Raw genomic sequence first — 45291 nt, forward strand, 5'->3', positions numbered from 1 at the left:
ATCTGAATGTCACTAGTAATCTTTGGTGTATATATCATAATAAATTCCTCCGTAGAGAATTTATTATAATGTGATTTTGTACATTTTTAAATGATCATTTCTGTACATTCTTATATTAGCATTTATAATAATATGAAAAGTTTCAATATTCGCAGTTCTCATCGCTTACTTGCAAGGATAGGAGATAATGTGATGAAGATGAAAATAAATAAATTCCTGTTTGACTAGAAGGTGTATTACATGAAAAAGAATATATCAAGGATTATCGTCAGTATATCTGCCTTGTTCGATAAGTTCATTTTTCAGTCGAATAAGTGACTGAATGACTCTGCTCTGTTCATCGGCTGTTAGGTAAACATGGTATTTCTGTTCTCTCATAACATCAACCTCACACTTTCTTATTTTGGTTTTAATGATATATTAAAATAGAAAACATCTCAAACATGCAAAAAGGCTTCCACCCCAACGGGTAAAAGCCTTAATATAAAAATATTATTTTATCTGCAAACCGTTCGACACTATTTCATCTGTTGCAAATTTCTTTTTCAATGAAGGTGTTGCAAAAGTGTTGCAAAAGGCAACATCTTCTAAATGCATAGCCTGCAAACCCGCATAATTCCTGGGTTTTCTGGCACCTCCAAACTAAGCGTCCCTATTCAAACTCAATAGTTCCAGGTGGTTTAGAAGTTAAATCGTACATTACTCTATTAACTCCCTTAACCTCATTAATAATCCTGTTCATTACCTTATTCAATACTTCATAAGGAATCTCTGATGCTTCTGCTGTCATGAAGTCAATTGTTTTTACTGCTCTTAATGCTACTGCATAGTCATATGTTCTGAAATCTCCCATTACTCCAACGCTTCGCATATTTGTCAGTGCTGCGAAGTACTGGTTGATTTCTTTATCTAATCCTGCTTTGGCAATTTCTTCTCTGTAGATTGCGTCTGCGTCCTGGACGATTTTTACTTTTTCTTCTGTGACTTCTCCGATAATTCTAATTCCTAGTCCTGGTCCTGGGAATGGTTGGCGGAATACAAGTTTTTCTGGAATTCCTAACTGTAATCCTGCCTGTCTTACTTCGTCTTTGAACAGGTCACGTAATGGTTCGATGATTTCTTTGAAATCCACGAAGTCTGGCAGTCCTCCTACGTTGTGGTGGGATTTGATGACTGCTGATTCTCCACCTAATCCACTTTCTACTACGTCTGGGTAGATTGTCCCCTGTGCTAAGAAGTCTACTGCACCAATCTTCTTCGCTTCTTCTTCGAAGATTCGGATGAATTCTTCTCCGATGATCTTACGTTTTGCTTCTGGTTCTGTGACTCCTTTTAATTTGTCATAGTATCTCTGCTGTGCATTGACACGGATGAAGTTTAAGTTGAACTGTCCATTTTCTCCAAATACACCTTCGACTTCGTCACCTTCGTCTTTTCTTAATAATCCGTGGTCAACAAATACACATGTTAATTGTTTTCCGATGGCTCTTGATAATAACCCGGCTGCTACGGATGAGTCTACTCCTCCTGATAAGGCAAGTAATACTTTTCCATCTCCAACTTTCTCACGGATCTCTTTGATCGTGCTTTCTACGAAAGCATCCATCTTCCAGTCACCCGCACATCCGCAGACTCCTAATACGAAGTTAGAAAGCATTGTCTTTCCTTCGACTGTGTGAAGTACTTCTGGATGGAACTGGATTGCATATAAGGATTTGTCTGCATTCTCAGCTGTTGCAACTGGGCAGTCTGCTGTGTGGGCAGAAATCTCAAATCCTGGAGCAACCTGTGAAATATAATCTGTATGGCTCATCCAACAGATTGTTTTTTCTGATACATTTTCAAATAATTTGGAATCTTTCTTGTCGATCAGGACTTCTGTTTTACCATATTCGCTTACTTCAGCTTTCTCTACTTTTCCTCTAAGGACGTGCTGCATCAGCTGCGCTCCGTAGCATAATCCTAACACTGGAATTCCAAGTTCAAATAATTCCTTGCTGTACGTTGGAGAATCTGGTTCGTAACAGCTGTTTGGTCCACCTGTTAAGATGATTCCCTTTGGATTCATTTCTTTGATTTTGTCGATACCGATCTTGTAAGAATAAATCTCGCAGTATACATTGCACTCACGTACGCGGCGTGCAACTAACTGATTATACTGACCACCAAAATCGATGACGATCACTAATTCATTTTTCACTCGTTTTCCTCCTGAGTTGCCTAAATGATATGCTTCGTTTTATTCACCTTTTAACAGATCAACTTTGTCTAATCTCTCCCATGGAAGATCAAGGTCATTTCTTCCGAAATGTCCATAAGCTGCTGTCTGTTTGTAGATTGGTCTTCTTAAATCTAACATCTTGATAATTCCAGCTGGACGAAGATCGAAATGTTTACGGATCAGGTCTACTAATTCCTGATTAGATTTCTTTCCTGTTCCAAATGTATCAACCATGATGGATGTTGGCTCTGCTACACCGATCGCATAAGATAACTGAATCTCACATTTATCAGCTAAGCCTGCTGCTACGATGTTCTTCGCTACATAACGTGCTGCGTAAGCTGCAGAACGGTCTACCTTTGTGCAGTCCTTTCCAGAGAAAGCCCCGCCACCATGGCGTGCATATCCACCATATGTATCTACGATGATCTTTCTTCCTGTTAATCCTGCATCTCCGTGTGGTCCACCGATTACAAATCTTCCTGTTGGGTTAATGAAAAATTTTGTTTCATCATCCACCATGTCTGCTGGAAGAATCTTATCGAAGACTTCACGTTTGATATCTTCATGAATCTGTTCCTGTGTGATATCAGGATCATGCTGTGTAGATAATACAACTGCATCAAGACGGCTTGGTTTACCATCATCATACTCTACAGTTACCTGTGTTTTACCATCTGGTCTTAAATAAGACAGTGTTCCATCTTTTCTTACTTTTGTTAACTGTCTTGCAAGTTTATGTGCAAGAGAGATTGGGTATGGCATATATTCTTCTGTTTCATTTGTAGCAAATCCAAACATCATTCCCTGATCTCCGGCTCCAATTGCGTCGATCTCTTCATCTGTCATGTTGTTTTCTTTTGCTTCTAATGCCTTGTCTACACCCATAGCAATATCACTTGACTGTTCATCGATTGTTGTGATAACACCACATGTATCAGCGTCGAATCCGTATTTTCCTCTTGTATATCCGATCTCACGGACTGTATCACGGACGATTTTCTGGATATCTACATATGCTTTTGTAGAAATCTCTCCCATGACCATAACAATTCCCGTTGTTGTACAAGTTTCACATGCAACACGGCTCATTGGATCCTGCTCTAACAGCGCATCTAAGATCGCATCGGAAATCTGGTCACAGACTTTGTCTGGATGTCCTTCTGTCACGGACTCTGATGTGAATAATACTTTATCCATTCTTTTATCCTTTCTTATAATAAATCGCTTATATCTATAAAATGCTATGAAAAGACCCGAAGGACTCCGGGCCTTTTTTTACCTTTTTAATACAACCGGTGCGTTCTTACTCCGGATGACTTCGATCTGTGTTACCTTACCATTCTTTATCTTAGCTACGCGAAGCGCACCACCTTCAAAGAAATAACACTGACCTACCTGAAAAGTTCCACTCTCAGTTCCAATTTGTTTCTCAAGAAGCTCTCCCAATGTCTGATCCTGCGATTCTTTAGGTATCTCCACATGAACCAGCTCATTGATACTTGAAATCTTCTGACTTGGTGGAAATACAGTCTTATCTATATCATCATATTTTCCAAAAAGGAATTTCTTGATCGCAAATAAGATTGCAATTGCTAAAACTACAAGAAGATTCTGCTGTGGACTCGTATGTTCCACGATCATCTGCCTTGCGATCGCAAACATCATAACTTCTACTAATGTATCTGGTGTATGTTTACAAAGCATCTTTACAAACTCAATACAAATGACGAGGTTAAATGCAACACCGACAAATTTGTAAATATCTCTGGATGTTGGGTAATTCATCATCAGTTGTACCACATCTTTTACCAGATAAATCGTTCCACCAATGACCGCGATCATAATAATAGCTGATATAAATAATTCTACCCACTTGGATACTTTGAACACTTCGTTTTTCAGGTATTGTCTCATTCAGGCAATTCTCCTTTTATCCTATCTTTAACTTAAATTTTGCTACTTCTTTTTCACTATTGACCAGCTGGATTTCTCCTCCAAGCTGTGTTAGCTTCTGTTCAAACTGTTCGTATCCACGATAAATATATCCAATATCGCTGACTGTTGTAAATCCTTTTGCAGATAATCCTGCAATAACAAGAGCAGCTCCTGCTCTTAAGTCTGGAGCGTGTACGTCAGCTCCTGTAAATCCTTCAACTCCGCTGATAATAGCAGTTCTTCCATCAACCTGAATGGTTGCTCCCATCTTTGTCAACTCATCCACATAACGGAAACGGTTCTCAAAAATACTTTCTGAGATCACACTTGTTCCATTAGATAAGGCAAGTGTTACCGCCATCTGTGGCTGCATATCTGTTGGAAATCCAGGATATGGTAATGTCTTAATATTTGTAGATTCCAGACGTTTTGTTGCTGATACACGGACAGCATCGTCGAATTCTACTACTTCAGCTCCAATCTCAATTAATTTTGCAGAAATTGCTTCTAAATGCTTTGGAATGACATTCTTGATCATAATATCACCCTTAGTTGCAACTGCTGCTGTCATAAATGTTCCTGCTTCGATCTGGTCTGGAATGATGGAATACTGGCAATCTCCGAATCTTTCCACACCTTTGATACGGATCACATCTGTTCCTGCTCCACGGATCTTCGCTCCCATACTGTTTAAGAAGTTCGCTACATCAACGACATGCGGTTCTTTTGCCGCATTCTCGATGATCGTATTTCCTTTTGCAAGAGAAGCAGCCATCATAACATTGATTGTCGCTCCTACAGAGACAACGTCCATATAAATATGGGCTCCTCTTAATTCTTTTGCGGTTGCACTGATCATACCATTCTCAATCTCAATCTCTGCTCCAAGCATCTTAAATCCTTTAATATGCTGGTCGATCGGACGGCTTCCGATCTCACATCCACCTGGAAGTGCAACTCTTGCTCTCTTGTATTTACCAAGTAAAGCACCAATTAAATAGTAAGAAGCTCTGATCTTACGGATAAATTCATTGTCTACATCACACTCTGGATGAATTCCTTTTCCGCTGATCGTTACTTCGTGTTTTCCTGTTCTATCTATATCTGCTCCAATTTCCTGCATTGCCTGAAGTAATACGTTAATATCTCTTACATCTGGCATATTATCTATCATACATTTTCCATCTGTCATTACTGCCGCAGCTAAAACAGGCAGTGCTGCATTCTTCGCACCGCCAATTACTACTTCTCCTACTAACGGGTTACCACCTTTAATGATATACTGTTCCATGATACACCTCAATTATCTCTATCTATATTATTAAACCTAATTTCTATCTTTCGGTAATTATTTAAAATCATACAGATTATATTATATCATACTATTAGAGGTTTTCCAACACTTTTTCTAAAGAGTCTCCGATGGATAATTTATCCAGTTCCACTGTGATGTCTGCATACTTCTCATAATAAGGGATTCTTTCGCAGTATAAATCATGCAAGGTCTGCCCTTCTTCCAACACAACACCTCTTGCTTTGAGATTTCCAAGACGACGTTTTACTGTCTGATAATTCAATTTTAAATAGATCACAGTTCCGATTTCTTTAAAATGTTTCATGGCCTTATCGCTGTAAACAGCACTTCCTCCTGGTGCAATTACTGATTTATCGACATCAATTGAAGCATTTACGTCTTCTTCTAACTGTTTAAATCCGTCATTTCCAATTCTTGCAATGATTTCTTTTAATAAACCTCCGCCTTTTTGCTGAATCACGAGGTCTGTATCCACAAAATCATAACCAAGGGCTTTGGCTAAAAGTACTCCGATCGTACTCTTTCCAGAACCCGGCATTCCAATCAATATGTAGTTATTATTTTTTTCTGCCATTTGGTTTTTTCCTTTTCTTTTTCTTTCTTACTGAGTAGCCAAAGGTTCCTAATTTCTTTCCTGTTTCATAATATCCACCATGAGAATAGATCAATGGATTCGTTTTTTCTAATGCAAAACGTCCATTATCTTCCATATAGTCATCGTCTACCATGATATTTACAACTTTCGCCATAAACATATGATGTGAACCGAGCGGTACGATCTTCTCTACTTTGCATTCAATATTTACTGGGCTTTCTGCAATAACTGGTGCATCAACAACTTGTGCTTCTTCTTTTGTCAGTCTTGCTTCTTTAAATTTATCAATATCTCTTCCTGAACGTACTCCACAAAAGTCTGTTGCTCTTGTCAGCTGTTTTGTTGTCAGGTTAATGACAAATTCGCCGCTATTTTTGATCATTTCATAAGAATGTCTCTCTGGACGAACAGAAATGTATGTCATCGGCGGATTCGTGCAGATCGTTCCTGTCCATGCGATCGTAATGATATTATCCTGCCCTTTATCTCTGCAAGTTACCATAACTGCTGGAAGCGGATAGATCATATTTCCAGGTTTCCATGAAGTTTTTGCCATACTTTTTCTCCTAAAGTGCCTTTTTAATATCCTGTCTTAACTGCTCCATATCAATATCTTCTGTGGAATGTTCTTTCCATCCGATCGTTACATCATCATCTTCGTATCTTGGAATTAAGTGCATATGGAAATGATATACTGTCTGGCCTGCGATCAGTCCATTGTTCTGTAATACATTTAATCCATCGCAGTGAAGTACTTCTTTTAATGCTCTTGCAACAACTGTTGCTAACTGAAATAATTTTCCTGCTGTGATTGCATCGATCTCATAAATATCTTTGAAATGTTCTTTTGGAATGATCAATACATGTCCTTTAGATGCTGGCGCAATATCCATGATCACTTTAAATTCTGAGTTTTCATAAATTGTGTTAGATGGAATCTCTCCACTTGCAATCTTACAAAAAATACAATCTTCTTTCTTCATATTATATATCTTCCTTTCTGTGTGTTCTTATCCTGAGAGTTTACATTTTACTCTGTTTAGATGTATTTTATCCCATTTACTATGCTTTTTCAAGAAAAGACCTATAGTCATATTATTCCATTTTTACAAAAAATGTGTGATTTGTTCACAATTTAGACACATTTTTATGTGATAATAAAAATCGTAAAGTAGTTAATACTTTCAAATCCTACCCCTCTTGAGGATGAAAATCCTCTCCTTATTGTTTTAAAAGAAAGAACCGACCTAGCTAGTCGGTTCTTTCTTTTTGTTTTATTTTTTATATCTCAGTACGTCCCTCTAATGCTCGAAGTAACGTTACTTCATCAATATATTCCAGATCGCCTCCAACCGGAACTCCACTTGCGATCTTACTAACTTTGATTCCTGTCGGTTTAACAAGCTTACTGATATACATTGCTGTTGTCTCACCTTCCAGACTGGAGTTTGTCGCAATGATCAATTCCTTGACATCTCCCTGTAATCTTGCCATCAGTTCTTTCAGGCGGATATCGTCCGGACCGATTCCAAGCATTGGCGAAATTGCTCCGTGAAGCACATGGTAAACACCTTCGTATTTTCCTGTCTTCTCATATGCCATCAGGTCTCTCGTATTCTCAACGACCATGATCGTGCTGTGATCGCGCTTGTCACTGGCACAGATCGGACAGATCTCATTGTCCGTCAATGTACAACACTCTTTACAATAATGTACATTCGTCTTTGCGGAAATGATCGTGTCTGATAATTTCTTTACCTGATCTTGTGGCATATTGATAATATGAAACGCCAGTCTACCTGCGGATTTTGGTCCGATTCCTGGGAGTTTCCCGAGTTCTTCGATTAGCTGCGTGATCTGATTACTGTAATAATCCATAGTCTCTCACTCTATCTAGAATGGAAATCCTCCACCCATTCCTCCTAATCCACCAGTGACTTTCCCCATCTTCTCCTGGGAATCTTCTTCCATCTTACGAAGTGCTTCATTTGTAGCAGCTACGATCAGATCTTCTAACATTTCAATGTCATCTGGATCTACAACTTCTTCTTCTAAATGTACAGAAACTACTTCTTTTTTACCGGATACAACAACTTTTACAACTCCACCACCTGCTGTTGCTTCATATGTGGATTCTTCTAACGCTTTTGTTGTTTCCTCCATCTGTTTCTGCATCTTCTGTGCCTGTTTCATCAGCTGATTCATATTTCCACCCATACCTGGAAATCCACCGCTTCTTTTTGCCATTATTCTTTCCTCCTAAAAATTTGTTTTTATGAATTTAGTTTTAGTCTTCTATTTTTACATCCATATGGATGCAGTCTAAGTTGATCATATCGCTGTCGTCATTCTCTTTGTTCATCACACTGACTTCCAATTCTACGTCTCTACCAGATTGTCTGGATAATTCCTGTTTCAATCGTTCGATACGCTCTGGTTCTTCTAAGAAATAACCGCTTTCCACGTTCATTTCTTTTGGAAATAGCACTCTTAATGCAGTCCCTTCATCGTTAACTGATAATGTTGCTCTCTGTAAGCAATATTTCATCTGTGGTGACAGATTGCGTTTAACATCTCTCCAGTGATCAACAAGCTCCATAAGTTCTTCCACTTTTGCTGGTGGAAACTTCTCATTTAACTGTTCGACTGGGTCTTGTTCAGGTTTTACTTCTGCTGATTGCATTGCTGCTTGATTTTGTCCTGTTAGTGCTGCTTGCTGAACTGGAATTCCTGACTGCAACAGTTTCTCTAACTGTTGTTCCAACTGTCTCACTCTGTCCGCCAGACTATTCGTATCTGCTTCCATCTGAGGTCTGCACATCTTCATCATCTCAACTTCCACAAGAACTCTCTTAGATGTCGCATAACGGATCCGTTCTAACAATTCAGATAAGATTCTGATATATCGGATCAAAGTATTTTCCTCTACCTGCTGTGCTTTCTCTTGCAGTAATTTTAGCTGGTCTGTTGATACTTCCAATGCTTCTTCTGCCGCATTTCCCTGTCCAACTAATAGAAGATTTCTTAAATACCACAGAAAATCTGTGATAAACTGTGACCATTCTCTTCCCTGTCTTGCTACATCTTCCAGAAGATCCATCACTCTGTTAATATCCTGTGAAAGTATCATATCTAACAAATCACTGTAGACCTGTATGTCCACAGTACCAAGTACTTCCAGAACATTATCATATGTCAGTTTCTCACCCAGATAAAATGCAATACACTGATCTAGAAGACTCAATGCATCACGCATGGAACCATCTGCCATTCTTGCCACATATTCCAATGCTTTATCTTCAGTGTCTACTTGTTCCTGCTCCATAAGATCTTTCAACTGTTTCTTGATCGTTGCTGCTGTGATACGATGAAAATCATATCTCTGACATCTGGATAAGATCGTGATCGGTATTTTGTGAACTTCGGTTGTCGCAAGAATAAAAATGACATATTCTGGCGGTTCTTCTAATGTCTTTAGCAGTGCATTAAAAGCCCCTATAGACAACATATGCACCTCGTCGATGATATAAACTTTGTACTTTCCTGTTGCCGGTGAATACTGTACCTGTTCCTTGATTTCTCGGATATTATCGACACCATTGTTTGATGCCGCATCAATCTCGATCACATTCATGGAACTTCCCTCTGCAATTGCTTTGCACACTTCACATTCTCCGCATGGTTCCCCATCGACTGGATGTTCACAGTTTACTGCTTTCGCAAGAATCTTGGCTACCGTTGTCTTACCAGTACCTCTCGTCCCACAAAACAGATACGCATGACCAATGCGCCCGGTCCTCATCTGATTCTCAAGCGTCTTTACAATATGATCCTGGCCTTTGACTTCACTGAAGCGTGTCGGCCGGAACTTTCTATATAAAGCCATGTAAGACATATCGTATGCCCCTTTCTATTTTGAAATATGACATATAGTCATACTTCATTATATTTTACCATGAGTATCTATTGTTTTTCAATGATTGTTTTTTAGCAGAAACCATCGAACTTTTTCCTACGTTTTTTCTTGCTCTGTTTCTTGTTTTTTCCGATAATAAAAGAGGAAATTTTAATTACAAAAGGAGCCAAAAATGAACAATTCACAGGAACTTTCTACGTTTTCACATGAGATAAACAATTCACTGACTCTTATCTATGGACAGATTCAGTATATTGAAAAAACAAATGATATACTTACCCAAAATGAGCACTGGAATCGTATGAAAGATGATTTTTCTTCTTTATTTGACTTCATTCATCAGTTCCTTGCCCCTGAAGATACGACTTCTGCCACAATCGAACCTTTGGATCTGATCAATCTGATCAGTGAACTCCGTTCTTCCTGGTCTTACTATCTTCATAAAGAACGAATCCGTTTTTTTATCCAGGCTGATCCTGGAACTGCATTTTATGTGTATGGCGCAAAAAGTAAGCTATTCCAGCTGTTTCATAATTTAATCTCCAATGCTGTTAAGGCAATTCAGCAAAAAGAGGAGATCAACCGATCTCCTCATATTACTGTACACCTGAGTAAAGAGCAGGGACATATCGTATTAAATTTGTCTGATACTGGAATCGGAATGACTCCCGAACAACAGTCTCGTGCATTTTACCGAGGTGTTTCCTTCCAGCCTGGTGGAAATGGAATTGGACTTTCTATTGTTCGTAAGATCGCGCATGAACTTCATATCAAGATTCATATTGATTCTGCTCCTAATCAGGGAACAACTTTTACTCTTATCTTCCCTGCCTATGAGCAGAAATTAAACTACTTGACACATACAGAAGCATTGACAAAATAAATCCGGCAATACATCCTCCAATATGGGCCGCATTATCGGTTGTTCCACTTTCAAATCCATGGTACAGACTTCCTGCGATCATAAGAAATATTCCAAATCCATCAAATCTTTTTCTCTGATCTTTGCAGAACAAAAGTATTGCAGCTAGTGCACCGATCAATCCAAAAATTGCTCCAGATGCTCCTGCTGACAAAACATCCTGTCCCATTACACTATAATATATTGTGGAAACAATACTTCCGATAATGCCAGACCCCGTATATAAAACTGCATACCGAATACTTCCTGTCACTTTCTCCAAAGATGTTCCAAGAATCAAAAACACAACCATGTTATTAAAAAAATGTTCCCATCCAAAATGCAGATAATTTGATATTAATAACCTATAATATTCATGTAGATTTCTTACACAATATGCATTACAGGCATATAAGTTATAAATCTTATTTCCATAAATCTCAGTTAAAACAAATCCTGCAAGATTCAGCAGAAATATTACGAGTGTTGCTTTATAATTCCATACAAATCTTTTTATCTCATTGATATTCTCAAAATCATTTGTCACATCTTCCCTTTGTTCTGCTTGATTTTGCGAAAGAATCATTGTTAATGGTCTAAACAGATCTTTAAACTGGTCATCCGGATCAATAAACATAGGATCATCTTCTTCTGATAGCACCAACAATAATATGGCACAGTCTGTACCAAAATTTTGCTTTGCACAATCTTCCATCTGATATAGATCTTCTTCTAATATCGCACTTCCATCTGGATTTTTATCAAACATCACATAAACACATTTGTTTCTTTTCTTTGTGCTTTTTACATAGCAAGGGCCTTTTTCTGTATCCTGGCTCAGATATCCATGAATTCTTAACAACTCTATGATTTTCTGATACATAATCTCCTCCATATCCGTTTTATGTATCATTTATTATATCATACTGTCATTCTTCTTTAAAAAGGAACTCTTCTAAACCTATTTTAATCCTATCACCTTCATGTAACACACATTTACTGATCTTTCTCCCATTTATTTTAACTCCATTTGTGGAATTAAGATCCTCACAACAGATATTTTTTCCTTCTTTATAAAATCTAAGATGCCTTCTGCTGATTCCTGTACCTTCAATCTGATAATCTGTACCTTCCATACAACTTCCTATAATAAATCCATTATCATTGATCACTATTTCTGTTAATTCATCATTCTTTGGAATAAGCCTTCCTATCGGCTGCTCCAGCAGTAAAACAGTTTTCTCATCATCTGCTAATAATGTTGTTTGATCATCCAATAATGTCTTATGCTCTTGTGCTTCATCATAAGAATCCACATTTCGAATGTTATTTTGATCATTTTTCCACAATTTATAAAAACCATACACACCAAGGCACATCACACTAATTGAACAAAGAAGTCCTGCCAAAAACAAATAATAAAATCCATATTTAAAAATCTGAATTATGCAGTAGATCATTGTACTAAAACCACCTGCACATATCACTCCATAAAAAGTTTTCCATAATCTTTTTCTTATGATTTTTTCTTTGCTCTCATAATTATAATTCTTTTCATGATCTTCATTAATTTCCAATTCTCTATTCTGTTCTTTTTCTGTTATTTCTAACATATTTTCTTTCTTCGACTGTTTTTCTCCCACTTTTTCTTTCGGCCGAATTTCCAAATAAGATTTCATCTGTTCTATATTTGGTTTCTCTTTCACAAGAAAACTATGAAACTCATAATAAAATCTCACTTTCCTCTTATCTTGTGTGGAAATGATTTCTATGCATTCCTCCAGAAAATTTCGAAGCTGTTCTAAAATATTTTTTTCATATTCTGGAAGATAGCAAAGAACTGGATGATCTTCTTTATCAAGAAACAACAGTTCCAATTCCAATTTCAAATGATCCAGATTCAAAAGATATGATTCTGTTTCTTCAAATGATTCTATCAGATAAGCAAAGAATAACTTTGGATCAAGCATATTGATTCTTTCTCTTAAAGTTGTGTAAATTCCCGTCTCGTAATAATAATATTCCTTACCATCCTGCATCCTAAATTCACATGGTAGAAGACATCTAAGTGTATGGCAGCGCAGAATATTTTTCTCATATGTAAGTTTTTGTCCTTTATCCACAACATAATAACTTGAAAAACCTTCCCTAATCCATTGCTCCTTCAATTGTATTCCACCCCCTGATCTGCTCCATCTCAAAATCTCCCAATGCGGCCAAACTTCCTTCATATTCAAATAATTGAATTCCAAACCCACTTAGAAATTGAAATGATATCACATTTGACTGCATCTTTACTTTCACTGATGTTTTTAATGATGTTGTAGAAACGTTCACTGAGCCAGCTTTAGCCATAAACAAATGTTGCCTAATCTTTTCCTTGATTTCTTTTTGTGCCATTGTATCGCCATTTTTATTGGAAGAAATGATATTACCTATGATCAGGTTCTGATTTAACTTGGCATAAGATATTTTCCCTGTATCATAATCAGCCCCTGTAATTCTTATATCCGCTGCCTTCTGCAATGCTTCTTCCATAATTCCCTGTGTAATTCCACAGTTCATAAAATAAAACAGATAACTAAAAAACAACCATAACACCATAAGAACAATGGGAATCAATGCACTTACTTCCACTGTCATGTATCCCCCCGTTTTCCGCATCTTTGACATGGCTTCATCCCCTTTAAAGTACTTAAATCCACTTGTTTCACGGTTCGTTTTAAACCACTGCATGACAAGTCTGTATGATATGATTCACCTTCTTTTGCAATATATACACACGAGACATTACTGCTTTGATGACGAATACATTTGCTGCATGCCTTATAATGTGTCTGCCCATTCTGATACTTTAAAACATCTTCATCTACTGAAATATCAAGTGCCAGATGCGTACAGGACAGATCTTTGTGATAAACAGCTTCGTGTGGCGTAATATAAACAAACCCTTCTTTTAATTCATCTCCCTTCGGTACATAACCCGTCATAGCTTTCTGCCTGATTTTTTGTTCAAATGTTACTGAATATGTTGATAAAAATGGCAGTTTTTTTCGAATATGATATTTGACTGCCACAATATATTCACCCTTTGATGTCAATGTCAACTTACAAGCTGCTGCCGCTGCAGCACTTCCACCAATCAATGCTGAACGATCTAAAAATCTACGATTTACCGATGTCAGAAATGTCTCTTTTGCACTTAAAACAGTTAAATTTCCCCCAGTATTTCTTTTCTGCCGAATCTGGTATTCATTAACCGCAGCTCTTTTTGCAGCTTCACAGACTCCATGTGCAATCTGCTGATGGATCATAAAAATCTCACCTGCACTTGCCAGCATAATAAGTACGATCAAAAAAATTGGTACGATCAAAGTCGCCTCCAATGTCATTGCTCCTTCTTCTGACCTAAATAATTTCAACATGAAAAACTTTGAGGCAGAGAAAGATGCTCTCTTGGATTTTTTTGTATCTGTTATATTATTAATTTTTTTATCATTTTGAACCAACTTATTTTTTGAGAAATGTTTTTGACAAGAGAACATCTTTCTCTGCCCCCTTTCTTTTTATTTTAATAGGTTGTAAAACGTGATAACTTTAAATCTGTATAAGGTGCAAATGGCAAAGTCATGCCTCCAAAGCCCAATTTTTTAAGCTTTAGATTCTGTGTTATTTTATAAGATGAAATACACTGATCCATCTTAAAATCTGGAACTTTTCTTTTTATATTTTGTTCCATCATATCCATCATACGAAAATATTTTTGTCGTTTATCTTTCTGCATGATCAACAGCAATAAAAGATAATCTTCATATTTCATTCCCTGCTTTGCTGGTTTCTGTTTGCAATTTAATGTTGCCAGTCCTGAAAATGACAATTGCCAGTCTGAAACAGTTTTTACGATCGGCACCTTTTTACCTTCTGCAAGATTCCTCACATCAATTACAGATTCTCCATAAGCTAATGCAATAAGCAGAAGATTCTTGACAACTGCAACAACTGGTGGAAATCCAGTAATGCCAAGAACAGAAGCTGCAAGCAGTGTAGCTTCTTTCTCCTTTACAGGGTCTTGATACACACAAGCTGCATTCGTTAAAAATCTAAGTGCGATCACCTTCCAGAACACTGCCCCAAGATTTTCTTTTTCTGAATCTTTTCCAGCGATCAGATATTCTATCTCATATTTTGTCCCTTCTTTTTTTGATGTATCTGTTAGACAATGAAAATATTTTTGTGCATAAAATATAACCGGTAATTCGCTTGTAAATGAATCCGCTGACGATGTTTCTTTTAACTTGTCCATCTCTTTTTCCATCGTTTTTCGATTCATAAAATCCCATATTTTCTGCTTTGTTGTATCCTTTTTGCCATAAACAATATCAATTGGAAGATCTGATACTTTTTTCTTTCCCATAACTAATGAGACGGATCCTTCTTTTAATAATTTCATAAAACCTTTTCTTGGATCTTTTTTTGCAGATGGCTTTATTTGTTCATTGTCTTTTTTATCTGATTTCTTGGTATTTTCTCTGTCCTCCTGCTGCTTTTGTGCTTCTTTTTCATCCTTACTGATTTGTCCTTTGATATCTGTGATTTGCTTTTGAAGATCCGTGCTTGTCCTTATATTATTTGTCCACGTCTTCAAAAGATCACTTCCTATCTCATACTTCATCTGCTGCCTGATCTGGTACTTTAAAACTTCCCCCTTTTGTGCTGTCAGATTCACTTCATCGGATAATTTTGTATTTCCTGTCTGAAACAAAAATGAATCTTCGGAATTATCAAGACTTTCTTTCATCCGATCAGCAAAATCAGTTTCTAATTTCTTTTTGTATCTTGGATCCATAGCATAAATATGATACATATCTGCAAGTTCCTTCTGGTAATTTCCCTTTGTATGAGAAAATCCAGACATATAAACAGCCATTGCTTTTCCCTTCGCTGTATATATATAAATACCCTCTGCGCACACACTGATCAAAAGCAGAAATATAAGAAACAACATTGCCAAAAATGCACTCATACTGCCACGTTCATCCCTGATCATTTTATTTTTCCTGTTTTGGAGGTGATTGTCTTGAAAATATTATTTACTACCTTTGTGATCTGTGTCTGAAAGATGATAACCAAACCGATCAAAACTACAATGATCAAAATCACTTCCACAACACCCATTCCTGATTCATCTTTTGCAAAATGCCTAAAAAAATTTCTCATATGTACCGCCTCCCTCATATTTTATGAAAATTGTGACAACGCTGGAAACATCAGTAATATTAATATGACCACCAACATGATCATCATCGGAGCAAGAAGTTTTGTACTCGCTTCTTCGCCTTTTCTTTTTGCCTGTTCCTTTCTTTGAAAAAATGCTTCTTCTTCCTCTTCTTTTAATCTGAAAAACAGATCTGTGGATCCTCTTGTAATACTTTGTACAAGAAGAACAGAAAGCTTCTGATAAGAAGGGACCCCAATCTTTTGTCCCATATCAGCAAACGCTTTCGTCTGAGGAACTCCAAATGAAATCTCCCTGCATGTTTTTTTCATCTGTTCATATACAAAAATCTTTCCTTTATTCCCTCTCATTTGTTCTTTCTCATACTCCGCAGTCACAGCTTCAAGTGCAGATGTCACACTCATTCCTGTTCCAAGAAACAACATCAATTGTGTAATGATCTGAGGATACTCCTGTACAGACTGATCTCTGGTCTGAAGCTTTTGTTCCTTATACTTTTCATTCTCGTGGTACCAAAGAAACACAATTACTGCAATTCCAAGAAATAATATTGCAGGAATCTGACTTTCATTATCCGCAGGCAAAAGCCTTCCCTGCCGGATCACATCTGGAAGATAAAACTGCTCCTTTGTAATATATTTTTCTTCCAATTTCTTAAGATCTGCAATAATCTTTTGTTTCTCTGATACTCTCTTTCCTGAATTTCCAGGAACCACACACACTGGTATCTTCAAGATTCGTACCTCTCCCTGACATTCCATTCTGGCATTAAGATTTACAATATAATCTTTTTTTACATTTTTCGAAAATACATTACCTTCTTCATCGATAACTGCCGGATCATCACTCTGCCATTGCACCGTGATGTTTTCACCCTGTATCTTCGATGGCATTTCCAGATGTTTTGATACTTCATTAATTGATTTATTTTTTGCCACAAGGTGTTCTTTTAAGTATTTTTCACCTCTGTCTAATGCATCTGTGATCTGGCTTTTTGTATAACCTTTCGGCCGGATTGTCAATGAGTAAATATCATCGTCCTTTTTTGTTTTGATACGAATCTGTTTCTCTGTAGTTTCCCCTCCCGTCTCATCTCTTGTGATCAGAATTCTCCTATCCTGACTCAAATACATTACTATTGTCAGAAGGAGTATCATAAGAAAAATTGCTGTCGCTACCACAACGATCTTTACCTGTTCATACAGACTTTCCATTACTTTTTCTTCTAATTGTTTCTTTGTCCCTGTAAAACACGCTTCAATCTCTGTTTTTCTTCTTTCTCTTATTTCTTTTGGAAGTCTTTCCGCTATATATCTGATCCATCTAAACTTCAATTTCAATCACCCTCTCTGCCCATGAATCTGCAATCCACAGACAAATCAAAGAAATCGTTACAACGATCATTCCTGCAAAGCTTTTATACAGTATGTCAAAATATCCAGGATTTGCTGTCCTTACATAGAAGAGAATAAAGTAAGGCATCATCGTCATGATCCTTTTTTCCATTTGCTTTGCCGCTGTCATTGTTTCAATTTCTTCTTTTATCTGAATTGTCTGGCTTAAATGTTCTATCGTATTCGTTGTAATCTCAATCAGGTTTCCACCACTTCTTTTGGCAATCGATACAATCTGTGCAAACTGATATAATTCTTCTAAATCTACTCGTTCTGCCATATCAAGAAACAACTTGTCCACAGGTTCATTTATTTTTAAATGATTTATCAACAAATGAAGTTCTTTTGCCAACATACTGTTCTCCTGATACATTAAAAGATCATTCTTTGCTGTCTTTAATGAATTCTCAATCGAATACCCTGCAGATAAACTGTTTCCGATCGACAACATCATTTCTCGAAATTCTTTCCGCAAAATTTCTTTCTTTTTATATTCTCGCCTTGTTCTCTGCCGCCTCATCCATAAAAACAGAAATGGACTTAAGAAGATCATACATACGATACGGTTATAAAACAGCCATGTGATCATTCCAATATAAAGGATTCCCGTGATCAGATCTTTTTTTTCATTCTTCCATAGGCTGATCTCTTGCTTTAAAATACTCCATAAGTTTCTGATATGTTTCATATTGGCCATACTCCTTTAATTTTCTTCTATTGACCAGTTCTCCCTTCATCTGCATCTGATCTTCATCATCAAGTTCAAACAATTGATGAACCGCTATCTGTCCTGTTGTCATTCCCGTAATTTCTGAAATCTCCAGTAATCTTCGACTTCCATCATAGCTTCTTCCAAGATGAATGATCACATCAATTGCTGAGGCCATCTGCCCCCTGATCGCTTCAACTGGCATATCAACTCCCATTAAAACCATCGTTTCGATTCGCTTCAACATATCTTTACTGCTGTTTGCATGCCCTGTTGAAATACTTCCATCATGTCCTGTATTCATAGCATTTAACATCGACAATGCTTCTTCTGCACGAACTTCTCCAACAATGATCCGATCAGGTCTTGAACGCAAGGCCGCTTTTATCAGCTCATTCATATCAACTTTATTCTCACCTGCTGCATTGGCATTTCTCATCTCAAGGCGTACCAGATTTTCAATACCATTGAGTTTTAATTCTGCAGAATCTTCAATGGTTATGATTCGTTCCCCTTTGGGTATACAGTTAGACATTCCATTTAATAATGTTGTCTTCCCACTTCCTGTCCCTCCCGATATAAAAATGTTGTATCTCGCCTTCACAAGTATTTTCAAAAATTGTGCAATTTCTTCTGAAAATGCTTCTCTCTCACATAGCCATTCAAGTGTCATCGGTTCTTTGGCAAACTTTCGGATTGTCATCGTGGCACCGTCAATAGAGATCGGTGGTAAAATAATATTTACCCTTGAACCATCTTCTAATCTCGCATCAACAATCGGATTTTTCTCATTTACCATACGATTTGCTCCTGATGCCACCTGCTGGATCACCTGATACAGCTTCTCTGCATCTGAAAAATGTCCCGGATACCGATGCAGTTTTCCATACTGCTCAATAAAAATATTTTCAGATCCATTAATCATAATCTCTGTAATCGTATCATCTTCCAAAAGATCCTGTAGAATATCAAGTTTGCGAAGTGCATAAAAAACTTCCTGCTTCAGACGGATCTTATCAGATAAAAGCATCGGATAATCTTTTGAAACTTTCACAATCTCCTGCTGTATCACTTCTTTCAAATAATCATCTGAAATTTCTTGCGAAAAATTAAGTCTTTCCATCACTCTTTGCTTCAGTAATTCTTTCAAGGCCACTGCTCCCTTCTCCACTTATTCTGCCAACTTTCAAGCATTGCTTCTTCCCAGCTCGTCTGTGTCCATATTCCATGTTTTCTCATTTGCTTTTTAAATCGTTGATATTCAAATGAATTCAGATCTTCTCTTATTAATGGAAGAAATATCCTGTCAAACAATCCAAAAAATCTCAGTTCTGGAGGTGATGCAATTCCAATATCAAAGATAATCTTTATCCCTGCTTGTCTTAATTTCTCAAAGAACCATTCATAATCCTGCATTGTTAATTCCCTGTAATCCAGATAACATGCAGCTCCCGCAAATCCCATACAGCCGCCAAGATCCTTCTGATGATTCAAGAAATATTCAACAATATCTTCCTTATGTTCTTTGATATAAAATAACAAAAGCTCTCCACTCTCATCTTCTTCAAAATGTCCATATGGCTGCATTCCAAAATAAATCCACCCATTCGTAGCTGACATCTCTCTCGCAAATGTTGATACTTCTGGTCTTGGAACAGGCGAATAAACACCAAAAATCTTTTCATCATCCAGTTGTGGACTAACATTTAAACAGTGATAGATCCCTGCCGCTATTTCTTTCCCGCTCTGACAGTACATTCCACCCATAGAATCATTAACTCCGATCCTGCACACTGGTGAGCTTCCATGATAATCTGTCTCTTCTGCCAAAACCAGACATTCAAAATCTCCTTCTTCTTCCTGTCTGAAAAAAGCATCTTCATCTGATATAAAAGATGCTGTCATTGGAAAATCCTTCTGGTGATTTAAATATTCCATCAATCGTTTCCCATACTGATAGTCTTTATGATAGATACCAATTGAAATATCTCTCATACCACACCTCCTGACAGATATATGATATACGCTGCCAAAATTCCAAATGAAAAATGTATGATTCCCCCTTGCATGGAATCTTGTTCACCTGTCTCATATACCAATAATCTTTTGTTCTTTATACATCGTGTTATATATTGAAATAATCGAATAAATCGTAGATGGAAGTTCTTCCTCTTCCACAAGAAACCTACGGCATAAATACCGTTACATATAAATGATAAAATTAGAAACTGGGGCATTCCCCACCCTATAGAAATTCCGCATACCATAAGCAGTTTCACGTCTCCACCGCCAAGGCATCCAATATAAAATAATAATCCACAGCTGGCAAATACGATCAACACACCTGCTGTAATATCCATCACCTTCATTCCGCAGATTCCAGCCAGAATCAAAGTAATACAAGCTCCTATTCCATTCAGCCAGTTCGGGATCTGAAAGTCTCTGTAATCATAAATTACTGCAAGGATTATAAATAATAGAATCCATATCTTCATGATTCCTCCTTTCTTTTGTTCCATTATTTTACATCCGTTCCAAGTATTTGTCTAGTAGTTTTTCTACTTTTTTACAAAAAATACAAAATTCTGTATTTTAAACATATAATTTCACCTACAAATAATCATTAAACGCTCCCCTAACGAAATAATAACACTGCTGTCGCATACAAAATAACAATTCCAGGAAGACCAAGCAATGCACCTGTTCCAATAGAAAGGAAATTTAAATTGACAGGAGCTGCAACTCCTTTTTTTGCACAAAAAATACAAATACCATATACGATCAACGAACAAAATGCTCCTCGAACCAAAAGCACCAACAAATATGCAGGTTTTTTCACAATTCCTATCATCAGACAAACCATGCATCCAGCTGCCATAATATAAAATAATATTTCATTTTGTCCCATAAAAAAAATCCCTCCCTACATAATCTTATGTTATGTAAAGAGGGATATTCTTTTAATTTAGTTTCCAAACAAATTTCCAATCCATTTAACAACAGATCTGAAAAATGCTGCAATCTTTTCTAAAATTCCACTATTATTTAATTTATCATATAAGTCTTTTGCCTGTTCTTTTAACTGTGAAACATTCAGGTCTAGATCAGAAATCTTATCCATCAGATTCTGAATTTTCTCTTTATCTGCATCAGAAAGACTGATATTTAAATCATTCGCAGATTCTTCAATTGCCTGCTTGATCTCTGATGGAGAAGAAAGATTATCTTCTGCTACTTTCTGTTTTACATCCGCGATCAATTTCTCTGCATCATCAGAACCAATATTCTCTGCAACTTCTCCTGTTGTGATCAGCTCATCTGTCGCTGCATCCTTGCTCTTTTCAGAAATCTTCTTTCCTGTCATTTCCTCATAAGCTTTCATAACACCAACTAGTGCTGCAGTTCCAGAAATCTTAAATGGTCCAGCTACTTTTACATCAGCATTCTTGATTCCTGCTGTGATCAAGGCGTTACGATACATTCCAGATGTACAATAAGAAATATTCTGTGTTGTAACATTCACACCATTTCCATCATCTTTCTGTTCCACAGTGACAGAGGACAATGCTCTTGTTCCGATCACACTCTTTGACAGATAGCTGTCTAAATATTCATGTTCATCTTTATTTGTTACTGTAATAACCTTATAATCACTATTGTCATCCAGATTCAGAAGTTCTAATACTTTCTTCTTCTGGGAAGCTGTCAAGTCAGCTCCAAGTGCCAGATATTTCTGATCCACACTATCTGCTTTGACTGTCACTGATGATAATGCCATCGCAATACAAAGTCCTGCTGCAAGAAACTTGCCAAAAATCTTTCTCATAATCATTCCTCCTTATTATCGTTACCACCCATATCGTGCGGTAATATTTCCTTTATTAATGTACCATAATTTTCTGTCAGATTTTGCTGTATATTACTTATTTTTTTCTTACGAAATAAATACAAAAGCAACAAAAAGATAACAAATCCTACAATACTTAAAATTGCGCCTTCCTTAAATCCTGGTGAAACATAGATTAAAGTGATTTTATGCTTTCCTTCCGGCACCTTTACCGTCAAAAATGCTTTTCCAAGTGCTTTCGTTTTTACTGCTTTTCCATCAATCTTTACATTCCATCCTTTATCATATGGAATGGAGAAAAATAACATCTTCTCTTCTTGTACATCAATTGTTCCACTTAACTGATTTCCTTTTGCATTCGTAAGTTTCCATGCATTTTCTTGCATTTTCTGTGCAAGTTTTTCCATTGCTTCCTCATCAAGTTCCGCTGCGGTCAATCTCACCACTCCGGACATAACATCATCTTGTTTCAGTTGCATCTTAATGCGGATTACATCACCTTTCTGAACATTTCCAAGATAAATGATCTGGGAATCCAGCCTTCCTGTCAGTATCTGTTCCCCATTTTTCTCGATCACAGTATTCTCTACCTGACTGCCGTCGAAGTGAACATATAATTGTCTTGCTTTACTTGATTTTATTGTAAAAACCATGTTATCCGGCTGTGCTGATGTATTTTCAAAAACATATTCTCCATCACCATTATCTGACGTTATCTTACAGTTATTTAATTTCGGTTTCTCTGTCTCGATCATATGGAATAATTCATCCACATCAAATGCACTCGTTGCCAGATCGTTTTGTACATAAAACGGATTATAATCCTGATAATCCCATGTTTTTACCATATCATCCATTGCATATGCTAACGCTGTTTTATCTGTATTCTTATATACAGTTACATTTCCGATACTTTCTTTTAATTTAAACTCTGTGCGTTTCGTGTCATATGGACGGAAGATCTGATATTTCATGGAGAACAGATCATTCGTAAATGGAGTGGCACCTTCATACAAATATTCATTAACACCTGTATAGAATCCTAGCTGATCCATCATATCAACGACATTCCCCTGTGCCGTTGAACCAAATAGTGTCATTCCATTTAAGGTATGCCAGATACTTTCATCAAGCATTCTGCCACTTATCAGTTCCATCCTTGTTTCAACATCTTTTTGATATTGTTTCTTAACTTCTGTAATAGATTTTGTATCCTGAAAATAATCATCGGTATCAACAGTTCCATTTTCCTGAAATCCCATGACTGCCATTGCTACAGTTTCTATCATAAATAAAAAACAGATCAATGTTGTAAAAATCTTTTTACGCAATACTTTTTTCTGATACAATCCAAAACAAACCATATATACAATGATCGCTGCCAATGTCGTATATACTGTTTTCATTTCTATTTTCACTGTTACCGTCTGAATTGCCATTTCAATCAATATTCCAAATAGAATGACTGACGTATAAATCCCCATAGAAATCTTTCTTTGTCCACGTGCCAGCACACAGTATCCTTCATACGCCATTGCAAGTAATACAAAGATATACAAAAATGCATAACGATTGGGAATTCCATACTGATCATGGAATCCATGCCATATATATCCCAGAATCGGCATATTAAAACTGAAAAATAAAAATACTAGTAATAGTAGTCTTCGAATCTTATCAATCAGACAAATTTCCCTCACAGCCAGATAAAATCCTGCCATTAATAAAGTTAGAATTCCACAGTATAAATTAATCTTACTGTCATCTACTGCCATCGTAAGTGGTGTTGTTCCAAGAAAATGTCTTGAAAAGATATTTCCAAATGTTCCATACCACAATTGCTTTGGAAAATCCAGTTTTGCTGAAGATGTCTGCATAATTCCTAAGTATGCCGGCAATAGCACTATTGCTGCCATTGCCCCTGATAGCAGAGAATATCCTGCAAATCTTAATCCATTCAGAAAAAATTCTTTGATATTTTTATGTGGATAAAGCAAATACCATAAGATCAAAAACAAACAAGTCATATAAGACATATAAAAATTGCACCATAGAGAAATAAATAGTGTAATGCAATAAAATCTTCCATCATGTTCTTTGATCAATTTATCAACACCATACAAAATAAGTGGAAGCATCATCATAACTTCCATCCACATAATATTCCAGCTGTATCCTACCATATAACTGCATAATCCATATGCCATTCCAAATGCAACAATAGAAATCTCGTCTTTTCCACGACGTTTTCTAAAATAAAATGCCGCGGTAAAACAACAAAGTGCAATCTTTAATACATATAAATGGCTTAATACCATTGTAAGCATTGATTTAGGCACGAGTGCGATCACAAGATTTAATGGACTTGCAAGATAATATGCCCACAGTCCTAAAAAGTTATATCCTAATCCTGCATGAAATGAATAAAACATAGAATCCATATGCTTTAATTTTTCCTGATAGTCAGCAAAAAATGGAAGATATTGATGCAAAGCATCAACGATCAGAAATGATCCGCTTCCAAATGGCTGTATTTTCTCTGCAATCGCAATTCCTTCTAATATAAGAAGCGGCAGAAAAAACGAGAGTAACAAATACTTATGGTTTTTCAATGTGTCTTTGATTTTGTTTGTCATGTTTACTCCATTCTTTTACACGTCGGTTGATTTCCATGATCATATGATATCTTTTTTTGATCATAGATGTGATCGAACCATGGGTTAATTCAGTAACATTTCCCCCATGTCTTCGATAATAAATCAGAGGTTCTTCTATAAATACCACTTTCCCGAGCTGTTCTGCAAGCAATCCGATCCACTGATCATGAATCCAGATATTATCTGGAATTGGCAGAATCCTCTTTAATGCAGATCTTCTGACTGCCATACAACATCCAATATAGGAATTCTTTTTCATGTTCTTCCAAAAGCCCGCTTTGCTGTCTCTCCATTCAAATGTTGTTTCATTTAAAGATGAAAGTTTTTCATCTACAATCTGAGCATCGTGAACAACTGCCATCACTTTAGGGTCTTCAAATGCTTGCTGAATTTTTATCATTTTATTTTTTTCCCAGACATCATCCTGATCGGATAAGAAAATAATATCCCCTCGACAATGTCTAAATGCATTCTCAAAGTTTTTCACAACACCCTTCCCCGGTCCTTTGATTATGCGGATTCTTGGGTCATTTTGGGCCCAATTTTGTAGTATTGTTTCTGATCCATCGCTGGCATCATCCACTGAAATAATAAGTTCATCTGTATCTTCCATATTGGCAAGAATTGATCTTATTTGTTCATCTATATATTTTGCACCATTATAATAGGCCATTGCCACAGATTTCATACTAATTTCCTTCCTGAGTATTGATTTTCTTGAAATATTATATCATATCTTATATAATAATTCTAAGACAAAGGCGTCATTAAGAAGAAGAGGCGCTTTCCGGCCTCTTTTTATTTTATCTTTTGGGATGTGCCAACGCCCATTTCGATAAGATACCCTCTGTTTTAAACACATATCATTATGACTTATAAGGAGGAAACAAAATGTCATACGTAGATGAAGTGATCGAGCAGGTAGTTGCTCAGAACCCAGCAGAACCTGAATTCCATCAGGCTGTTAAAGAAGTTTTAGAATCATTAAGAGTCGTTGTTGAAGCGAACGAAGAAGCTTTCAGAAGAGATGCTCTTCTTGAACGTCTTGTAAACCCAGAACGCCAGTTCAAATTCCGTGTACCTTGGGTAGACGACAAAGGACAGGTTCATGTTAACACAGGTTACCGTGTACAGTTCAACAGTGCGATCGGACCTTACAAAGGTGGTTTAAGACTTCACCCATCTGTTAACCTTGGAATCATCAAATTCTTAGGATTTGAACAGATCTTCAAAAACTCTTTAACAGGACTTCCAATCGGTGGTGGTAAAGGTGGTTCTGACTTCGATCCTAAAGGAAAATCTGATCGTGAGATCATGGCATTCTGCCAGAGCTTCATGACAGAACTTTGCAAATACATCGGAGCAGATACTGACGTTCCTGCTGGTGATATCGGAACTGGTGCAAGAGAGATCGGTTATATGTTCGGTCAGTATAAGAGAATCCGTGGACTTTATGAAGGAGTTTTAACAGGTAAAGGTTTATCTTATGGTGGATCTTTAGCTCGTACAGAAGCTACAGGATACGGACTTCTTTACTTCACAGACGAAATGTTAAAATGTAATGGTAAATCTATCAAAGGTGCTACAATTGCTGTTTCTGGAGCTGGTAATGTTGCTATTTACGCAATCGAAAAAGCTCAGCAGTTAGGTGCTAAAGTTGTTACAGCTTCTGACTCTACAGGATGGATTTATGACAAAGATGGTATCGATGTTGAATTATTAAAAGAAGTAAAAGAAGTAAAACGTGCTCGTTTAACAGAATACGCTGCTGCTCGTCCAAGTGCTGAATATCACGAAGGAAGAGGAGTTTGGTCTATTCCTGTTGACATTGCTCTTCCATGTGCAACTCAGAACGAATTACACTTAGAAGATGCTAAACAGTTAGTAGCAAACGGATGTTACGCAGTTGCAGAGGGTGCTAACATGCCTACTACATTAGAAGCTACAGAATACTTACAGAAAAACGGAATCTTATTCGCACCTGGTAAAGCTTCTAACGCTGGTGGAGTTGCTACATCTGCTCTTGAAATGTCTCAGAACAGCGAAAGATTAAGCTGGACATTTGAAGAAGTTGATGGAAAATTACAGAACATCATGGTTAACATTTTCCACAACTTAGATGACGCTGCAAAACGTTACGGAATGGAAGGAAACTATGTAGCTGGTGCTAACATTGCAGGATTCGAGAAAGTCGTAGATGCAATGACAGCTCAGGGTATTGTTTAATCCTTAAAAAGAAAACTGGATATTCCCGTGGGACGGAATGTTCAATTAAAATAATGTCATGTGTATGTAGAAAGCGGAGATCCTTTATGGATTCTCCGCTTTTTGGGTTTTTATATAGATTTATTTTTCAAATAATGGTGTTTTTCTGATCTCTACGATCAATGGAGTAACACGGTCTCCCATTCCCTGCATGACATTCCTTAAGACACTGATCACACAGGTCACATAATAAAACAATGTATCAAATTTCAGATAGTTTGTTGCATTTGTAATAGCTGCTTCTTTATGAGTTCCTGTTACCATATAAACCAACTGCGGTCCAATGGTATAACTTGCGATCATTGCCAATGTTGACCATGCACATGTATAAATGATCGCTAATTTCATTCCTTCTTTGATCCTGTCAAACTTCCCAGCACCCATATTCTGTCCACAGAATGTTGCCATCGTCTGTCCAAATACCATAAACATAATCATATAGATTTCTGTGATCTTTCGTGCCGCTGTATGTGCCACGATAATATCCTGTCCAAGTTTGTTGATCGCAGTCTGTAATGTCAGTGATCCGATATTTACAAGAGAACTCATAAATCCCATGGACATTCCTGAACCTAACATTCCTTTGATCATATGCGGCTCCAGATTCTCAAAATCTTCTTTCTTAAGGCGTAACAATTCATACTTATGAATCATATAAAAACAACAAATGATCAATGCAATAAATTGTGCAAGTACTGTCGCTGCCGCCGCACCCCATGTTCCTGTTTTCCATACTGCTACAAATAAAATATCTCCTACGATATTCAATCCAACAGAGATCGCCAGGATCAGTAATGGTGTGATCGTATCTCCAATTGCCCGCATAACTGCCATCAGGATATCATAAAACATTGTGACCCACAGACCGACAATTATGATAATGATATATTGTTTGGATGCTGCATACAGCTTTTGCGGAACATTTAAAAAATTCAAAATCGGATTAATAAAAATCGTTCCTGCAAGGATCATAACAATAGAAATAACTGCACCTAATATGATTGCGATTGCAAATGATTTCCTGACTCTCTTTGTATCCCCGGCACCGAATTTCTGTGCTGTGATGATTGCAAATCCATTGGCCAATCCTAATAAAAATCCTACAATAAGATTACTGATCGTTGTTGTGGCTCCAACTGCCGCAAGTGCCTGTTCTCCAAGAAAAGTACCTACAATTCTTGTATCTGCAAGACTGTATGTAAGCTGTAATAAGTTTCCTAAGAATACTGGAATCGCAAAACCTAAGATCAGTGTTGAAATTTTTCCTTTTGTGAGGTCCTTCATTACTGCTCCTCTGCTTTCTGTAATCTTCCATCCTCATCAATTATGACTTTGGTTCCTTCGTCGACGTTTCTGTCATATAATAATTTATCTTCCATATATATGATCATTTCTTCTTTTGTTGTTTCTTGTTTTAAAAATACTTTATCTTTAATTTCCTGACCCTCTGGGCGACCTTCACAGCCAAAGTCTGGTTCTTCGATCCTTGTTACATAGTATGTATTCATATGTTTTTCCTTTCTTCATTATGTTCAAATATTTCGTAAAATAAAAATCATCCATAATACGATTCATATTACCGTATTACAGACGATTTTTATTTTAGCATAAATACTGTTGTTCGGACAGTCTTTTTCTTTTATTTATATTCTATTATACTATCCCAATCTGACACATCTTCATAGCTTCCAAAGCATTCCTATGACTTTCCGGAGTCACTCCTGCACAGCATGAAGCATCTACACTTACCTTCACTTCCGGCAGTGCTGCCTTAATGAGCATTGCATTAGATATCACACAAATATCCGTACATAATCCGATCAGTTCGATCTCCACTTCCTGACCTTCATAAGCTTCTTTCAACATCTGTGCCAGTTCCATAGAACCAAACGTATTCTTTCTACAGAAATTGTGAACTTCCGCTTTTGTCTCTGCGATTGCCTGCATAACTTCGCTGTTTAATGCCCATCCATCTTCTCCGCAAATGCAATGTTTCACTGGAAGATTCTTTCCTTCCTGTGTGGAAAGATAATCTTCCTCATGTGTATCAAGTGTTCCATAGATATCACCTTCAAAATTACGGATCTTTTCCGCAACAGATGTTACAATTTCCTGTGCTTCTTTGGTTCCAAGGCTTCCATCAATGAAGTCATTCTGCATATCAACGACAATTAGTATATTTCTCATGAAAGTTTAGCTCCTACCAGCTGGTTTACAAGTTTACCATCAGCTTTTCCCTTCACTCTTGGCATCAGGTTCTTCATCACTTTTCCTTTGTCTTTCATTGTTGGAGCATCAATTCCAAGTTCAGCTAAAACTGCATTGATCTCCGCTTCGATCTGTTCTTCACTCATCTGCTCTGGTGCAAACTCTTCTAAGACTGCTAATCTTGCTTTGCATTCATCAATGATATCTGTACGATCTGCAGGACAAGTATCCATTGTCTCTTTTGTCTGTTTGATCTCTTTTGCGATAATTGTATTTTCCTCTGCTTCTGTCAGATCTTCTCTTTTATCGATCTGTGCGTTTTTTAATGCACTTAATAACATAGACAGACTTTCTTTTCTCTCTTTGTCCTTATTCTTCATCGCTGTCATCATTTCTTTGCGAATTACATCAATCATACTCATAGTTTCTTATCCTCCTGTATAAATGTTCTCTTGACATCTATTGTAGCACAAAATACAACCTTCGTTTCACTAATTTTTCAACATGTATGAATTATATTTCCCAATAACGCTGACTTCCTTCTAATTCTCTCTGATAAGACAATACCAGATAATTATTTTTATACTTTCTGATCTCCAGAATATCCGGTTTTGTAATCTCTGGGAAATCTGCCTCAGAAAATATATGAATATATCTTTTCTCACGAGGTCTGTCATCTTCTATTACTTGTCCCGCATCAATATAAGCACTTTCAATATCCAAACGCTTTCCCTGTCTTGCAGTGATCTTTGTCTGTTCATATACTTCAACATCTTTCGTCATAAACAAAAATAATTTGATCGGATGCACCTGAATACTTGTCTCTGAAATGATCTCCAGATCACACGGAATATGATGCTTTATAATGTAATTTCTCAGAATGCAGAGAGCTTTAAATTCATTCATATTCGTTGCCCTCAAAATTCCTATACCACCAAGCTCTGACATATCTGCAATACTTTTTTCTTCAATAATCATCACCGCATTCCCAGCTTCTTTCCGAAAATGGGCTTCGACCGCATGTTCCAAGGTTGCACCTACATATAAAATATCTGCCTTTTTATCTCGTTTTAAAATCGGATAAACTGGAAAATCAATCTGTTCCTGCCAAATAGAATGCATATACTACTACCTCCTAAAAATTGCTCTCGTAATAGTATATGCAAAATTTATCTTAATATTGACATTTTCCTACAGTTCTTGGATATGGAATGACATCTCTGATATTAGCGATTCCTGTTGCATACATAACCATACGCTCAAATCCAAGTCCGAATCCAGCATGTCTTGTAGAACCATATTTGCGGAGATCTAAATAGAAGTCATAATCTTCTGGTTTCATTCCTAACTCTGCAATTCTCTCTTCAAGTTTCACAAGATCATCTTCTCTCTGGCTTCCACCGATAATCTCTCCAATACCTGGTACTAAAAGATCCATTGCTGCAACAGTCTTATTGTCTTCATTCATCTTCATATAAAATGCTTTGATCTCTTTTGGATAGTCTGTGACAAACACTGGTCTCTTAAAAATCTTCTCTGTCAGATAACGTTCATGTTCTGTCTGAAGATCGATTCCCCAAGATACTTTGTATTCAAATTCATCATTATGTTCTTCTAATAATTTAACTGCTTCTGTATAAGTAACTCTTCCAAAATCAGAAGATACCACATGATTCAAGCGTTCTAATAAGCCTTTATCTACAAATTTATTGAAGAACTGTAATTCTTCCTGTGCATTTTCCATTACATAATTGATGATATATTTGATCATCTGTTCTGCAAGGATCATATCATCTTCAAGATCTGCAAATGCAATCTCCGGCTCGATCATCCAGAATTCTGCTGCATGTCTTGTTGTATTAGAATCTTCTGCTCTGAAGGTTGGTCCAAAAGTATAAATATTACGGAATGCCTGTGCAAATGTCTCTCCTGCAAGCTGTCCGCTGACTGTTAGGCTGACTGGTTTCTTGAAGAAATCCTGTTCATAATCAACTTTTCCTTCTTCTGCAATCTTGTTAAGATCCATCGTTGTTACCTGGAACATCTCTCCTGCACCTTCACAATCCTGACCTGTAATCAGTGGTGTATGCACGTATACAAAATCACGCTCCTGGAAAAATTTATGTATTGCATATGCAATCTGAGAACGAACTCTGAATACTGCCTGAAATGTATTCGTTCTTGGTCTTAAATGAGAAATTGATCTTAAATACTCTAAGGTGTGACGTTTCTTTTGTAGTGGATAATCAGATGGACATTCTCCCTCGACTTCTACACTTTTAGCATGGATCTCAAATGGCTGTTTCGCATCTGGTGTGACGATCACTGTTCCATTTACGATCACGGCTGTTCCAACATTTAATTTACTGATCACATCAAAGTTGTCCATCTCCTGATCATATACGACCTGAATCGGTTCAAAAAAAGTACCATCATTAATAACCAAAAATCCAAACTTCTTTGATCCACGGTTACTTTTTACCCATCCGCAGATTTCTACTTCCTTCTGATCATATTCTTTGTGATTTCGAAATAATGTTCTTCCTGTCATCATTTCCATGTTATCTTTGTCCTCCGTTTTATCTTAAAATTCAAATAAATTCAACCCAATCTCTTCATCAAACTTGCGGTCTACCACTCCATCGATTTCTGTTAATACAAGTTCCCCAGTTCCGCTGATCACTGCTTCTGTTAAGTGTCCTCCATAGACATTGCCTGCCTCATCAGCAACACTGATATGGAAGTGTGTATAGGTTTCCCCATTCATTGTATTGATATTTCCACCGATAGAAACGATCTCAAGATCACCTTCCCATGTGTGACCTTTGAATACTTTCTCCTTTGTGTCAAAAACACCAGCTGTTACTTTGCCTGCTGCCCCGATTCCTGTTAAGTAGGCAAGTTTGATATTTTCTTTTTGGGCAACTTCTTTTAATTTTGCACAGATTTCTTCGCCTTTGTCAATTCTTATTACATATTGATTATTAAATTTTCTGTATTCCATGATAATAACACTCCTTTATTTCATATGAAATGGATGTCCTCCCATTCAAAGAACACCCATTCCAAATACATTTTACCACCTATTTATTCCTTTGCCCATCCAAATGAACACTTCACAGCCTTTTTCCATCCTGAAATCTTGTCATTTCTTTCTGTTTCTTCCATTGTTGGTTCAAATTCTCGATCCACATTCCAGTTCTTGATAACATCTTCTTTATCTTTCCAATATCCAACTGCTAATCCAGCCAGATAAGCCGCTCCCATAGCTGTTGTTTCCACGCATCTTGGTCTTCTTACTTTTGTATTTAAAATATCGGACTGGAACTGCATTAAGAAGTTATTGGCACTTGCACCACCATCAACTTTTAATGTACTTAATTTGATCTTACTATCCGCTTCCATCGCTTTTAATACATCATTTGTCTGATAAGCTAAAGATTCCAGTGTTGCTCTGATAATATGACATTTATTCACACCTCTTGTGATTCCAACGATTGTTCCACGTGCATATTGATCCCAATATGGCGCACCTAATCCTGTAAATGCTGGTACTACATAACATCCGTTTGTATCTTTGACTTTTGTTGCCATATATTCAGAATCTGGTGATGAATCCACAAGTTTCATCTCATCACGCAGCCACTGAATTGCTGCTCCTGCAACGAAAATAGATCCTTCCAGCGCATAATTTACCTTGCCATCTAATCCCCATGCAATCGTTGTGATCAGTCCATTTTCTGAAAATACTGGTTTCTCTCCTGTGTTCATCAGAAGAAATGCACCTGTACCATAAGTATTTTTTGCCTCTCCAGGTGTAAAGCAGGTCTGTCCAAATAACGCCGCCTGCTGGTCACCTGCTGCACCTGCAATTGGAATCTCTCCGCCAAAATAAGATGTATCACTCATTCCATATACTTCACTGGATGGTCTTGCCTGTGGCAGCATACATTTGGGGATATCTAATTCTTTTAAAATCTCATCATCCCATTCCAATGTATTAATATTAAATAACATAGTTCTTGCAGCATTTGAATAATCTGTAACATGCACACGTCCCTTTGTAAGTTTCCAGATCAGCCAAGTCTCAACCGTTCCAAATAAAAGATCTCCTGCTTCTGCCTTTTCTCTCGCTCCCGGAATGTTATCAAGAATCCATTTTACTTTTGTTCCACTAAAGTAAGCATCGATCATAAGACCTGTTTTCTGTCTGAATTTCTCTGTAAATCCCTTTGCTTTCAATTCGTCACAATATTCTGAGGTTCTGCGGCACTGCCATACGATCGCATGATACACCGGTTCCCCTGTATTCTTATCCCATACAATGGTTGTCTCTCTCTGGTTTGTAATACCGATCGCTGCAACCTGCTCAGCAGTAATATTTAACTTGCTCATAGCTTCCACTGCAACGCCCAGCATGGATGACCATATTTCATCCGCATCATGTTCCACCCATCCTGGATGTGGAAAATATTGTGTGAATTCCTTCTGTGCCACACTGCAGATCACACCTTGTTCATTAAATAAAATACAACGATTACTCGTTGTTCCGCCATCTAATGCCATAACATATTTTTTCATCTGCATAAACCTCCTGTTACTATTATTTTACCCTGTCTGAAACTACATATTTCTAACTCTTATCATAGCAGAAAAAGAATTGATTTGCGACTTTTTAACCATACTTTTTAGTACGACAAAAGACCTTCTGATGGTGCTATATCAAACCATCAGAAAGCCTTTTGAATCTAGGAATGTATTTTTTTATTCTACGACTGTTGTAAATTTTTCCCAAGGAATATTAACTTCTGCTCCTTCATTGATGATCGCATCTACATGCATTAATAATGGGAAATCATCTAAAGATACAATGCCTCTTTCAGCCAGTTTACGAACGGCACGAGCTGTTCTTGTAGCAATTACAATGGACTCTAATGTTACACCCTGTAACTCTTCCATTGCCTGATCAAATGTCAATCCACGTCCTAATAATGTACCGATCTTACGAGTTCTTCCACCAAAGACTGTTACATATAAATCACCAGCTCCGTGAATGATATTTTCTGGTCCTCCGTGGATCAGTTCTAACAGATGGATCATTTCTTTGACGCCCTGTCCAAACAATGCTGCCTGGGAGTTATAATGAACTGCTCCAATCTCTCCATCTCTTTTCTCTGCTAATCCTACAGCTAAAGATACACCTAATGCATACGCATTCTTCATAGCTACGGCACACTCAACACCTACAACATCTGTAGAAAGACTGATATGATAGTAATCTGTTGCTAATAAAGATTTGATGAATTTTAATGTTTCCATATCCTTTCCGCAGAAAGCTACATGACTGTCATCGTGATCTGCTAATTCATAACTTGTGCATGGTCCACCGATGGCATTAAAGTTAATATGTTTTCCTTCTGGCTGTCTCTGTTCAAAGATATGTGGGTAAGGAACTAAAGTTCCATCTTCTAAATCTACCATACCTTTTGTAACTGTTAATAAAGGGACATCTTCTGGTAATACTGGAAGGATTTCATCACAGAACCAGTCAAGTCCAAAACTGCTGACTCCTCCTAAGATCAGGTCTGCACCTTCTAATGCTTCTTCTAATTCTTCAATCTGATAATATTTGATTCCATCATGAAGAGTTCTCTTTAATGTGATATGGAAATTATCTTTCTTTAATCCATCAATGATATCTCTGTCTAAAGGTGACCCTACCAGACGTACCTCATGTCCATTTTCAAATGCTGGGAATGTGATTGCAGAGTTCATCTGACCTGCACAAACAAATGTAATAACGCTCATTTCTTATCCTCCTAAAATATCTTTCTTCTTATTATATACTTATTTATTCTGCTACTTTTTTACATGCTACAACATCAACTCCAAGTCCCAGTACGTTAGGGATCACAACATCTCCGATCGCTACGGGAGCTTTCAGTGTTACTTTATCTAACTCTTTCATGATGTCATAGATCTTTCCTTTTGGAATATCACTTGCAGTTTTTACTGGAACTCTTCTTGCAGTTTTTGCTTCAACTCTGACTGTAGAAGTGATCACTCGTGTTGGATTAACTAATTCTTTTTCTCCGTAAGCGGCTCCTCTTGGGCATCCGTTTCCAGTTACTTTATATCCATTTTCTTCATCAACTTTTAAATGACATCCTTTTGGACATACGATACAAATTAAATCTGTCATCTTTATGCACCTACCTTTTCTACAGATACTGTAATCTCACCATTTTCTACTTTATCTAAAAATGCCTTTGGAATTGCGATCTTTTCCATTTCTCCCGGTGCCATATGTGCTCTCTTAAAAGAAGCAAGTTCTTTACCATTTGATTTTACTTTGATCGCTACATCTGTAAATACATTTCTTGCACGGAACATAACTTCGATTTTCTTGTCTACATTAGATGGACGTACTTTCTGAGGTACGATTCCGTTGACCCCATCTCCATTTTTAATGTCGATACATGTCTGATCTTTTGTTTCTCCGTTTTTTACATATTCCGCAGCACTCTTACCTGCTTTCTGGCTTTCTGCTGTAACGAAGTCTACTAAATCATGAACATGAACAACATTTCCACTTGCAAAGATTCCTTCTGCTGATGTTTCCATGTTTTCATATACAACTGGTCCGCTTGTTGCCGGATCCATGGTAATTCCTGCTGATCTTGTTAACTCATTTTCTGGGATCAATCCAACAGATAATAATACAGTATCTACGTCAAATTCCATCTCTGTTCCAGGGATTGGCTGATTCTTTTCATCGACTTTAGATACGATAACTTTTTCAACTCGTTTATCCCCCTGAATATCTGTGATCGTATGTGATAAATAAAGTGGAATATCATAATCATTTAAGCACTGTACGATATTACGATTTAAACCGTTAGAATATGGGCAAAGTTCTACGCATCCAACAACTTTTGCTCCTTCCAAACTCATACGTCTTGCCATGATCAGTCCAATATCTCCTGATCCTAAGATCAATACTCTCTTACCTACCATATATCCTTCGATATTAACATATCTCTGTGCCGCACCCGCTGTAAATACTCCAGCTGGACGATCTCCAGGAATTGCGATAGCTCCTCTTGTTCTCTCACGGCATCCCATGTTTAAAATAATGGATTTTCCTTCCAGTTTCATATATCCATTTTTCTTATTCATGGCATGAACACATTTCTCTGTTTCATCTACATCAAGAACCATGGTATCAAGCATGACTTCGATATTTGTTTCATTTAACATATCGATGAATTTTCCTGCATATTCAGGTCCTGTTAATTCTTCTTTAAAATAGTGAAGTCCAAATCCATTATGAATACACTGATTTAAGATTCCACCAAGTTCCTGATCACGTTCTACAACCAGAACTTTCTCGGCACCATTTTTATTCGCTTCCACTGCTGCTGCCAGACCTGCTGGTCCTCCGCCTACAACGATTACATCATACTTCATTATTTGGCACCTCCATCTTTTGTTTCTCCTGTGATAATGTTTGTTCCCAAACGATCCTGTGGAATATCTGCTAATGGTTTATTTAACTCTCTTGCAATGATCTCCTGAACTCTTGGTCCGCAGAAACCACCCTGACACCTTCCCATACCCGCGTTACATCTTCTTTTAACTGCATCAATAGATGTTGCTGGAATTGGACGATGCACTGCATTAATGATCTCACCTTCTGTGATCGTTTCACAACGGCAGATGATCTTTCCGAATGCTGGATTCTTCTCCACTAATTTTGCTCTGTCTTCATGACTTAAATGTTTGAAACGATCGATATGTCTTTCATCAACAATTTTATCTTTTGCTTTTAATGTAAGTCCTGAATCTTTAAGCATTTTTACGATATCTGGTGCGATCGCACATGCAGATGATAATCCTGGGGACTGCATTCCTGCAATATTGATAAATCCTTTGTTATTCTTATCTTCGTAAATCTGGAAGTCATGATCTGTTGTTCTTGCCCTGACTCCTGCGAAGTTTCTGATAGATTCTCTGAAATTAATTCCAGGTACGGATTTTAATGCTGTGTTTCTTACAAAATCAAGTCCCTGTTTTGTTGTAGAAACATCATCCCCTGCACTTGGCTGTGAATCAGGACCAACGATCAGGTTACCATGAACGGTTGGAGCAACTAAAACTCCTTTTCCATTTTCATTTGGACATTGGAAGATTACGTGACTGACCAGATTTCCCTGGCTCTTATCCATCAGGTAATACTCTCCTTTGTTTGGTGTGATCTCAAATGTCTTTTCATTGCACATCTCATTGACTTTATCTGCGAAAACACCTGCTGCGTTGCAAATGTATTTTGCTTCGATCACTCCGTTGTTTGTTTCAATCTTATATGTATCATTTTCTTTTTTGATTCCTGAAACTTCTGTATTAAGTTTTACTTCAACTCCATTTAATACGGCTGTTTCTGCAAGTGCCAGTGCTAATTCCCATGGACTTACGATTCCTACATTTGGAGAACTTAAAGCAGCAACGGCTTTCTCTGAAATGTTTGGTTCTTCTTTTAAAAGTTTTTCTCTGTCCCAGATTTCCATATCTGGAACTCCGTTTGTAATGCCTCGCTGTTTTAATTCTTCCAGTGTTTTCTTTTCTTCTTCACTGAATGCAACTACCAATGCTCCAATCTGTTTATAAGGTACATCCAGTTTCTCACATAATTCTTTTGTGTAGACATTTCCTTTCACATTGTACTCTGCCATTTTTGTTCCAGGCTTTGGATCATATCCTCCATGGATGATCGCGCTGTTTGCTTTTGTTGTTCCTACAGAAACATCATTTTCCTTTTCAATGATTACAGCTTTCACATTATATTTTCCAAGTTCGTATGCGATAGAGCAGCCTGTGATTCCTGCACCGATAATTGCTACATCATACACTGTTATTCCCTCCTGTTTTTCACTTGCGTTTGTTGCTTTCTGACTCTATCTAACCACAATATTTTCAGCCTGTCAAACGCTCAAAACGCCCATTTTACGCGGTTTTTAGCATTTTCTTATTAATCATTTAATTTGATTAACAGGCTTGTTTTTTTATGAAAACAAGATAATTTTTCTCAAACAACGTGTTCTCTTGTTTTTCCTATTAATCAAATGTATAATATTAGTAATCAGTAAAACATTATGATTAGTAATTTGAATTAATCAAAATAATTTTTTGATTTATTTTTAAGCTATGTTATACACGAAAGAGGGTAATATTATGGGAAAACGCAACAAAGTCACAACTAGAGATATTGCTGAATACACTGGTGTATCACAGTCCACAGTCTCTATGATCTTAAGTAATAAACCGCATGTTTCATTTTCAAAAGAGACAATTGATAAAGTAAGACAGGGTGCAAAGGATCTTGGTTATAAGAAACCGGTTGCTGGCGTTAAAAAGAAAGAACAGGCTTTATCAAAGAGTATCATTGTCATCTGTCCTCTGCTTTCTAATGGGTATTATTCCATGATCATTCATTCTATCACGGAACGGGCACGTGAGTATGGTTATACTGTATTTACGGTTAATACCTTAAGAGATGTTTCACAGGAAGAGTTATATCTGAATCTCCTCTCCGGATTTGAACTTGCCGGAGTTATTTCTCTATATCCACCAACAAAGATCACTCTGGCAAATGCTTTATCGAAACAGGTTCCTGTCGTTTCAATCGGAGACAAACCTGACTCTTGTCGTTTTGATGCGGTTGAACTTGACAGTAAAAAGCCAGGATATATCATCGCCGAGCATCTGATCTCACTCGGTCATAAACGGATTACTTATGTGTCTGCACCTATCCGTCCAAAGGAGATCGGCCGTATTCACAGACTTGCCGGACTTCGTTCCTGTTATAAAGATCACGGATTAGATCCAGAACTGATCGAAGTTAAATCTCCAACGATCGCTGCCTATGGAAGATACTCCGCAGATAACTCTGAATATCAGAATGGATATGATATGGCTTCCCAGGTTTTAGATGAACATACAGACTGTACTGCCTTTGTTGGAAATAATGATATGACAGCTTTTGGGATCATGGCTGCAATCTCTGATCATGGATACCGCATTCCAAACGATTTCTCTGTTTGCGGTTTTGATAACATTGCTTTATCCGCCATGCCGCAGATCTCTTTGACAACTATTGAGCATGCTTCACTCGCCAAAGGACGAGAGGCTGTCGATATCATTTATAAGAAAAATACACAGAAAAACATCACTTCAAAGCATCATTACATTATGCGAATGGAATATGAGCCGGAACTTATCGTTCGTAATTCAACTGGAAAATGTAAATAAGCTTTCTATATAATGCTTCTATTTTTTGTAACAATTAACCAAAAAAGAAATGCAATCAAACAAAATAATGTCACAACAAATCCTGAAAAATATGACATTAGTGTGCATTGATTTCCATACAACTCGTGAGTTATCATAATAACCGTAATAAACGTTTATGTGTAACAAGAAAGAAAAGGAGGGCGCATGGCCAGCAAACTTCTAAACGATGAATTCCAGAAACATATTTGTCTGGATTTTGAATGTACTACAATTGAAGAAGCTATCCGCAAAGCAGGTGATCTCCTTGTTCAATGTGGATGTATCAAACCACCGTACATTGACGGAATGATACGACGTGAACAGGAACACTCCACTCACATTGGCTTTGGAGTCATGATTCCCCATGGCACAGAAGATACCCTTGATTGTGTCATAAGCCCTGGAATCAGTATTCTTAAGATTTCCAATGGTGTTCCTTATCACGGCACTATGATAACTATGGTAATCGGCATCGCAAGCCGTGAGGAAGATCCTTTGCAGGAACTGATGCAGATTACTGATATTTTACTAACTCCGGAAAAATGCGATCAATTTTTAAATGCTTCTTCAAAACAGGAATTCATTGATATGATCAATCAACATTATTTTGAAGAAGGAGAGTTGTAAAAATGAAAGAGAAAACTAGCATTTCACAGAAACTCCAGAAATTTGGTTCCGTTCTTGCTGGAATGGTTATCCCAAATATCGGAGCTTTTATCGGATTCGGATTAATCACTGCATTCTTTTTGGAAACAGGCTGGACACCTAATGCCAAACTGGCAAAACTGATCACACCAATCTTAAATTACTTGCTTCCAATTCTGATCGGACATACTGGTGGTAAGATGTTTGGTGGTGACCGCGGTGGAGTTATCGGTGCCCTCGTTACCATGGGTGCGATCGTAGCCGTTGACGGAACTCCAATGTTCCTGGCTGCCATGATCTTAGGACCTATTTCCGGTGTCTGCATCAAGAAATTTGATCAGGCTGTTGATGGAAAAATCCCTTCAGGATTTGAAATGATCGTCAACAACTTCTCACTTGGTATTATCGGTGCGATCCTTTGCTGTTTCGCTATGTTAGTATTCGGACCAGTTATGGAAACTGTAACAACTGTATTAACAAATGGTGTAAACTGGATTGTAGCTCACAATGCATTACCATTATCTGCAATCTTTGTTGAACCTGCCAAAGTATTATTCTTAAATAACGCATTAGACCATGGTATCTTCGGACCAATTGGTTATGAACAGGTAAAAACTTTAGGACATTCTGCATTATTCCTTTTAGTACCAAACCCTGGTGCTGGTCTTGGATTATTATTAGCTTACTGGTTCTTCGGAAAAGGAGAAATGAAAGAAGCTGCACCTGGAATGATCTTAATCCACTTCTTCGGTGGTATCCATGAAGTTTACTTCCCATATGTACTCGCTAACCCATTAACAATCGTTGGTATGATCGCCGGTGGTATCGTTGGAACAGGAACTCTTACCTTCTTAAATGTTGGTACTGTTGCAACTCCATCCCCAGGTAGTATCTTCTCAGTTGTCGCCCTGTCACCTAAGAACTGTATGTTCGGAGTTTTATTAAGTGTTGTTTTATCATGTGTTGTATCATTCTTATTAAACTCTATTTTCGTAAAACGTATGGTAGCAAAAGGTGGAGATACTTCTCTTGGAGAATCTGTAATTCCAAAAGAAGCTATGGGATCTTCCGCTGAATCTTCTGAAACAGCAGCCGTAACAAATGACAGCAGCCTTGGAGTTGCCGGTGTTGATATCAAAAACATTAAGAAAATCGTCGTTGCATGTGATGCTGGAATGGGATCTTCCGCAATGTCAGCTGCCGCGTTAAAGAAAAAAGTAAAAGCTGCTGATCTTCCAATTGAAGTTATCAATACAGCAATCTCTAAGATTCCTGACGATGCTGACCTTGTTATCACTCATGTGGAATTAACAGGAACAGCGAAAGCTGCACAGCCTAACAAACAACATTTATCTATCTCAAATTACTTAAAAGCTCCAGAATATGACGAGCTGGTTGAGAGATTAAAAAACGAATTATAATTGCCCTGAAAACTGTCATCAAAGGCTAAGGATATTATTTCCTTAGTCTTTGACGCTATCTTAGTATTAATATGTAAAGGGAATGAAATCATGAAAAAAGCTGTTATGTATGGTGCCGGAAGCATTGGCCGAGGCTTTATAGGTGCCTTATTTTCAGAAATCGGCTATGAAGTTGTGTTTATTGATGTAAATGATGATGTCATCCAGCTCATTAATCAAGAAAAAACATATCCACAGATTATTATGAACCAGGAACAACCTGTCCACTGGATAAAGAATATCCGTGCTATTGATGGAAAAGATCCTGAGGCTGTCAGTAATGAAATTGCAGATGCTGATATCATGGCGACAGCCCTTGGTGCTGCTGTTCTTGAGAAAGTAGCACCGGTCATTGCACAAGGTCTTATGAAACGCTGGAATCAGGACTCTTCCAACACTCTTGATATTCTAATCTGTGAAAACCTGATGGATGCAGATGTACTTCTACGGCAATATCTTTTAGCTGCCCTGCCTGAAGATAAATATGCCTTATTTGAACAGACGATAGGTCTTGTTGAAACTTCCATTGGAAGAATGGTGCCGCCCGCAGACCCCGATCTTATTCCTGCGAATGAACATCCTCTGGCAGTCCGCGTGGAGCCTTATGATTTTCTTCCAGTTGATAAAGCCGCTTTTAAAGGCTCAATCCCTGAATACTCAAAAATTATTCCTTATGAGCCTTTTCATTATTATCTGGAACGTAAACTTTATGTCCACAATATGGCACATGTAACAACTGCATTTTTAGGGAAATTACAAAATAAAACGTATATTCATGAGGCTGCACAAGACATTTATATTCAACACATTGTCCGTGGCTGTATGATGGAAAGCGCTATGATGTTAACACAGAAATATCGTATTCCATTTCATGACTTAAACGCACATATCAATGACTTATTACAACGTTTTAAAAATTGTTATTTAAAAGATACCGTCTCAAGAGTTGCACGTGATCCAATCAGAAAGCTTCAACCTTCTGACCGCCTTGTCGGTGCAGCAAGAAGTTGTGAAAATGAAAATATCACTCCTGTATATTTATCTTTTGCAATCGCTCTCGCACTTTCATTTATGGAAAATGAAGATTTACTGAATTTAATGGAAAATGTATGTAAAATCAAAAGAGAAGAACCTCTTGCCCAACGTGTCACTTATTTTTATAATAAAATTATGGTTGAACATATCCCTCTGGATCAGATTGTCGAATTGATCGACCAGCTTCAATCTGATATTCAGGGAGAAATCATTTAGAAAGAAAAGGTGAGTTATGCTTATCTCAGATCGTTCAAAAGAAATTATTGAAAATTTAATGAATGCAAATGGTCCTCTGACTGTAGCGGCTCTTGCCAAAAAGTTAAATGTTACAGAGCGAACTATTTACCGCCAGATTCCAGAAGTTACGCAGATCATGGAATCTTATGATCTATCGTTAGATAATTCTTCTGGAAAAGGTTTTATGATCTTTGGATCACTTTATAATATTAAACGCCTTAACAACGCATTTGAAGAAGTAAAAACAGAACAAAATTACTCTAGCAAAGAACGTGTTGATATCATTCTTTTGTCCTTATTAAATGAGGACGATTACATTAAAACACAATCTCTTGCCATTGATCTGAATACTTCTTCACAGACAGTACGCAATGACTACCATGCCCTGAAAGATAAACTTCAGGGGCATAATGTTACCTTTGAGACTAAGAAAAGCGAAGGTGTAAGGCTGACTGGAATGGAAATTCCTAAACGCCATTTATTTGTAAATGTTCTGCTTCAGAATATTACTCCTGCCGTTTTTTTCGACTGGCTAAAAGACACCAATTTTCGTCCAAATCCTTTTATTGACCTTTTAAAAACATTCCATTACGAAGAAGATTTAAAAATACTGTACGAGAAACTGCAGCCAGTGATCCGTAAACGTCATCTAAATATTTCTGATAAAGAACTTCAGGAATTTCTTCTGCTTATGACTGTTTTTATTAAGCGGCATTCCAATATTAAAGATCAAGATGAAATTTTATCTTTAACAATCCAGGAATCTGACACAGATTATGAGGAACAGTTTCGTCAGGACATTATAAAAATATTAAAACAGCACTTTGATATTGAAATCTACAAAAATGAAAAAGACTATTTTCATTGGATGATCCACCTATATGTTGGACGCACCCATTATGAACTCAGTCAACAAATTTCTGCGTTTCAGAATCTTGATCATATCAGCTGTCTGATCAAAGAAATTGAAGAAAAATTTCAATTTCCTTTTAGTCAGGATAAGAATCTGGCAGAAAATCTTTTATTACATATCAATATGGCTATGGAGCGGATTCAAAGCGGTATTACGGTTGCGAACCCAATGCTTGAAGATATTTATCAATCAAATCCAAAACTGTATGAGATTGTGAAACAATGTTTTCGAAATGTATTTCAGCCTGTGAAAATCCCAGAAGATGAAATTGGTTATATTGTCATTTACTTTATTGCCTCTATGGATTCTTTGAGCAAACATTCTATTTCTGTTTTAGTTGTCTGTTCCACTGGTATTGGATCATCTAAGATGCTGCGAAGTCGTCTGGAACGTGAATTCTCTGAAATTGATGTAAAAAAAATTATCTCTTTGCATAAACTGCATGATGAAGATCTACGTCAATATGACTTGATCATCTCTACAGTTCCTATCGATATGGATGAGAATAAGTATTTATGTGTTTCACCTTTGCTTAATGCTGAAGAAAAAGAAAATGTTAAAAAGAAAATCAATCGGTTAAACAGACTTTAATTTGGTCTCTCTAGTTTAAATGTAGATAAACGCAAAAGAAATAGTATAAAATTTTTCTTTCTTGTGGAAATTTTTTGTACTATTTCTTTTTTATTCACGTAGTGCGCTCCTGCCCAAAGGGCTTTTTATTTCATAGGGGATTTCATCAAAATTTTCTATGAAATAAAAAAGACTCTAGATACCATCTAAAGTCTTTATCGAGTTGCGGGAGCCGGATTTGAACCAACGACCTTCGGGTTATGAGCCCGACGAGCTACCAGACTGCTCCATCCCGCGATATTAAATTACAAAAGAAACACTAAAATTAGTGCTTCTAAAAGGCGTCGACCAGATTTGAACTGGTGATCAGGGAGTTGCAGTCCCATGCCTTACCACTTGGCTACGACGCCATATTAAAATTATATGCTCTTTATTAAAAAAGATGACTCCAACGGGATTTGAACCCGTGTTACCGCCGTGAAAGGGCGGTGTCTTAACCACTTGACCATGGAGCCTTATTCTTTGACCGCTTCACGGTCCATGCAGTATTTCAAATACTACGAAACTCCCCGAGCCGGGCTCGAACCAGCGACAGCACGGTTAACAGCCGTGTGCTCTACCAACTGAGCTATCGAGGATTATTATAAGGTCTATCATTATTATATCATATACCTTCAAAACAACATACAAGAACTATTCACATCTTTTACACTCTAGCCTTCTTTGGTTAAAGCCTCGACCGATTAGTAACAGTCAGCTCCATGCGTTACCACACTTCCACCTCTGCCCTATCTACCTCGTCGTCTTCAAGGGGTCTTACTACCTTTCGGTATGGGAAATCTTATCTTTAGGGGGGCTTCACGCTTAGATGCCTTCAGCGTTTATCCCTTCCAGACTTGG

At 37.2% G+C, this 45291-nt stretch carries 44 protein-coding genes, 4 tRNA genes and 1 rRNA gene; 7 read left to right on the top strand and 42 right to left on the bottom strand.

Features of this window, described 5'->3' with window-relative positions:
• Positions 1-652: 652 nt before the first annotated feature.
• The 10 genes from guaA to dnaX form a co-directional block, all read right to left on the bottom strand.
• Positions 653-2200: a glutamine-hydrolyzing GMP synthase gene (gene guaA, locus KE503_RS10040; protein WP_212385127.1), complete on the bottom strand. Its 1548-nt coding sequence runs from the start codon at positions 2198-2200 to the stop codon at positions 653-655.
• A 39-nt stretch (positions 2201-2239) separates the two neighbouring features.
• A complete protein-coding gene (gene metK, locus KE503_RS10045) occupies positions 2240-3421 on the bottom strand; it encodes a methionine adenosyltransferase (RefSeq protein ID WP_212385128.1) in 1182 nt (393 codons plus the stop codon).
• A gap of 78 nt (positions 3422-3499) precedes the next feature.
• On the bottom strand, positions 3500-4138 hold the full coding sequence (locus KE503_RS10050) for a phosphate-starvation-inducible PsiE family protein (RefSeq protein ID WP_212385129.1): 639 nt from the start codon (positions 4136-4138) through the stop codon (positions 3500-3502).
• A gap of 16 nt (positions 4139-4154) precedes the next feature.
• On the bottom strand, positions 4155-5450 hold the full coding sequence (locus tag KE503_RS10055; protein WP_022374367.1) for a UDP-N-acetylglucosamine 1-carboxyvinyltransferase: 1296 nt from the start codon (positions 5448-5450) through the stop codon (positions 4155-4157).
• 94 nt (positions 5451-5544) lie between these two features.
• Positions 5545-6048, bottom strand: coding sequence for a shikimate kinase (locus KE503_RS10060; RefSeq protein ID WP_117943922.1), 504 nt, complete (start codon positions 6046-6048; stop codon positions 5545-5547).
• Positions 6032-6625 carry a flavin reductase family protein gene (locus tag KE503_RS10065; RefSeq protein ID WP_022374365.1) on the bottom strand — a complete coding sequence of 198 codons (594 nt, stop codon included), beginning with the start codon at positions 6623-6625 and terminating at the stop codon, positions 6032-6034. Before KE503_RS10065 ends, KE503_RS10060 begins: the two co-directional genes overlap by 17 nt.
• Before the next feature lie 10 nt (positions 6626-6635).
• Complete coding sequence (locus KE503_RS10070; RefSeq protein WP_022374364.1) at positions 6636-7052, bottom strand: HIT family protein; 417 nt, start codon at positions 7050-7052, stop codon at positions 6636-6638.
• A gap of 298 nt (positions 7053-7350) precedes the next feature.
• On the bottom strand, positions 7351-7947 hold the full coding sequence (gene recR / locus KE503_RS10075) for a recombination mediator RecR (protein WP_022374363.1): 597 nt from the start codon (positions 7945-7947) through the stop codon (positions 7351-7353).
• A gap of 15 nt (positions 7948-7962) precedes the next feature.
• Positions 7963-8316: a YbaB/EbfC family nucleoid-associated protein gene (locus tag KE503_RS10080; protein WP_022374362.1), complete on the bottom strand. Its 354-nt coding sequence runs from the start codon at positions 8314-8316 to the stop codon at positions 7963-7965.
• A 40-nt stretch (positions 8317-8356) separates the two neighbouring features.
• The gene (gene dnaX / locus KE503_RS10085; RefSeq protein ID WP_022374361.1) at positions 8357-9964 is read right to left on the bottom strand and encodes a DNA polymerase III subunit gamma/tau; all 1608 of its coding nucleotides are present in this window, start codon (positions 9962-9964) and stop codon (positions 8357-8359) included.
• 193 nt (positions 9965-10157) lie between these two features.
• On the opposite strand from dnaX, the gene KE503_RS10090 reads away from it, so the two are divergent.
• Positions 10158-10868, top strand: coding sequence for a sensor histidine kinase (locus KE503_RS10090; protein WP_022374360.1), 711 nt, complete (start codon positions 10158-10160; stop codon positions 10866-10868).
• Here KE503_RS10090 and KE503_RS10095 read toward each other — a convergent pair.
• The 15 genes from KE503_RS10095 to KE503_RS10165 all read right to left on the bottom strand — a co-directional run bounded on the left by KE503_RS10095 (position 10804) and on the right by KE503_RS10165 (position 25417).
• On the bottom strand, positions 10804-11769 hold the full coding sequence (locus KE503_RS10095) for a rhomboid family intramembrane serine protease (RefSeq protein WP_212385130.1): 966 nt from the start codon (positions 11767-11769) through the stop codon (positions 10804-10806). The genes KE503_RS10090 and KE503_RS10095 overlap by 65 nt on opposite strands.
• Before the next feature lie 46 nt (positions 11770-11815).
• Positions 11816-13054: a DUF6382 domain-containing protein gene (locus KE503_RS10100; protein WP_249183035.1), complete on the bottom strand. Its 1239-nt coding sequence runs from the start codon at positions 13052-13054 to the stop codon at positions 11816-11818.
• Complete coding sequence (locus tag KE503_RS10105) at positions 13035-13559, bottom strand: hypothetical protein (RefSeq protein ID WP_249183036.1); 525 nt, start codon at positions 13557-13559, stop codon at positions 13035-13037. The genes KE503_RS10100 and KE503_RS10105 overlap by 20 nt, the downstream gene beginning before the upstream one ends.
• Positions 13526-14260: a pilus assembly protein gene (locus KE503_RS10110; protein ID WP_249183037.1), complete on the bottom strand. Its 735-nt coding sequence runs from the start codon at positions 14258-14260 to the stop codon at positions 13526-13528. Before KE503_RS10110 ends, KE503_RS10105 begins: the two co-directional genes overlap by 34 nt.
• Positions 14261-14457: 197 nt before the next feature.
• Entirely contained in the window at positions 14458-15933 is a 1476-nt protein-coding gene (locus KE503_RS10115) for a DUF5702 domain-containing protein (protein WP_212385132.1), read from the bottom strand.
• Complete coding sequence (locus KE503_RS10120) at positions 15930-16103, bottom strand: Flp1 family type IVb pilin (RefSeq protein ID WP_022374354.1); 174 nt, start codon at positions 16101-16103, stop codon at positions 15930-15932. The genes KE503_RS10115 and KE503_RS10120 overlap by 4 nt, the downstream gene beginning before the upstream one ends.
• A gap of 21 nt (positions 16104-16124) precedes the next feature.
• The gene (locus KE503_RS10125) at positions 16125-17456 is read right to left on the bottom strand and encodes a type II secretion system F family protein (RefSeq protein WP_249183038.1); all 1332 of its coding nucleotides are present in this window, start codon (positions 17454-17456) and stop codon (positions 16125-16127) included.
• Positions 17446-18204 (bottom strand): type II secretion system F family protein, encoded by a 759-nt coding sequence (locus KE503_RS10130; protein WP_022374352.1) that lies wholly within the window; start codon positions 18202-18204, stop codon positions 17446-17448. Before KE503_RS10130 ends, KE503_RS10125 begins: the two co-directional genes overlap by 11 nt.
• Positions 18143-19375 (bottom strand): CpaF family protein, encoded by a 1233-nt coding sequence (locus KE503_RS10135; RefSeq protein WP_117943912.1) that lies wholly within the window; start codon positions 19373-19375, stop codon positions 18143-18145. Before KE503_RS10135 ends, KE503_RS10130 begins: the two co-directional genes overlap by 62 nt.
• Positions 19372-20220, bottom strand: coding sequence for a hypothetical protein (locus KE503_RS10140; protein WP_212385134.1), 849 nt, complete (start codon positions 20218-20220; stop codon positions 19372-19374). The genes KE503_RS10135 and KE503_RS10140 overlap by 4 nt, the downstream gene beginning before the upstream one ends.
• A complete protein-coding gene (locus KE503_RS10145) occupies positions 20217-20720 on the bottom strand; it encodes an A24 family peptidase (protein ID WP_022374349.1) in 504 nt (167 codons plus the stop codon). The genes KE503_RS10140 and KE503_RS10145 overlap by 4 nt, the downstream gene beginning before the upstream one ends.
• Before the next feature lie 140 nt (positions 20721-20860).
• Positions 20861-21133, bottom strand: coding sequence for a hypothetical protein (locus KE503_RS10150; RefSeq protein ID WP_022374348.1), 273 nt, complete (start codon positions 21131-21133; stop codon positions 20861-20863).
• Positions 21134-21190: 57 nt separating this feature from the next.
• Complete coding sequence (locus tag KE503_RS10155) at positions 21191-22051, bottom strand: DUF1002 domain-containing protein (protein ID WP_022374347.1); 861 nt, start codon at positions 22049-22051, stop codon at positions 21191-21193.
• 2 nt (positions 22052-22053) lie between these two features.
• Entirely contained in the window at positions 22054-24708 is a 2655-nt protein-coding gene (locus tag KE503_RS10160; RefSeq protein WP_212385135.1) for a YfhO family protein, read from the bottom strand.
• Positions 24671-25417: a glycosyltransferase family 2 protein gene (locus tag KE503_RS10165; protein ID WP_249183039.1), complete on the bottom strand. Its 747-nt coding sequence runs from the start codon at positions 25415-25417 to the stop codon at positions 24671-24673. The genes KE503_RS10160 and KE503_RS10165 overlap by 38 nt, the downstream gene beginning before the upstream one ends.
• A gap of 203 nt (positions 25418-25620) precedes the next feature.
• Between KE503_RS10165 and gdhA the strand changes: the two genes are divergently transcribed.
• Positions 25621-26955 carry an NADP-specific glutamate dehydrogenase gene (gdhA, locus tag KE503_RS10170; RefSeq protein ID WP_022091655.1) on the top strand — a complete coding sequence of 445 codons (1335 nt, stop codon included), beginning with the start codon at positions 25621-25623 and terminating at the stop codon, positions 26953-26955.
• A gap of 120 nt (positions 26956-27075) precedes the next feature.
• Here the strand turns inward: gdhA and KE503_RS10175 are convergent, their stop codons facing one another.
• The 12 genes from KE503_RS10175 to KE503_RS10230 form a co-directional block, all read right to left on the bottom strand.
• Entirely contained in the window at positions 27076-28278 is a 1203-nt protein-coding gene (locus KE503_RS10175) for an MATE family efflux transporter (protein ID WP_212385136.1), read from the bottom strand.
• Entirely contained in the window at positions 28278-28502 is a 225-nt protein-coding gene (locus KE503_RS10180) for a hypothetical protein (RefSeq protein ID WP_022374122.1), read from the bottom strand. The genes KE503_RS10175 and KE503_RS10180 overlap by 1 nt, the downstream gene beginning before the upstream one ends.
• A gap of 145 nt (positions 28503-28647) precedes the next feature.
• Positions 28648-29181, bottom strand: coding sequence for a cysteine hydrolase family protein (locus KE503_RS10185; protein ID WP_212385137.1), 534 nt, complete (start codon positions 29179-29181; stop codon positions 28648-28650).
• Positions 29178-29624: a GatB/YqeY domain-containing protein gene (locus KE503_RS10190; protein WP_008393170.1), complete on the bottom strand. Its 447-nt coding sequence runs from the start codon at positions 29622-29624 to the stop codon at positions 29178-29180. The genes KE503_RS10185 and KE503_RS10190 overlap by 4 nt, the downstream gene beginning before the upstream one ends.
• 91 nt (positions 29625-29715) lie before the next feature.
• Positions 29716-30324, bottom strand: coding sequence for a hypothetical protein (locus KE503_RS10195; protein WP_212385138.1), 609 nt, complete (start codon positions 30322-30324; stop codon positions 29716-29718).
• A 52-nt stretch (positions 30325-30376) separates the two neighbouring features.
• A complete protein-coding gene (gene asnS / locus KE503_RS10200) occupies positions 30377-31762 on the bottom strand; it encodes an asparagine--tRNA ligase (RefSeq protein WP_055196445.1) in 1386 nt (461 codons plus the stop codon).
• A 24-nt stretch (positions 31763-31786) separates the two neighbouring features.
• The gene (locus tag KE503_RS10205; protein ID WP_212385139.1) at positions 31787-32206 is read right to left on the bottom strand and encodes a PPC domain-containing DNA-binding protein; all 420 of its coding nucleotides are present in this window, start codon (positions 32204-32206) and stop codon (positions 31787-31789) included.
• An 83-nt stretch (positions 32207-32289) separates the two neighbouring features.
• The gene (gene glpK / locus KE503_RS10210; RefSeq protein ID WP_212385140.1) at positions 32290-33783 is read right to left on the bottom strand and encodes a glycerol kinase GlpK; all 1494 of its coding nucleotides are present in this window, start codon (positions 33781-33783) and stop codon (positions 32290-32292) included.
• Positions 33784-33966: 183 nt separating this feature from the next.
• The gene (locus KE503_RS10215) at positions 33967-35010 is read right to left on the bottom strand and encodes a glycerol-3-phosphate dehydrogenase (protein ID WP_212385141.1); all 1044 of its coding nucleotides are present in this window, start codon (positions 35008-35010) and stop codon (positions 33967-33969) included.
• A gap of 43 nt (positions 35011-35053) precedes the next feature.
• On the bottom strand, positions 35054-35404 hold the full coding sequence (locus KE503_RS10220) for a DUF1667 domain-containing protein (protein WP_212385142.1): 351 nt from the start codon (positions 35402-35404) through the stop codon (positions 35054-35056).
• Between the two features lie 2 nt (positions 35405-35406).
• Positions 35407-36672 (bottom strand): NAD(P)/FAD-dependent oxidoreductase, encoded by a 1266-nt coding sequence (locus KE503_RS10225; RefSeq protein WP_212385143.1) that lies wholly within the window; start codon positions 36670-36672, stop codon positions 35407-35409.
• Complete coding sequence (locus KE503_RS10230) at positions 36672-38111, bottom strand: NAD(P)/FAD-dependent oxidoreductase (RefSeq protein ID WP_212385144.1); 1440 nt, start codon at positions 38109-38111, stop codon at positions 36672-36674. The genes KE503_RS10225 and KE503_RS10230 overlap by 1 nt, the downstream gene beginning before the upstream one ends.
• 322 nt (positions 38112-38433) lie before the next feature.
• On the opposite strand from KE503_RS10230, the gene KE503_RS10235 reads away from it, so the two are divergent.
• The 5 genes from KE503_RS10235 (at position 38434) to KE503_RS10255 (ending at position 44412) form a co-directional block, all read left to right on the top strand.
• On the top strand, positions 38434-39510 hold the full coding sequence (locus KE503_RS10235; protein WP_212385145.1) for a LacI family DNA-binding transcriptional regulator: 1077 nt from the start codon (positions 38434-38436) through the stop codon (positions 39508-39510).
• A gap of 186 nt (positions 39511-39696) precedes the next feature.
• A complete protein-coding gene (locus tag KE503_RS10240; RefSeq protein WP_147606866.1) occupies positions 39697-40158 on the top strand; it encodes a PTS sugar transporter subunit IIA in 462 nt (153 codons plus the stop codon).
• 2 nt (positions 40159-40160) lie between these two features.
• A complete protein-coding gene (locus tag KE503_RS10245; protein ID WP_212385146.1) occupies positions 40161-41597 on the top strand; it encodes a PTS mannitol transporter subunit IICB in 1437 nt (478 codons plus the stop codon).
• Between the two features lie 90 nt (positions 41598-41687).
• Positions 41688-42887: a mannitol dehydrogenase gene (locus KE503_RS10250; RefSeq protein ID WP_147606871.1), complete on the top strand. Its 1200-nt coding sequence runs from the start codon at positions 41688-41690 to the stop codon at positions 42885-42887.
• Between the two features lie 16 nt (positions 42888-42903).
• On the top strand, positions 42904-44412 hold the full coding sequence (locus KE503_RS10255) for a BglG family transcription antiterminator (protein ID WP_212385147.1): 1509 nt from the start codon (positions 42904-42906) through the stop codon (positions 44410-44412).
• 202 nt (positions 44413-44614) lie between these two features.
• On the opposite strand, the gene KE503_RS10260 is transcribed toward KE503_RS10255, so the two are convergent.
• The 5 genes from KE503_RS10260 to KE503_RS10280 form a co-directional block, all read right to left on the bottom strand.
• A tRNA-Met gene (locus KE503_RS10260) sits at positions 44615-44688 on the bottom strand.
• 42 nt (positions 44689-44730) lie between these two features.
• A tRNA-Cys gene (locus tag KE503_RS10265) sits at positions 44731-44801 on the bottom strand.
• Between the two features lie 33 nt (positions 44802-44834).
• Positions 44835-44906 (bottom strand) — tRNA-Glu (locus tag KE503_RS10270).
• 50 nt (positions 44907-44956) lie between these two features.
• Positions 44957-45029 (bottom strand) — tRNA-Asn (locus KE503_RS10275).
• Between the two features lie 85 nt (positions 45030-45114).
• Positions 45115-45291, bottom strand: a 23S ribosomal RNA gene (locus KE503_RS10280); the annotation flags it as partial.

Origin of the sequence: Anaerostipes sp. Marseille-Q3525 (genome assembly GCF_018223505.1) — a bacterium.
GTDB lineage: Bacteria > Bacillota > Clostridia > Lachnospirales > Lachnospiraceae > Anaerostipes > Anaerostipes amylophilus.

Coding starts and splice junctions, on each gene's coding strand:
- asnS (WP_055196445.1), bottom strand. CDS start 31,762: ATGGAAATGATGACAGGAAGAACATTATTTCGAAATCACAAAGAATAT.
- KE503_RS10145 (WP_022374349.1), bottom strand. CDS start 20,720: ATGAAGATATGGATTCTATTATTTATAATCCTTGCAGTAATTTATGAT.
- KE503_RS10195 (WP_212385138.1), bottom strand. CDS start 30,324: ATGCATTCTATTTGGCAGGAACAGATTGATTTTCCAGTTTATCCGATT.
- KE503_RS10070 (WP_022374364.1), bottom strand. CDS start 7,052: ATGAAGAAAGAAGATTGTATTTTTTGTAAGATTGCAAGTGGAGAGATT.
- KE503_RS10185 (WP_212385137.1), bottom strand. CDS start 29,181: ATGAGAAATATACTAATTGTCGTTGATATGCAGAATGACTTCATTGAT.
- KE503_RS10205 (WP_212385139.1), bottom strand. CDS start 32,206: ATGGAATACAGAAAATTTAATAATCAATATGTAATAAGAATTGACAAA.
- KE503_RS10225 (WP_212385143.1), bottom strand. CDS start 36,672: ATGAAGTATGATGTAATCGTTGTAGGCGGAGGACCAGCAGGTCTGGCA.
- gdhA (WP_022091655.1), top strand. CDS start 25,621: ATGTCATACGTAGATGAAGTGATCGAGCAGGTAGTTGCTCAGAACCCA.
- KE503_RS10060 (WP_117943922.1), bottom strand. CDS start 6,048: ATGGCAGAAAAAAATAATAACTACATATTGATTGGAATGCCGGGTTCT.
- KE503_RS10175 (WP_212385136.1), bottom strand. CDS start 28,278: ATGAAGGACCTCACAAAAGGAAAAATTTCAACACTGATCTTAGGTTTT.
- KE503_RS10220 (WP_212385142.1), bottom strand. CDS start 35,404: ATGACAGATTTAATTTGTATCGTATGTCCAAAAGGATGTCATTTAAAA.
- KE503_RS10120 (WP_022374354.1), bottom strand. CDS start 16,103: ATGAGAAATTTTTTTAGGCATTTTGCAAAAGATGAATCAGGAATGGGT.
- KE503_RS10105 (WP_249183036.1), bottom strand. CDS start 13,559: ATGTCAAAGATGCGGAAAACGGGGGGATACATGACAGTGGAAGTAAGT.
- KE503_RS10180 (WP_022374122.1), bottom strand. CDS start 28,502: ATGAATACATACTATGTAACAAGGATCGAAGAACCAGACTTTGGCTGT.
- KE503_RS10065 (WP_022374365.1), bottom strand. CDS start 6,625: ATGGCAAAAACTTCATGGAAACCTGGAAATATGATCTATCCGCTTCCA.
- recR (WP_022374363.1), bottom strand. CDS start 7,947: ATGGATTATTACAGTAATCAGATCACGCAGCTAATCGAAGAACTCGGG.
- KE503_RS10050 (WP_212385129.1), bottom strand. CDS start 4,138: ATGAGACAATACCTGAAAAACGAAGTGTTCAAAGTATCCAAGTGGGTA.
- KE503_RS10150 (WP_022374348.1), bottom strand. CDS start 21,133: ATGGGACAAAATGAAATATTATTTTATATTATGGCAGCTGGATGCATG.
- KE503_RS10165 (WP_249183039.1), bottom strand. CDS start 25,417: ATGAAATCTGTGGCAATGGCCTATTATAATGGTGCAAAATATATAGAT.
- dnaX (WP_022374361.1), bottom strand. CDS start 9,964: ATGTCTTACATGGCTTTATATAGAAAGTTCCGGCCGACACGCTTCAGT.
- KE503_RS10140 (WP_212385134.1), bottom strand. CDS start 20,220: ATGAGAGATATTTCAATTGGTATCTATCATAAAGACTATCAGTATGGG.
- KE503_RS10115 (WP_212385132.1), bottom strand. CDS start 15,933: ATGATCAGGGATGAACGTGGCAGTATGAGTGCATTTTTGGCAATGTTG.
- KE503_RS10130 (WP_022374352.1), bottom strand. CDS start 18,204: ATGAAACATATCAGAAACTTATGGAGTATTTTAAAGCAAGAGATCAGC.
- KE503_RS10190 (WP_008393170.1), bottom strand. CDS start 29,624: ATGAGTATGATTGATGTAATTCGCAAAGAAATGATGACAGCGATGAAG.
- KE503_RS10235 (WP_212385145.1), top strand. CDS start 38,434: ATGGGAAAACGCAACAAAGTCACAACTAGAGATATTGCTGAATACACT.
- KE503_RS10240 (WP_147606866.1), top strand. CDS start 39,697: ATGGCCAGCAAACTTCTAAACGATGAATTCCAGAAACATATTTGTCTG.
- KE503_RS10255 (WP_212385147.1), top strand. CDS start 42,904: ATGCTTATCTCAGATCGTTCAAAAGAAATTATTGAAAATTTAATGAAT.
- KE503_RS10090 (WP_022374360.1), top strand. CDS start 10,158: ATGAACAATTCACAGGAACTTTCTACGTTTTCACATGAGATAAACAAT.
- KE503_RS10155 (WP_022374347.1), bottom strand. CDS start 22,051: ATGAGAAAGATTTTTGGCAAGTTTCTTGCAGCAGGACTTTGTATTGCG.
- KE503_RS10250 (WP_147606871.1), top strand. CDS start 41,688: ATGAAAAAAGCTGTTATGTATGGTGCCGGAAGCATTGGCCGAGGCTTT.
- KE503_RS10215 (WP_212385141.1), bottom strand. CDS start 35,010: ATGAGCGTTATTACATTTGTTTGTGCAGGTCAGATGAACTCTGCAATC.
- KE503_RS10055 (WP_022374367.1), bottom strand. CDS start 5,450: ATGGAACAGTATATCATTAAAGGTGGTAACCCGTTAGTAGGAGAAGTA.
- metK (WP_212385128.1), bottom strand. CDS start 3,421: ATGGATAAAGTATTATTCACATCAGAGTCCGTGACAGAAGGACATCCA.
- KE503_RS10080 (WP_022374362.1), bottom strand. CDS start 8,316: ATGGCAAAAAGAAGCGGTGGATTTCCAGGTATGGGTGGAAATATGAAT.
- KE503_RS10095 (WP_212385130.1), bottom strand. CDS start 11,769: ATGTATCAGAAAATCATAGAGTTGTTAAGAATTCATGGATATCTGAGC.
- glpK (WP_212385140.1), bottom strand. CDS start 33,783: ATGAAAAAATATGTTATGGCATTAGATGGCGGAACAACGAGTAATCGT.
- KE503_RS10160 (WP_212385135.1), bottom strand. CDS start 24,708: ATGACAAACAAAATCAAAGACACATTGAAAAACCATAAGTATTTGTTA.
- KE503_RS10245 (WP_212385146.1), top strand. CDS start 40,161: ATGAAAGAGAAAACTAGCATTTCACAGAAACTCCAGAAATTTGGTTCC.